This window comes from Sphingomonas sp. SDUR79, from assembly GCF_056821745.1.
Genome location: NZ_JBPDIN010000001.1, coordinates 2024426 through 2078727 on the forward strand (window position 1 = coordinate 2024426; position 54302 = coordinate 2078727).

Genomic DNA, 54302 nt, shown 5'->3' on the forward strand with positions numbered 1-54302 from the left:
ACGCTGGTTCGGCGGCGGTGCGGACCTGAACCCGCCCATTCCCTATGATGAGGACACATTGGACTTTCATGCACGTTTGCAGGCGGCATGTGATGTCCACGACCCGGCACATTATCCCCGGTTCAAGTCATGGGCCGACGACTATTTCTACATCCCCCACCGCAATGTCCATCGCGGCGTCGGCGGCATCTTCTACGATCACCTGGAAAGTGAGGACAATTCGACATGGGAGGCGAATTTCGCCTTTACCCAGGATGTCGGCCGCGCCTTCCTCGACATTTTCCCCGCACTCGTCCGCCGGCGCATGGCCACCCCCTTCACCGACGCCGACAAGGCCCGGCAGCTGGAATGGCGCGGGCGCTATGCCGAGTTCAACCTCGTCTATGACCGGGGGACGTTGTTCGGCCTCAAGACCGGCGGCAATATCGACGCGATCCTGATGAGCCTCCCCCCGCTCGCCACCTGGAGCTGAGATGGGCCTGCTTCCCGTAAAGCCCGGCGATGTGGCAACCATCGTCACCAGCCTGGAAATGCGCGAGCGGCCCCGGCCCAGGCCGATGCCCGAATCGCATCTGCAGCTGGTGCGCTGGGAGGCACCTAGTCCGGACAAGTATCGGAAATTGTTCGCACGGGTCGGGTCGCCGTGGCTGTGGTTCTCTCGCCTGATCATGGACGATGTGCGGCTGAGCGCGATCATCCATGACCCGCGAATCGAGATTTTTGCGGTGGTCGACCGGCAGGGAATCGAGGTCGGGATGCTCGAACTCGACTTCCGTGAAGCGGCGACCTGTGAGCTGTCGTTCGTCGGACTGGTGCCCGAACTGACGGGCGCAGGGCATGGCCGCTGGCTGATGGCGCATGCGCTGATGCGCGCGTGGCGGCCCGATGTAACGCGGGTGTGGGTCCACACCTGCACGCTCGATCACCCCAAGGCGCTGGGCTATTACCGCGCGTCGGGCTTTGTGCCCTTCACCCGCGCGATCGAAACCTTCGCCGATCCGCGCATCACGGGGCACCTCCCCCGCGACGCTGCACCTCACATCCCGTTGATCGACCCGCCCAGCCGGCGATAGAGCGCGATCCGCACCAGCGTGAAGAACACCCAGCTGAGGGTCACGAGCAGCGCAATCGGCAAGAAAACCAACGACGCTGCAGCCTGCGATCCCGCGACCAGCGGGGCCGCGATGGCGAAGATGACGAAGGCGATCGACAACGCGCTCGCACCGATGAACAGCGCAAGGCCGAGGGCAAAAAAGCCGATCTTCCAGCCATTTTTATCGCTCAGCTCGAACCCGCGCACCATCGCCTGCCACGCCCCGCGCGTTGGCTCCGCCGCATAAGCGACGCCCATCATCCAGGTCCGGCCAAACACATAAATGGCCGGCACAACCAGCAAATAGGTGCCAAGCTGAACCAGCGTGTTCACCACGATGCCGATCAGAAAGAAGGGGATCAGCCGCTGCACGCTGGAGAGGAGCACTGCGCCGACCGTCTCACCCCGCCGCAGATACAGGCTGAGCAGTGCCAGACCGCCGAACTCGGTAATCGCGATGAAGAGCGCCATCCAGCCCAGGTTTGACAGCAAAAAGCCGTTGATCACCTCACGCGTCTGCGCGCGATCACCGCTCTCGGGCAGCTGGATGCCGCTGGTCACGGCAAGCAGGCACAGGCCGAGCAGCGGCACGAACAGAAACGCGCCCGCGATCGGCCACATCAGCGCGCGATCCGTCCGCCATAACTTCACGGCATCCGCCAGAACGCCGCGGAAGGAGAATTTCATGCCGTCGCAGCCGCCTCATGCCGCGCGAGCAGCGCGATGTAGAGCTTGGCAAGAAATGCCGTACCGAGCACGGTGAAGCCCGTCGAAACCGCCCCGCCGACGATCGTCGTCAGGACCGAAGCGAGCGAAATCCCTTCCTCCCCCCGACCAGCGACCAAATACATGACCGCGCCAAACGCGGTGGTCGCGGCGAGGTTGGCAACGATCGAGACAATCACATAAAGGATCAGCACGCCGACGATCTTGAGCGCAATGCCGCGCGTCAAGCGCCACGAGCGCGCGATCGCGCCGATCGCCAGCCGATCGCCGACGACCGCCGGGATCACCACGGCGAGCCGCGCCATGACCCAGCATCCAAGGACCAGCAGCACCATGAAATAGAGGAACACCCACGGAGCGACGCTGGGCGGAATGTCGGGCATCGCACTACCCTGTAGCGTCGTCAGATCGACCCCGCCGACCGCCAATATGACGCCGACCGGGATCATCAGCACAATCCCGACGACAACCATGACGATCATCAGCAGCAGCGCGGCGGGAAAGCGGCGGGTGGCAAGCTGGCTCGCCTGACGCCCCTGCGCCGGATCGATCGCCAGCGCGGTCACCGCCAGCTGTCCCCAAAAGCTGACCAATGCGAGCACGAACACACCAAGGCCGAGTAACATGGCTGTTCCCGGGGTGACGCTGGGTTGAAGCCCGCTCAGATTGGATGAAATCGTGGTCGGTACGAAAATCGCCAACAAGGCAATCGGCAGCAACGTGCCAAGATTGTCGCTCAGAAACTCTGCGGTTCGATCCCAGACGCTACCCATACTGACCATGTGCACGGCTCCCCTTCCGCCCCGCGTTAGCCGATCCGCGCGCGTGACGCCACATGCTTGCGCTGGCGCGTCGGGCATCGCATCTGGCGATGATGGAACTGGTCGAAGGCATCGAATGGCGCGTGTCCGAAGGGCGCGTCCCCTACCCGCAAGCGCTGGCAGAGATGGAGGCGCGAGTCGCCGCGATCCAGTCGGGCGAAGCGCGTGAGCAGATTTGGCTGCTGGAGCATCCACCGGTCTATACCGCCGGCACCAGTGCTGATCCCGCCGAGCTGATCGATCCGCGCTTCCCCGTGTTCGCGACCGGGCGCGGCGGGCGCTACACCTATCATGGACCGGGGCAGCGCATCGGCTATGCGATGCTGGACCTGTCGCAGCGTAACAAGGATGTGCGCTGTTACGTCCACGCGGTCGAAGGCTGGGTGATCGCGGCGTTGGGCGAGCTTGGCATCAACGCGTTTCGGGCGGAGGGGCGAATCGGCATCTGGACCCGCGATGGCGGGACCGAGGCGAAGATCGGCGCGATCGGCGTGCGCGTACGGCGCTGGGTGACGATGCACGGCTTTGCCGTGAATCTCGATCCCGACCTTGCCGATTTCGGCGGGATCGTGCCGTGCGGCCTGCCCGAATTTCCGGTGACGAGTGCGGCGCAGCTGGGAAAATCGATTTCCCCTGAAACTTTCGATGCGGCGCTGGCGTTCGTGTTTCCAGCCTTTCTCAATTCCGTGGGTGGGGCGTGCGCGCGTGCCTGAAAGCGGGGCTTGAGGGTGTGTCGCGAAGCGTTTAATGTCTATCTCGGTCAGGGGAATAAGCGGTTTTCCGCCCCCTCCATCATCAAGGGAGCCCAATCTTATGCGTGCAGTTTTCACCAAGGCCGTCGCCGGTTCGATGATCGCCAGCGCCGCGCTGCTCGTTTCGGCATGCGGTGGCACCACTGAAACCACCGCCGACAACACGACGGTCATGGACGTGAACGCGACCGACCCGGTGCTCGACGGCACCACCTCCGACAACATGACGATGGTCGATGGCGCGACCGGCAATGACACCGGCATGGCTGGCGACACCATGGCCGCCAACGACACCATGGGCAACGGCATGTAATCTGCCGCACGCGGCAATTGCATGGTTGAATGGGGCCGCCCGGGCGACCGGGCGGCCCTTTTTGCGCGGGGCAACGGCCGCACGTCCCGACTGTCCCACGGCGGGGCGCGACCCCTTGCACAAGCGTAACGATTCGATGCCAAAAACCTCTTGGGCGGAGCGGTAAAACTCCGTAACCCAACGCCAGAGCAGGGTTCGAGAGGGTTGGTTGATGTTTGGTTCGCGTCTGATGTTCTCGGCAGGCCTAGGTGCGGCAATGTTGACGGCGACGCCGGCATCCGCGCAATTCTATTTCAAGTCTCCCGATGTCGGCGCGGCGCGGATCATCGGGACGGAACCCGGCATGCTGGCCCAGCCGCTGCCCGGCGCGACGCCGGCGGAGCTGCGTGCGGCAATGGTGTGGAATTTGCGCGCGGCGCTCAACGTTGCGGCGCTTCAGTGCCAGTTCGGGCCGACCTTGCTGACCCTGCCGAACTACAATGCGATCCTGCGCGATCACAAGGTCGAGCTGAACGATTCCTACGCGGTTCTGGCCAAATATTTCATGCGCACCCACAAGGCACCCAAGGCCGGGCAAACCGCACTCGATCAATATGGCACCCGGGTTTATTCAAGCTATTCGGCGGTGCACGCCCAGCTGACCTTTTGCCAGACTGCAGACGGAATTTCGAACGCAGCGATATTCACCCCGCGCGGGAAGTTCGGCGATCTGGCCGCCGAGGGGATTCCGATGATCCGCAGCAGCCTGGCCCGCTGGGGCGAACAGCAATTTTCAATGCGGATGCCGCCCGAGGCGCAGGTCGTGTATCCTGAGTTCTTGAATGAGGATTGCTGGGTCAAGGGCGGCTATGTGCCCACCCGCTGTGCGCCCGACGCGAAGAAGCGTAAGCGGCGCTAAAAGTTCAGCAGAGCTGAAACGGTTGCAGCACCGGCCCGCTCCCCCACCCGGCCACCCATATCATGCTATCGCTGGGTGGCCGGGTGGGGGAGCGGGCCGGTGCCGCGATTCAACGCAGCTGAATCCGACACCAAGCGTTCAGCGCAATCCCAGCGTCTTGTGCGCCTGAAGCGTTAGGCGCCAGCGGGGTCGGGCGAGTGCGAAATCGACCGCCGCCTGCACATTCGCGGCGGCATCGACATCGTCCATGGGCTGGATCAGGAAATGGGCGAAGTCCCATTGCTCGATCTCCGCAACATCGCTGCCCGGCTGCGGCCAGACCAGCTTGAGCTCGTCGCCGCGCCGCTGCACGACGTCGCTCCCCGCCTTGGGGCTAATGCACACCCAGTCGATGTCGGGATGCACCGGCAGCGTCCCATTGCTCTCGATCGCAATCCGAAAGCCGCGCGCGTGCAGCGCGTCGACCAGTGCGTCATCGACCTGGAGCATCGGCTCGCCCCCGGTCAGCACGACGAAGCGGCGCTCCTGCCCCCCGCCCCAAAAGCTCGCAACGGCGTCCGCTAGCGCCTCGGCATCGGCGAACTTGCCGCCGCCCAAGCCATCGGTCCCGACAAACTGGGTGTCGCAGAATTTGCAGATCGCGGTCGCGCGGTCCTGTTCACGGCCCGACCAGAGGTTGCACCCGGCGAAGCGGACGAACACTGCGCGCGCGCCGGCATTGACCCCCTCTCCCTGCAGGGTCAGGAACATTTCCTTGACCGCATAGCTCATGCCGACCGCCTCAGTCCGTGACCGCATAGCGGGTCGGATCGGGGATACCGGCTTCCTCGAACCCCTTGGCACGCAGGCGGCAGCTGTCGCAGCGACCGCAATGCACGCCACCGGGCGCCGGATCATAGCAGGACCAGCTGAGGCCGAGGTCGAGACCCAGTTCGGTGCCCTTGCGCACGATATCCGCCTTGCTCATCGATACCAGCGGCGCGCGGATGCGGAACGGGTGCCCTTCGACCCCCGCCTTGGTGGCCAGCTCGGCGAGCTTTTCAAACCCCTGGATGAACTCCGGGCGGCAATCGGGGTATCCCGAATAATCCAGCGCATTGACCCCAAGATACAGGTCGCGCGCGCCCATCGACTCCGCCCAGCCGAGCGCAAGGCTCAAGAAGATCGTATTGCGCGCCGGGACATAGGTGACCGGAATATCCTCACCGACCCCGTCCTTCGGCACCGCGATGTCCGCCGTCAGCGCCGACCCGCCGAACAATGACAGGTCGAGGGGAAGGACAATATGTCGCTCTGCGCCCAGAACGGCGGCAATCCGGCGCGCGGCTGCCAGCTCGACGTGATGACGCTGATTATAATCGATCGACAGCGCCAGCAGGCGATGCCCGTCGGCCCGTGCGCAGGCGGCGGAAACATAGGAATCGAGTCCGCCCGACACGAGGGCGATGGCATAGCTGGCTTCGGTCATCTGCGTCGCGCTACCGCCTTTGCGGCGGTGCGGCAAGAAAGCGTGGTACCGCGCTCAGCGGCAAGACCCCGTGCGGCGCCCTTCATATTCGAACGAAAAGGGCAGACCCCGGCTGATCCCCTGGCTTTCCACCCGAACCAGCCGCGGCGTTTCCACCACAACGCGGGTCGCGCCATTACCGATGCCGGGGCAGCTATAGGTGACCCGCCCACCCGACGATCCATCCTCGACGACGAACCGCGTGCAGGTCACGCCGCGATGCTGAAGCTGCAGCAGCACCTGTGGATCGGTGATGCAGATCGACCGGCTGGTGCCATCGGCCGCGCGCAGCGTCCATTCACCGCGCTCGATCCCCGCCAGCGCGGTGAGGCCGTTGTCAGGACGACCAGCGGCATTGCCCGCAGCGAGGGGAGCAAGCAGTGCGACCGCGAGGGCGAGGGGGCGAAGAATCTTCATTTCATCGCTCCTATACCACGTTTCACCTTTCATTTCGCTGACAGTTTCGGTCAGGCGAAGCTGTCCAGGGCAATCGGAAACTTCTTGGCGCAAAACGCGCAATCGACCGTGATGAACCCGTTTTCGGCCATGTCGACGCGATCCTCGGCGGAAAATTTGGCCAGCACCGATCCGATATAGTCCGGGTCGCAGCGGCAGCCGCGCACCAGATTTCCGCCCGACTGGACGCGCACCTCATCCTCGTTGAACAGGCGCCACAATAGCGTTTCGAGCGGGGTGGCGGAGTCAGCCAGCTCGATCTCGCTCACCGTGCCGCCCAGCGCCTCGACATGCTCCCATTCGGGATGCACTTCGCGTGCGTGCAGCCGCTCGCCGCCCTCCTCGCCTTCCGGCAGATGCTGGAGGAACAGGCCGCCGCCGATGCAATTGCCCGCCGCGTCGTGACCGACGCCGAGCCGCACCAGGGTCGGGATCTGTTCCGACTGGTCGAAATAATTCTCCGCCGCCTCGGCCAGCGAGCCGCCGTCGAGCGGAACGATGCCCTGATAGCGCTCGCCGGTGGTCGCCTGGTCGAAGGTCATGGCCAGATAACCCTGGTTGAACAGCGCGTAGAGCGACGGATTGCTACCGAGCTCCGCCAGCCGATCGGCGTCGTACTGGACATAGCCGCGCAGCTCGCCGCCCTTGTAGTCGCACACCAGCAGACTGACGATGCCGCCCTGTGCCTGCGCCTGCAGCGTCAGCTGCCCGCCGGCATCCTTGAGCGTCGAGCCGAGCAACGCGGTCAGCGTCAGCGCCTCTGCCAGCAGCCGTTCGATCGGCGCGGGATAGGCGTGCGCGGCGAGGATTTCGCCCAGCACCGGACCCAGCCGCGCGATCCGCCCGCGCGCATGGCGCTGGGGAATCGTGAAGTTGAGCGTGCGGTCGAGGTCGGTCGGGGCGGCGGTCGGGTTCACGTCAATGTCCTTGCTACCCGACCCTGGGCCGGGATGCCGGTGGAGGCATTTATTTCGGGATTCCTCGGCTATGTAGGGTTCAGCAGCCCCCAGACAACTCAGCCGATGTGAGACCGGCGGGCAAATCTGATCCCGAACCAGCCGGCCCAGCCTAGCGCCAGCGTGATCAATCCGCTCCACATCAGGGCCGTGACAATCCAGCTGACCTGTGCGGCGTAGGCGAGCATGCCGATGAAGCTGCCATCGTTATGCACGGCAATCGGTATCCAGGCCTCGCCGGTCCCTAACGCGACTGCGATCCCGGCACCGCCCAGCACGAACCACAGCGCCCCCGTCGCGCAACGGGTGCGGTTAACCCGGCTTAGCGTCGCGACGAACCACGCGTTGGCGATAGCGATCAGCAGCGCAGCAAGGAACATGATCCGGTCGGCATAGCTCGCCTCGCGGGGCAGAAACCAAGCCAAGGCGAGACACGATGCCAGAGCCACGACCGTCAGCGCCATGAACCGGGTCCGGGTCATACCCCTTCCTAGATCTGCCCGAAGCACCAGCGCAGGACCGCCTTTTGTCCGTGCAGGCGGTTCTCCGCTTCCGGCCAGATCAGCGATTGCAGGCCGTCGATCACCTCCGGCGTCACTTCCTCGCCGCGATGCGCGGGGAGGCAGTGGAGGAATTTCGCGTCGGGCTTGGCCTTGGCCATCAATGCGGCGTCGACCTGATAGGGCGTCAGCGCGGCGAGCTTGGCCTCGGCATGCAGCTGACCCATCGAGATCCAGGTGTCGGTGACGATGATGTCTGCCCCCACCACGGCTTCGGCCGGATCGTTGACGCAGGTCGCGCGCCCCTTGCCCAGCGCCATTGCGGCGTCGGGAAGCGAGAAGCTCTGCGGACAGGCAGCGACGACGTCGAACTGCATCAGCCCCGCCGCCTCGACGATCGAGGCGAGGACGTTGTTGCCGTCGCCAAGCCACGCGACCTTGAGGCCGGGCAGCGCCTTGCCGCTCTCGAGGATGGTCTGGAGGTCGGCGACGATCTGGCACGGATGGCTGTCGTCGGTCAGGCCGTTGATCACCGGCACGCTGGCATACTCCGCCATTTCGAGCAGCTTGGCATGATCGTCGGTGCGCACCATGATCGCGTCGCAATAGCCCGACAGCACGCGCGCGGTGTCGGCGACGGTCTCGCCGCGCCCGAGCTGCGTCGTTGCGGCGTCGAGGATCACCGAGCTCCCGCCCAACTGGCGGATCGCCATTTCGAAGCTGACGCGGGTGCGGGTCGAGTTCTTCTCGAACACCATTGCAAGCGTGTGGCCCGCGAGCGGCGCGTCTGGATCGACCGCGCCTTTGGGCAGGCCCGCGCGCGCCGCCTTGCGCTCGATCGCCTCGGCCAGGATTGCCGCGAGGCCATCGGCGCCCGCGTCGCTGAGCGACAGGAAATTGCGGTAGGTCATTTCAGATTCCCCTACTGCCAGGGTTGGTTCCCCCAGCGGGCCGGGGGAGCAATTGGCTACGCCGCCTCCGGCATCGTATAGCTGCGCGCGCCCGCGCTCAGCTTCTCGACCGCCTCGGCGACATGACTTTCATCGATGATCAGCGGCGGCAGGACGCGGAACACATTCTCGCCCGCCGCCACGGTCAGCAGTCCGTGATGGTCGCGCAGGTGCGCCACGAAGTCGCGCGCGACCGCCGGCTCCTTCAGCTTGATGCCGAGCATCAGCCCCTTGCCGCGGATCTCGTCGAACAGATGATCGTGGTTCGGGATCATCTGCTCGAACGCCGCGCGCAGGCGATCACCCATTGCGGTGACGTGATCGAGGAAGCCGGGCTCCAGCATCACGTCGAGCACCGCCATGCCCGCGGCCATCGCCAGCGGATTGCCGCCATAGGTCGAGCCATGGGTGCCAAACACCATGCCCTTCGCCGCTTCCTCAGTGGCGAGGCATGCGCCGAGCGGGAAGCCGTTCCCGATCCCCTTGGCGACGGTCATGATGTCGGGGGTGATGCCGTAATGCTCATACGCCCACATCTTGCCGGTACGGCCATAGCCGCACTGGATTTCGTCGAGGATCAGCAACAGGCCGTGTTCGTCGCACGCCTTGCGCAGGCCCTGGATGAACTCGGTCTTGCCCGCGGTCATGCCGCCTTCGCCCTGCACGGTTTCGACCATGAAGCCGGCGGTCTGATCGTCAATCAGCGCGAGCGCGGCATCGAGATCGTTGAACGGCGCATAGGCAAAGCCCGGCAGCAAAGGCTCAAACCCGTCGCGCATCTTCGCCTGATTGGTTGCGGAGATCGCCCCCATCGTGCGCCCGTGAAAGGCGTTGTGGAAGGTGATGATCTTGGTCCGCTGCGGGTTGCCGCTGACATAGTGATAACGGCGCGCGGTCTTGATCGCGCACTCGATCGCCTCGGCACCCGAATTGGTGAAGAACAACGTGTCGGCAAAGCTCGCCTCGACGATGCGTGCGGCCAGCGCCTCACCCTGCGGCGAGCCGTAGAGGTTGGACACGTGCATCAGCGTCGCGACCTGATCCTGCACCTTCTTGATGAAGTCGGGATGGCTGTGGCCCAGCGCGTTGACCGCGATGCCCGCCGCAAAATCCAGATATCGCTCGCCGCGCTCGCCGATTAGGTAGCAGCCTTCGCCGCGCACCGGACGCACACCGCACCGTGGGTAAACGGGCATGAGCGGGGTGATCGACACGGGCAGCCTCCTTCGCAATAGAAAAGGGCGGCCCAATCGCGAACCGCCCGGGCGCGGACCCTACGATTGCGGCCCGGCCAACGTCAATATCACGCCCGCAGCACCCGTATTTAACGTGGGATGACTTTATCCGTTTGCGCCTCTAGCGTTAGCGCGTTGATGGGGCTGCCGGGGCGTCCCGGTTTAGGAGGGGTTGTGGCACATCCGCCAGCGACGATGCCGCCAGGGGACGGGTCGCTGAGATTTGCGCGCTGGATTGCGATTGCCGCGGCCGCGATGCCGGCGCTGGTGCTGGTTGGATGGGTCGTCGACAGCGCGCTGCTGCGCGGGCTGGGCGACACGCGCAGCGCCATCCATCCCTTGACCGCCGCCACCTTCCTGGCGCTGGCGACCGGTGCACTGCTGTTTATGGCCGGTCGTCCGCGACCCGCGCGGCTCCTGTATCGCGGGGTGATGGCGATCATCGCCCTGCTCCTGCTGCATCACATTGCCGGCATTCTCGCGGGACCGCTCGACAGCCTGATCGGGGGGAACGGGCTGTCATGGCTGCATGGCCGCCGTGCGACCCCGATCGGGCCGCTGTCGGTGCTGCTGCTGCTCAGTCTGGCGCTGTGCGCACAGGCATCGACGGGCCGCTGGCAGGACTGGGCGGCGCCGCTGGCCAGTGCCGCTCTGGCCGCGCTGCTGCTGGTGCTGACCTTTACGGTCAGCGACACGGAAGCGAACACGCGGTTTGTCGGCGTTTCCACGACGGCTGGAATCCCGGTCTTTCTGCTGGCCGTCGCGACGGTGCTCGGCACCGGGCCGGGCGGCAGCACCGATCGCTTCGCCAACTCGCCATGGAAGCTTCTTCAACGCATTCATCCGATCATCATCGTCAGCGCGATCCTGCCGGTGCTGGCGCTGGTGGGATTTCGGAACGTCGTCGCCATGACCGATGCCGAATTTCACTATGCAATGGCGATGTCCAACCTGCTGGCGATGGCGGTGCTGGTGGCGCATGTCATCAACCGCGCCGACCGCCAGAACCGCGCGCTTGCCGCAGGAGAAGCGCGCCTCGGCTCGATCCTCGATACCGCGCCGGACGCGCTGATCGTGACCAGCGACCAAATGGTCATCCGGACCTTCAGCCGTTCCGCGCCCTTGCTCTGGGGTCTCAACCCCGAAGAGCTGCGCGGTCGATCGCTGCCCACATTGTTCGACGGGCCGGTCAGCCTGCCCGATATTTCAAACGGGGGAACGAACGCGACCACGTCGCATTTCACCACCGGCACGCGCGCCGACGGCGTCCGCTTCCCGGCCGAGCTGCGCCTGGGCATTGCGGAGCAGGAAGGCGAGCGCGTGTGCGTCGCCTTTGTCCGCGATCTGACCGAGCGGATGGCGATGGAAGACCAGCTCAATGGCCTGCATTTTCAATTGATGCACTTGTCGCGACAGAATGCGATGGGCGAACTGGCCGGCGATATCGCGCATGAGATCAATCAGCCGCTGACCGCCGCGACCAACTATGCCTCCACCGCTGAACATGTGCTGGCGCACGGCGGTGACACTGGCAAGGTGCGCGATTTTCTGAACGAGATCACGACGCAGCTGCTGCGTGCCGGGGGCATCATCAGCCGGTTGCGCGCGTTCCTCGCCAACCGCGAGATCGAACTGCGCCGCGAATCGCTGGAGGCGGTGGTGCAGGATGCGGTCAATTTGGTGCGGATCGGATCGCGCCGGGTGACCGGTCGGATGATCGTCGACATCGCGCGCGACACCCCCGCAGTCTATGTCGATCGCATCCAGATCCAGCAGGTGCTGGTCAACCTGTTACGCAACTCGTTCGAAGCGTGCGACCAGGCGGAACGCGAGCCGCAGATCAAGATCACGGCACGCCGCGTCGGCGAGCACTTGGTCGAAATCGAAGTTGCCGACAATGGTGCTGGTCTGCCCGAAGACTTCGCCGAGCGGCTGGGCCAACGCTTCTCATCGACCAAGGGGGAAAGCGGCCTGGGGATCGGCCTCAACATCTCGAAGCGGATCGTCGAAGCGCATGGCGGCACGCTGGTCGGCGATAACCGCGAGCCGCAGGGGGCGGTGTTCCGCTTCACCGTGCCGGCACTTAGCGAGATGGCCCAATTGGATGGAACGCTGGTTTAGAGCCTATTCGGGCTCTAGCTTTTGATCTTCCAGCCAGACCGCAGCAGTGCGTAGCAGGCCAGCGCCAACAGGATATCGAGCGCGAGGATCACCGCGCTGCCCACCAGGATCGGCGAATCCGCAACGCCCAGAAAGCCGTAGCGAAAGCCGGAGATGATATAGAAAAACGGATTGGCGTGGCTGATCGCCTGAAACATCGGGGACAGGCGATCGACCGAGTAGAAGGTGCCCGAGAGCAGGGCGAGCGGCGCGACCACGAAATTGGTGACGGCGGCGGCGTGATCGAACTTCTCCGCCCAGATCGAGGTCAGCACCCCCATCAGCGCCAGGAACAGCGAACCGAGGAACCCGAACCACAGGATCGCCCAGAAATGCGCCGGGATCACGCTGACGCCGGGCCACAGCGCCATCGCCAGCCACACCGCCGCGCCGACGCAAAAGGCGCGGGTCACCGCGCCGCCGCACAAGGCCGCGAGCAGCTCTCCCGTCGAAAGCGGCGGCATCAGATAATCGACGATCGTCCCCTGAATCTTGCCGACCAGCAGCGAAAAGCTGGCATTGGCAAAGGCATTCTGAAGCATGCCCATCACGATCAGCCCGGGGGCAAGAAAATTGGCAAAGGGAATTGCGGTGCCACCGAGCGTCACGGTGCGCCCGCCCCCGCCCAAAGCGACGGTAAAAACCACCAGAAATAACAACGTGGTAACCGCCGGTGCCCACACGGTCTGGAGCTGCACCTTGAAGAAACGGCGCACCTCCTTCACATAGAGGGTCCACAGCCCGCCCCAGTTCACGTTACGGATGATCGGAACGCCGGGGCCGGCGATCATGCTTTCGGGCGGCGGGGACTGGTCGGTCATGCAAAGGCCGGTTAATCGCTGCGGCCACACCCGGCAACGGGATTGATTCTTTAGGGACGACAAATGAGCTGGACCGACGAACGGATCGAGACGCTGCGCAAGATGTGGGACAGCGGCCTGACCGCTACCCAGATTGCCGAGGAACTGGGTGGCGTGAGCCGCAACGCCGTGATCGGCAAGGCGCACCGCCTGGGTCTCGCTTCGCGGCCGTCGCCGGTGAAGGCCAATGCGGCCGAGGCGAAGCCCACTCCCGCGCCCGCCGCCCCGCCCGCACCCAAACCCACCCCCGCCGCCCCCGCCCCGCGCGCCGCTGCTCCGGTCGCGGCGCCGGCCCCTGTTCCCGCCCCGGTGATCGAGGATGAGGACGAGGATGAGGTTGAAGCGCCGGCGCCTGCAGTGCGCGAAGGCCCGGTGTTGCGTTCGGTTGGCCCCGGCGGTTTCATCCGCCAGAACCCGGGCGAACAGGCCCCGCCGATCGCCCCTGCCCCGCCCCGTCGCCTCGTCCCGGCCAAGCCGAGCAAGGAGATCGAGGGCAAGACAACGCTGCTGGACCTCAACGATCGCATCTGCAAATGGCCGCTGGGCCATCCGGGCGAGCCCGATTTCCATTTCTGTGGCGAGAAAGTGAACCCGGGCTTCCCCTATTGCGTCGATCATTGCGGCCATGCCTATCAGGCGCAGCTGCCGCGCCGCGATCGCCGCCCGCCGCCGCCGCTGCCCTATGGCGGTCCGCGCGTCCGCTAAACATCCGTAGATAAGGCGAGATCGGGGTAAACGATCGTTTAACCACGACGGATTAGGGCGGGCGTGTCATGCATGCGCCCACCTTGCCCCGCTCGATCGCGCCGATTTTTCAGGCCAGCCTTGTCCTGATCGGGGTCGCCGCCCTCGCGCTATGGCCACCGCGCGAAGGGCCCATGATGCTCGTCGCGCTCGATGGGCGCGATGCCGGCAGGCTGGTCGGCCCGGCGCTTGATGCCGGAGCCGCGCTGGCCGCGCGCGGTCCGCTGTCGAACACCATTGTCGTGACCGGCGCGCGTCATCGCCTGACACCGCTGGCATGGCATGGCGTGATCCTGATCGCCGCGCCGCGCGGCCTGTGCGGCGCAGAGGCGACAGCATGATCCTGAGCGATATCAACCGCCTGCGCGTGCGGGGCGTCCGCGTTCTGGTCGCCGCCAGCTGGGTCAACACTGCAGCCGTCATTCTGATCAGCCTGATCGCCGGCAGCGAACGGCTGCTCCCGATCGCGCTGACCGGCATTCTCGCGAACGTGCTGCCGACGCTGATGGTCCGACAAGGCCGCGCCGATGATCCGGCGCGGCTGGTCGTCGCGTCGCTCGCCGCGGTTCAGCCGGCGCTGATTGTCTATGCGCTGAGCGGTCATGGCTGGCAAATGGACGGCCATATGTATTTCTTCGTCGCGCTCGCCGGACTGACAGTGCTGTGCGACGCGCGCGCGATCCTGTTCGCGTCAGCGTTGATCGCGGTCCATCACCTGGTTCTGCAATATGCGGCGCCGGCCTGGGTGTTCAGTGGTGCGGGCGACTTGGGTCGCGTGCTGTTCCACGCACTTGCGGTCGTGCTGCAGGCGGCGGTGCTGGTGTACCTGACCGTGACGATCCGCACCCTGCTCAACCGCAATGCGGAGGCGCGCGCGCTGAGCGAACAAGCCGCAGCGACTGCAGAGCAGCGGCGGGTCGAGGCCGAGGCGGCGATGCGCGAGGCAGCAGAGGCCGCGGGCCGCGAACGTCACGAGCGTGCCGCGCGCGAGGCGATTGCACACACCGCAGAGGTCCAGCGCCGCGAAGCGGAGGCCGAACGCCGCGCCGACCATCGCCGCCTGGCCGAGCATTTTCAGCAATCGATGAGCGGGATCGTTGCCACGGTCGGGATGGCCGCGAGCGAACTCGACCAACTGGCGGGATCGCTCAACGGCGTCGCGCGGCGCGTCAGCCTGGAGTCTGGGGAGACCGCCGCGAGCGCCAGCCAGACATCGAGCGCGGCAGAAACGCTCGCGGTCCGCCTGCACGATCTGTCAACATCGATCACCGCGATTGCCGCCAGCGCGGATCAACAGGCGCAGCGTAGCGACGATGCCAGCAGCATTTCCGACGGCGGACGCGGCGCGGTGGTCGCGCTGACGCAGCGGTCGCAGACCATCACCGGCTTTGCCGAATCGATCCACGAGATCGCAACGCGCACCAATTTGCTCGCGCTCAATGCCACGATCGAAGCATCGCGCGCAGGCGAGGCCGGGCGCGGCTTTGCCGTCGTCGCGCATGAAGTGAAACAGCTGGCCAGCGAAGCGGCGCGCGCGACCGGCGAAATTCGCAACCTTGCCGATTCGATGCATGGCGGGGCGGAGGTCGCACAGGACGCGCTGTCCGAAATCACCGCGATGGTCGGCGATCTGGCTACCGCAGCCGAGGCGATCCGAGCGGCGGTCGATGCCCAGCGCGAAACGGCCACCGCGATCGACCGGTCGGCGCGCGATGCCGCCACAGGCGCTTCCTTCATGGCCGAGCGGGTGCGCGGGGTGGCGGCGATGGCCAATGAAACGGAAGAGCTATCGGACCGCGTGGCAGCGGCCGCTGGTGCCTTGTCACGGACGGCGCGCGCGCTCGACGATTCAACCCGCGCCTTTCTGGGCAATCTCGACGCCGCGTGACAAAAAGAAGGGGCCGGCGGATCGCTCCGCCAGCCCCAGACTCCCGCTCGGGAAGTCGCTTTAGAAGCGGAATGCCGCGGTCGCGCGCAGCGAATGGAAGTCGAAATCCTCGCTGCGGCGGAAGTCCGCGCCACCCGCGAGCACGAACGGGTTGGTCGCGCCCGCAGTGCCGGTGCCGACCTGAACGCGCGAGTCGCTGTCGTCATAGCGGCTGTAGAGATACTCAAGGCCGATCGAGAAGTTGCGGCCAAGCTTCTGCTCGACGCCGCCGCCAGCCTGCCAGCCCCATGCCATGTCGTCACCGATGACGGCGAAGCTGTTGGCGGTGTTGCTGCTGCTGAAGCTGTTATCGAGCTTCGCATAGGCGCCGCCGCCAGTGGCGTAGAACAGGGTGCTCTCACCCGCGACCATACCGGCGCGCAGGCGCAGCGCCGCGTTCCAGTCGAGCTCGCGCGTCATGGTGTAGAAGGCCGGGGTCGTGCTGTAGGCGGTGACGCTGTCACGTGCCTCGGTCTTACCGAATTCAGCGACCGCACCGAGCACGAACTTGCCCATCTGCTTGTCAAAGCCGATGCGGCCATAATATTCGATATCGTCCTTGTCGTTGAGACAGGAGACATTGGCGCTGGACGTAGCCGCGCCGTTGCAGAAGCCGGGCGAGAAGGCGTCGGCACCGGTCGAGGTCGCGATCGTGTCGCCAAAGGTGCCGTTGCGGCCCGCGTCGAATTCGATCGTTTCACCGACATCGTTGTTCTGGACAGTGTAGCCGAACGAGCCACCGACATAGACGCCGTCGAAAGCGGGCTCGCCGTCCTGGGCCATGGCAGGGGCGGCAACGAGGGTCAGGGCGGCCATACCGGCCCCCATCAGGGTACGCATACGCATATACAGGTTACTCCAACTGAACTTGCCGGGGCTCAACGAGGCACGGCGCCGTTCTTTCCCGACCCGTTCCGAATTTCCGTATTCATGTTGCCCCGCAGCAACACCCGCGCTTGCCGGGACCGTCGCGGAGGATTAGCCAGAACAAATGTCGTCCGATCTTTTTCAATCCGGTTCCGCCACCCCCACCAACAGCTACGACGCCAGGTCGATCGAGGTGCTCGAAGGGCTTGAGCCCGTCCGCCGTCGCCCGGGCATGTATATCGGCGGCACCGACGAGCGCGCGCTCCACCACCTTGCCGCCGAAATCCTCGACAATGCGATGGACGAGGCGGTGGCTGGCCATGCCAACCGGATCGAGGTCACGCTGGAGCCCGGCAACCGGATGACCATCGTCGACAATGGTCGCGGCATTCCGACCGATCCGCATCCCAAATTCCCGGACAAGTCGGCGCTGGAGGTGATCTTCTCGACCCTACACGCGGGTGGCAAATTTTCGGGCAAGGCCTATGCCACCTCAGGCGGCCTGCATGGCGTGGGCAGCAGCGTCGTCAACGCGCTGTCGACCGATATGGTGGTGGAGGTGGCGCGCGACCGCCAGCTCTATCGCCAACGGTTCAATCAGGGCGTGACGATGGGGCCGATCGAGCATGTCGGCGCTGCGCCCAATCGCCGCGGCACCAGCGTGGCCTTTACCCCCGACGCCGAGATTTTCGGGGAGATGCACTTCAAGGCCGCGCGACTCTACAAGCTCGCCCGGTCCAAGGCCTATCTGTTCGCGGGCGTCGAAATCCGCTGGAAATGCGCGCCGGAGCTGATTTCCGACGACACCCCGGCCGAAGCGGTGTTCCAGTTCCCCGGCGGGCTCGCCGACCACCTCAAGGAACAGCTTGGCACGCGCGAGGGCGCGACTGCCGAGTTCTTTGCGGGGCGGCAGGACTTTCCCGGCGAAGCGCAGGGCAGCGTGGAATGGGCGGTCGCCTGGCCGCTTTGGAGTGACGGTTCATACAGCTGGTATTGCAACACCATCCCCACCCCCGATGGCGGCAGCCACGAACAGGGGCTGCGGCAGGCGCTGGTGCGCGGCATCCGTGCGTTCGGCGAGCTGGTCGGGCAGAAAAAGGCCAAGGACATCACGGCCGACGACATCATGGTCGGGTCGGAGCTGATGTTGTCGGTGTTCATCCGCGATCCGCAATTCCAGAGCCAGACCAAGGATCGCCTGACCTCACCCGAGGCGACCGGGATGGTCGAAAAAGCGGTGCGCGACCATTTCGACCACTTCCTCACCGACAAGATGGAGCGCGGCAAGGCGCTGCTCAATTATGTGCTGGAGCGGATGGACGACCGCCTGCGCCGCAAGCAGGAGCGTGAGGTCAAGCGCAAGACCGCGACCTCGGGCCGCAAGCTGCGCCTGCCGGGCAAGCTGACCGACTGTTCCGCCGACGACCCGGCCGGGACCGAGTTGTTCATCGTCGAGGGTGACAGCGCGGGCGGCAGCGCCAAGCAGGCGCGCGACCGCAAGACGCAGGCGATCCTGCCGATCCGCGGCAAGATCCTCAACGTCGCATCGGCGACCAGCGCCAAGATCGGTGCGAACAGCGAAATCGCCGATCTGACGCTCGCGCTCGGCTGCGGCACGCGCAAGGACTGCCAGCCGGACAATCTGCGCTACGAACGCATCGTCATCATGACCGACGCCGATGTCGATGGCGCGCATATCGCGACGCTGCTGATGACCTTTTTCTTCCAGGAGATGCCCGACATCGTCCGGCGCGGGCACCTCTATCTCGCCCAGCCGCCGCTCTATCGCCTGACCGCCGGTGCCAAGAGCCTCTACGCCCGCGACGACGCCCACCGCGCCGAGATCGAGGCGGGACCGTTCAAGGGCCGCAAGGTTGAGGTGTCGCGCTTCAAGGGGCTGGGCGAGATGAATCCCGGCCAGCTGCGCGAAACGACCATGGACCCCAAGACGCGATCGATGCTGCGCATCACGCTGCCGCAGGAATATGAGGAGCGTGCGGGCGTCAAGGATCTGGTCGACCGGTTGATGGGCACCAATCCGGCGCACCGCTTCGCCTTCATCCAGGAAAATGCCGCGCGATTGGACGAGGAAGCGATCGACGCCTGATTTATTTTCGGCGGCGCTGTAAGATCGTCGCGCCGCCGATGACTAAAGGGGGCATGGATGCGATGACCGCCCCGATCGATGCCGATATGGATGCTCCGGCCGCTGTGCAGGAGCGGCTGTATCAGCAGGCGATGGCGGCGCATGCCCCGGCGATTGCCCGGCTGGCGCATGCGGTCGAACGCAACCCCGACCGCGCGCGCGATCTGGAGCAGGATATCCATCTGGCGCTGTGGAGAAGCCTGTCGGGCTTTGCCGGGCGCAGCGCGCTGTCCACCTTCATCTATCGCGTTGCGCACAATGTCGCGGCCAGCCATGCCGCGCGCGGCGCACGGTCGGCCAAGGGGGTGGCACTCGAAGATATTGCCGATCTGCCCGCCACCGACGACCCAGAAGGAGCAGCGGGGACGGCGCAGCTGCTCGCCCGCATCCATACGCTGATCGCCGCACTGCGCCAGCCGGACCGCAGCGTCATGCTGCTCCATCTCGAAGGACTCGAGGCGGCGGCGATCGGTGAGATTACCGGCCTGTCCGCCAACCATGTCGCGGTGAAGCTGCACCGCATCCGCACCATGCTCGCCCGTCATTTTGCATCGGGAGACCCGCGATGAGCGATCCCATCGTCACCCTGTGGACTGCCCAGCACACCGATGCACGCGCGCCCTCGCATGCCGAGCTGACCGAACGTGCGCGCATACTGCGCCGCCGGGTATGGCGGCGCGACGCAACCGAATATGCCGCCGGTGCTCTGGCCGCTGGCGTCTTTGGCTGGATGGGACTGGCCAGCCCCGACTGGGCCGTGCGCATTGCCTGTCTGGTGCAAATCGCCGGGCTGCTGCTGGTCATGCGCAACCTGTGGACGCGTCGCCCGGTCGACGATCCGGCGGCGCTGGACCGGGACGCGCTGAGCCATTTGCGCGCGCTGTTGACGGCGCAGCGCGATGTACTGGCCAGTGTCGGGCGTTGGTATATCGGCCCGATGCTGCCTGGCATGATCCTGTTCCTTGGTGCCGTGACCCGCGTGACCGCAGCCAACACCGGATGGGGGCCCGCGCTGGTCGTCGCGGCGCTGGCGGCGGCGATCGCATCCGGGGTGCTGTATGGCGTGCTCCGGCTCAACCGCCACGCTGCGCGCACGCTCGACGCCCAGATCGCCGCGCTCGACCCCGATTCTTCCGACACCGACCCATCCCAAGCCTGAAAGGACGGCCCATGCGCTCCCTGATATTCGCCACCCTCGCCATATTGACCCAGCCGCTGGCCGCACAGGCACAGTCGGCACCTCCGGCCCCACCCGCCGCAAGCACTGCGGTCCAGGCCGCGCCAGAGCTCACCCGCCGGATCGATGCGCTCCCCGCGCTGATCAACGGCACCGGTGATTTCGAAAGCGCGTTCGATGCCAGCTTCAAGGCCCAGTTCCCCAAAGCACAGTTCGACGCGCTCGGCGCGCAGCTCCGCGCGCAACATGGCAAGGCCGTCGGCATCGAACAGGTCATCCCGCGCACGCCGCATCAGGCCGTGGTGCGGGTTGGTTTCGAGAAGTCGGTGGCAACGATCCAGATCATCGTCGACCCTGCGCCGCCGCACGCCGTCACCGGATTGCTGATCAGTCAGGTCGAACCGCGCGGTGACGGGCTCGCGCAGATCGAGGCGGATTTCCGCGCGCTGCCGGGAACTGCCGCCTACGGCATCTACCGGCTGGGTGACAGCCGGACGCCGGTGGCCGAATATCGTGGCGATGCGGCGATGCCGCTTGGTTCCGCCTTCAAATTGTGGGTGCTGGCCGAGGCCGCACGACAGGTGCAGGCGGGCACGCGCAAGTGGAGCGATGTGGTCACCCTCGACACGCGCTCGCTGCCGTCGGGTATCACCCAGAACTGGCCGACCGGCGCACCGGTGACGCTTCACACCCTGGCGACGTTGATGATCTCGATCAGCGACAATACGGCGACCGATACGCTGCTGCGCGCGCTCGGCAGGGATGCGGTCGATGCGATGGTTGCACGCGCCGGAGCGTCCGATGCCGGGGCCACGCTACCCGTGCTGACCACGATCGAAGCGTTCCAGCTGAAATCGCCGGGCAATGCCGATCTGGCGGCGGCGTGGAAGGCTGCAGGGCCAGACGGGCGCCGCAAGCTGCTGCGCGACAATGCCGCGCGACTGGCGACGACCAAGCCCGACGCGGCGATGTTCGGGGCCAAGCCGCTGGCGCTGGATGTCGAATGGTTTGCGTCGCCGCGCGACCAGGCGGCTTTGCTCGACTGGCTGCGAACCCGGGGCGGGGCCGAGGCGCTGGCGATCATGGCGGTCAATCCGCAGATGCCCGGAGATGCCGGCTTCACCTATGCCGGCTTCAAGGGCGGGTCGGAAACCGGCGTCATCTATGGCAGCTGGCTGGTCCGGACCAAGGCGGGCGATTGGTATGCGATCACCGGGGGATGGACGCGTCCGGACGCTGCGGTCGAAACGCTGACGTTCATGAGCCTGATGCAGCGCCTGACGCGTCAGGTGGCGACGAACTGAGCAGCCCACTCGTCGCGCAACAGGCCGTAGATGGTCGTATCGCGCACGCCGATATGGGTTTGCCATTCGGCGCGCAGATAGCCCTCCAGCTTGAAGCCCAGCCGTTCGAGCAGCCCGCGTGAGGCGGTATTGTCGGGGTCAGTGTCGGCAAACACCTTGCGCTGGCCCTCGGCAAAGATGCGGTCGATCACCGCACTCACCGCCTCACGCGCAAAGCCGCTGCCCCAGTGCGCCCGCGCGAACAGGTAACCGAGTTCGGTGACATTGCCCTGCCGCTTCTCGCCCGCAGCGACCATGCCGATCGCAGTATCGTCGCCGCGCATAGTCACCGCCCAGGCGCGCCAGTCGCTGGCGTGACGCTCGAAATCGGCGCGCGTCTCAGCGACGCTGTTGTGCGGCGGCCCGGACCAGTAGCGCATCAGATCGGGGTCGGCGAAGCTGGGGAACAGCGCTTCGGCATCGTCCACCCGGCGCGGGCGCAGGATCAGGCGCGGCGTTTCCAGAACCACCGTCTCACGCGGTGCGATCACTGCGCGGCAAGCGCCTTGCGCCGCGCGGCGAGCTCCTCGGCGAGTTCCGGACGCGCGCAATATTCGCTTTCGAACGCGGTGAGCGGTGGCGGTGCCGTACGCTTGTAGCGCGCGGCGAATTCCTTGCCGAGGCATCGGAACGAGGCATCGCGGTCGCGCAGCATGTCGATGGGCTGGCGCGAAGCATCGCGGCGCGCGACGGGCCCGGCGAGCTTCGCGAGATATCCGGCCCATCCCGTCCGGTTCTCCGCCGCATCCTTGTCCGCACCGCCCGCATCGGGTGCGATCACGATGCTCGCCCGTAGCGACGCCGCTTCTTCAAACCGGCCGAGTTCGCGCAGCGCATTGGCGGCACGGGCGCGCAGGGCGATCGACTGGAAATCCTTCGCATCGACCGGCAGGGCCATCGCCGACGCGGCGAAGGCAGCTCCGTAGCGACGCGCCCGCTCGCCGACAGGGTCCGCATTTTTGGCCTCCCAAGTGGCCGAGAGCATCAGCCACGCCGCCTGCTGCTTGTCCCCCAGCGCGCCGGCGAGCCAAGCGCCGCGGTAGTAGCTGCTCTCGTTCTTGCGGAGCGCCTGGTAGGCTGCACTCGCGACCAGCGGTCCAAGCTTCTCGACCTGCTCGGGCGTAAACTTTGCAAAGATCACCAGCCCGTTGCCAGGGCATTCGGGAATGAGAATCGGGAAGGCGATCGACCCGATCGGCTGTCCGTCCGGCATCGAACCAAAGGTCGAATAATGCATCAGTTGCGGCGCGTCGAACTGCTCGCCGCCAACCGGGCACGTCGTCGCGCGCGGGCCATAATGCGGCGGAAAGCGGGGCTTGTCCTGCAGCGATGCCAGCAGTGCGAGCGTCGTGATCAGCATCATTCCTCCGCCAGCGCCTCGACCAGCGCCTTCACCTTCTTTTGCCGCCATTGCGGCAGTGGTGCGACCAGCCAGTAGCCGAGGCGCGAGGGGATCGGATCGCCGACCACCGCGACGCGTCCGGCGGCAATGTCGGCGCGCGCGAGCAGTTCGGGCACGGTCGCGCGTCCCAGCCCTTCCGCAGCGGCATCGAGCGCGAGGCCGGCGTCGCCGACTTTGACCAGCGCCGTGCCATCTTCCGCGACGCAGCCGGGCCAGCCGATCGGCGTTTCGCCACGCCCGCCGGGCTTGGCGACGGTGACCATGCCGTCACTCTCCAGCGCCTCGCCCTCATGCTCGCCCGGGCCTTCGCCCCAGCGGATGGCGAGGTCGAGATTGGCCTCGGTAAAGTCGATCGCCTCGTCTGCGGCGATCAGCACGAAGCGCAGTTCGGGATCCTCCCGCGCGATTTCGGCCAGGCGCGGCATCAGCCATTTTTCGGTGAGGTCGCGCGGCGCGGCGATGGTCAGCGACTTGGACGACTGCCCCGCCTGCATCGCGCGGACCGCTTCCTCGAACTGCAGGAAACCGGCGCGCAGAGCGGCAAGGCCAGCCTCTCCCTCGGGCGTCAGCTCCAGCCCCTTGGTCGTGCGGCGGAACAGGACCACGCCCAACGTATCCTCCAGCGCGCGAATCTGCTGCCCGACCGCCGCCGGCGTGACCGCGAGCTCATCCGCCGCGCGCGTGAAGGACAGATGCCGCGCCGCCGCGTCGAGCACCCGCAGGCCGTTGAGGGGAAGATGGGTACGCTTCATCTGTTACTCCGCCACCGCCGGCGCGCGCAGCGCGAAACGGGGGATCGCCACGTCGAATTCATGCCCGTCGGCACCGACCATGACATAGCTGCCCTCCATCCACCCGGTCGGCGTGGTGAGCGGACAGCCCGAAACATAGTCATAGCTCGATCCCGGCGCGATCATCGGCTGTTCGCCGACCACGCCTTCGCCCTCAACACCATGCTGATGCCCGCGACCGTCAGTGATCGTCCAGCGGCGCGCGAGCAGCTGCACCGCCTGGTGCGAGCCGTTTTCGATGCGGATGTGATAGGCCCAGAACCAGCGGCCCCGGCCGGGCTCAGACTGTTCGGGCAGGTAGCTGACCGACACGCGCACCGTGATGTCGCGCGTGACCGCATCCTGGCCGAACAGCGCCTTCACAACCCGACCGCCGTCAGCGCCTGATCGAGGTCGGCGATCAGGTCGTCGGGGTCTTCCAGGCCCACATTCAACCGCAGCATGCCTTCGCGCACACCCATCAGCAGCCGCTGGTCTTCGGCGACGCCGCTGTGCGTAGTGGAGGCGGGGTGTGTCATCAGCGACCGGGAATCGCCGATATTGTTCGAAATGTCGATGAGGCCCAGCGCGTCGAGCAAACCGTGCGCCTGGGTGCGTCCGCCATCGAGTTCGAACGAGAAGATCGGGCCCACCGCCGACATCTGACTCATCGCCAGATTATGCTGCGGATGGCTGGGCAGGCCGGGGTAATTGACCAGCGGCACGCGCCCCTCGAGGAAGCGCGCGACCTTCATCGCATTCTCGCTCTGGCGGCGGATGCGCAGGTCAAGCGTCTCCAGTCCCTTGAGCACCACCCACGCATTGAACGCGCTCAGCGTCGGGCCGGTGTTGCGGTGGAACGGCAGCAGCGTGTTGGTGATGAACGCTTCGCTGCCGCAGATCGCGCCGGCGAGCACACGGCCCTGCCCATCCATCATCTTGGTCGCGCTATAGGCGACGATGTCCGCGCCGAACTCCATCGGCCGCTGCAGCGCCGGCGTCGCGAAGGCGTTGTCCACCACGGTCGTGATCCCGCGTTCGCGCGCGATGTCGCACACGGCCTTCAGGTCGACGATGTCCATCGTCGGATTGGCCGGGGTTTCGAAGAAGAACACCTTGGTATTCGGACGGATTGCATCGACGAATTGCTGCGGGTCGCGGGCATCGACCACCGTCGTCTCGATTCCGAAGCGCGGCATCAGCGTGTCGGTCAGCCAGCGGCACGACCCGAACGCGGCGCGCCCGCCGACCAGATGGTCGCCCGCCGACAGCTGGCAGAGCAACGCCGCCGTCATCGCCGCCATGCCGGATGCGGTCGCACGGCACGCCTCGGCCCCTTCGAGCAAGGCGATGCGGTGTTCGAGCATCTCGACCGTCGGGTTCTGCAACCGCGAATAGGTCATGCCCTGCTGCTCGCCCGCAAAGCGCGCGGCGGCGTCCCCGGCGCAGTCATAGGCATAGCCCGAGGTGAGGAAGAGCGCTTCGCTCGTCTCCCCCCATTCGCTACGTGCAGTCCCGCCGCGCACCGCAAGGGTGGCGGGCTTCCAGTGTTGCGTGATCTCGCGGTCTTGTCCGGTGCGGCGCTTCATGCCTTCCCTCTAGAAGGGGATGGCGCGACGGCGCAAGCGGGACGGGTGACGCACGCATCAAGCTCAGCTATCGAACGCGACGATGCTCGACCGTCTCGAACAGCGCCCCGTCCTGCTCGGCCTGCTCCTCGCGGTCGTTGCGCAGTGCCTCTTCACCGTCGGCGTTGAGCGCCCCAGCATCCTGCTGTTCGATGAGGTGCATTACGTCACCGCCGCGCGCGTGCTGCTCGACTTCTCGCACATCACCAATCCCGAGCATCCGATGCTGGGCAAAGCGCTGATTGCGCTCGGCATTCACCTGATCGGCGACAACGCGCTGGGCTGGCGGATCTTTTCGACGCTGTTCGGCAGCGCGACGATCGCCGGGGTCTATGCCTTTACTCTGTTGCTGACCCGCGCAACCCGCCCTGCCCTGTTCGCCGCGATTTTTGCGATGCTGGGGCAAATGGTGTTCGTGCAAGCGCGAATCGGGATGCTCGACATATTCATGGGCGCGTTTCTGGTGTGGGCCGGAGCCGCCTTCCTCGCGGCGATGCAGGCCGAATCGCGGCACGCATGGGGATATTGGCTGGCGAGCGCCATGCTGTTCGGCGCGGCGGTCGGGGTGAAGTGGGCGGCGATCCCCTATGTCGCGCTGGCCGGGGTCGCCTTCCTGTGGCTGCGATACCGCGACTCCAGGCGGTTCGGCGGGATCCACTGGTTGCCCGCGCTGGCAGCCATGGGCGTGGTCAGCATCGCCACCTATTTCGCGACCTTCGCCCCCGCCTTTTTCTACACCACCAACCCGCTGACGCTGGCGCGGCTGATCCCGTTCCAGTTCGAGATGCTGGCGCTGCAGACCCAGGTGCTCAGCCCGCACAACTACCAGTCGAACTGGTGGAGCTGGCCGCTGATGCTGCGGCCGATCTGGTATTTCTATGAGCCCGATCAGGGGGCGATGCGGGGCGTGCTGCTGATCGGAAATCCGGCGATCATGTGGACTGGTCTTGTCGCGGTCGCCGCCTGCTGGTGGGCCGGCGTGAAGCACCGCGCGGGCGTGCCGCTGGCTGCCGCGATCCTGTGGACTTTCTCGCTCGGCGTGTGGGCGGTGATCCCCAAGTCGCTGGGGTTCTTTTATTATTACTATCTGCCCAGCATCATCCTGTGTGTGGTGTTGGCGGTCGCAATGCACCATTGGCGCGACGTGCTGAAGCGACGCGACGAATGGCTGCTGGTGCCCGCGGTCGGCCTGTTCGCCTATTTCTATCCGATCATCGCGGCGCAGGATCTGACGAGCACGCGCGCCTTTACCCGCTGGATGTGGCTACCCGGCTGGGCTTAGCCTGTGGGCGGCAGAGCCGACCAGCAACTTAACGCCAGCGCGGGCCGGTGATGTCCAGGTCGCGCGCCTTGAGCTGGTCGAGCACGCCGCCCTCTTCCGCCAGCACCCGGATCGGCACCACCGCCAGCGTCACGCCGGGCTGTTTGACCGCCTCGTCGAGCGCAGCCACCCACTGCCCGCGCAGCTCAGCGCCGAGCTGAGTGTCGGTCCAGGGCCAGCAGCGCCCCAGCGCCGTCTCCAACGGGTTGGCCATCAATCCCGGCACATCGAAGCCGGTCCACGCCCTGCCCCGCGCAGTCACGATATCCGGCCCGATTTCCGCCGCAGCCATCGCCGCATCGAGGCAGGAGAGATGCGATTCCGGCGGAGCGGCGAAGAGATTGTCGAGCATATCCTCGCCGCGCACCTCGCCAACCGGGCGCGTTGCGATATCGCCACGCCGCGCCGCCTTGCGCACGACATCGGTCGCATCGTCCCCGGTATCCTTGCTGAACGCCAGCCGCCGCGAGAGCAGGTCGAACGACGTGATCAGGAAGTTTCGGCGGCTATAATCCTGACCATAACGCGCTTCGAGCGCGCGCAGCCGCGCCAGTCGCGTTGCATCGAGATAGTCCGCAGCGACACGGTCATTGGGCAATTTGGTGAGCTTCCCGCCCGCGAAGATCAGGCGCAGGATATCGCCCGGAGACACCTTTGCCTTGGTGCCGAGGATAATCCGCTGCGCACCACCGGCGGCGCGTTCGAGCCGGTCGGGGTACCAGGGCGTCGCCTTGGGCACGTTCCGGATTTCGCCGACGAGCAGCACGACTCCCGCCTCGGTCCTGACCGTCCACATCGGCGCGCCGGACGTGCGGGCGGTCACTACCACTTCTTCGACGGAGTCAGGCGCAGCCTCCTGCGCGGTGGCGGGGAGCGGGGCGCTCGCAAGCGCCAGCGCAAGCGGGAGGAACAGAGGGCGTAACCAGATCATCGCCGCACCGTTACCGCCAATCGCAGCACCAATAAGGCAGCTTCAATATCGTCCCCATACGAAGCGCGACGACAGCGCAAAATTCCACACTGCCGCGACGGCAATTCCCGCCAGCGCACTCGGCGCCCATTGCGCCTGCTGCACATCGTGCAGGAACGCAGCGACGCCGATATTGGCCACCGCCCCGACCGAACAGACGATGCAAAAGCCGATCCAGCCGTCGAGCAATGGCCGCCACCCCTTCAGTCGCGCATCGCGATAGGTGAGCGCGTTGTTGAGGAAGAAATTGAACGTCATCGCGATCAGCGTCGCGACGATCGTGCCGGTCAGGAAACTATATTCGAACAGGCGGAAGAACAGCCAGAGCGCAGCGAAATGCACCCCCGCCCCGAGCGCGCCGATTGCGGAGAACATGACGAACCGCACCGGCACTACCCGCCCGAACATGCGGTCGTACAGCGCGATCAGGAATTCCATCGCGACGACATGGTCGAGCTTGCTCTCGCCGATCTGGCGCGTGCGGAAGACATAGGGGAGCTCGACGAACTTGAGCGGGCGCGGGCTGGCGGTCAGGATGTCGAGCAGGATCTTGAACCCGATCGCCGACAGATGCGGGATGATCCCGCGTACCACATCGCTGCGGACCATGAAGAAGCCGCTCATCGGGTCGCTGAGATCGGCCTTGAGCACTTTGCGCGAGATGCGGGTCGCCAGCTCCGACTTGGCGACACGGTCGCGGTCCCATTCGCCGGTCCCGCCGCCTTCGACGAAGCGCGATCCGATTGCGACGTCGACGGTGGCGTCGGCGAGCAACGCGTCGAGCATTTTGGGCAGCAGCGTCTCGTCATGCTGCATGTCACCGTCGATCACCGCGACGAACGGCGCGGCGGTGGCGCACATCCCCTCGATCGTCGCCGAGGAAAGGCCGCGCCGCCCGATCCGCTGTACCACCCGCACACGCGGGTCGCTGCGGCCGATCGTGCGGGCCACGTCGGCGGTGCCGTCGGGACTGTTGTCGTCGACAAAGATGACTTCCCAGCGCCGGCCCGCCAGTGCCTTGTCGAGCGCCGCGACCATCAGCGGCACGTTGCGTGCCTCATTGAAGGTCGGGACGACGACCGCCAGTTCGAGGCCCGTTTCGCTCACGCCAGCGCCTGCACCACCGCGTCGCCCATCGCTCGCGTCGACAGCGTGCCGCCCAGATCTGCGGTGCGCGCGCCGCTGGTCAGCGCCGCCGTCACCGCCGCCTCGATCCGGTCCGCAGCTTCCGCCAGCCCAAGCGAATAGCGCAGCAGCATCGCCGCCGACAGGATCGTCGCGCAGGGATTGGCCTTGCCCTGCCCGGCAATGTCGGGCGCGCTGCCATGGATCGGTTCGTACAGCCCTTTGCCGCTGCCATCGAGCGAGGCGGAGGGGAGCATGCCGATCGATCCGGCGCACATGCTCGCCTGATCCGACAGGATGTCGCCGAACAAATTGCCGGTGACGATCACGTCGAACTGGCCGGGGTTGCGTACCAGCTGCATCGCGGCGTTATCGACATACATGTGGCTGAGTTCGATGTCTGGATATTGCGCCGATATCTCGATCACCACGTCGCGCCACAGCTGCGAGGTTTCGAGGACATTGGCCTTGTCGACCGAGCACAGTTTGCCGCGACGCGCGCGGGCGGTTTCGAACCCGACCCGGGCGATGCGGACAACCTCGTCCTCATTGTAGGACATGACGTCATAGCCTTCGCGGCGGCCGTCAGCGGTCGTGCGCATGCCCTTTTCGCCGAAATAGACGTCGCCATTGAGTTCGCGGACGATCACCATGTCGATCGCGCCGGCCACTTCGGGGCGCAGCGCCGAGGCATCCTCAAGCCCGGGGAACAGCGTGGCGGGGCGGAGATTGGCGAACAGGCCGAGTTCCTTGCGCAGGCCCAGGATCGCCTGTTCGGGGCGCAGATGCCGCTCCAGCGCATCGCAGCGTGGATCGCCGACTGCGCCGAACAGGATCGCGTCGGCGCGCTTCGCCAGATCGAGCGTTGCGGGCGGCAGCGGATGGCCGCTGTCGAAATAAGCCGCACCGCCGACCGGAGCTTCCTCGAACGTCAGGCCGAGATCGAGGGCGTCGAGGACGCGGCATGCCTCTGCAGTAACTTCGGGGCCGATCCCGTCGCCGGGAAGGATTGCGATCAGCGGCATGACAACTCCACCTGCTCAGGGTGCAGGCCCCTTGCCGTGCTGTGCCGCATCACGCAACCGCCCTGTTGATCCGGTCGACCAGACGGGACCGGGCGGCGAGGATTTCGGCGGCGCGGCCGGGGAGCAGGTCGCGGTCGAGGAAATGGCCGGTGAGGCGCAGGCCGTCGAGGATGTCGTCCCACTCCGCTGCCCCGCCCTGGCGGAGGAACGGGGGCAAGCGGAACAGTCGGGCCTCATAGCCGGTGGCGGCGGCGGTGCTGACGGCCATGCCGCTTTTCGGGCTGACGAACGCCAGATCCTCGGTCGCTCCGGTGGCGGCGCACTGGTCGAGGTCGAGGCCGAAGCCGAGCAGGGCCAGCAGCAGCAATTCGTAGCGGACCATCGCCACTGCCCAGCCCCGCGCCGCCGGGGCGGCTTCGATGGCGTCGAGCAGCCCTTCCAGCGCCGAGTGGAGCGGCGGATAGGGTTGCCCCTCGGGCAGCGCTGCGGCGGTCAGCGCGGTGGCCCAGTCGATTGCGGCGGCGGGTAAAGGCTCGCGGAACAACGGGGCGCGGCTGTGCACCAGTTCTGCCACCAGCGCTGGCAGCTGATCCTCGGTCCGGGCGCGCCAGTCGCCGAGGATGATGTTGCCCGGCTGGAGCACCGGGCGGTGCTGTCGCGACCTGCCGCCGCGGACATAGCCGGCCAGCAACCCCGCTTGCGCGGTCAGCGCCCGGACGATCGCGCCGCTTTCGCCATGCGGGCGGATCGCGACGACGATGGCGGAGGTGCGCAGATGCATCGCCCATCCTTACTCGTTCAAAACCTTTCGTCACCCCGGGCTTGACCCGGGGTCGGGCTTCTTCTTCTGGTCGGAGAAAGACAGCCCTGCCCCGGGTCAAGCCCGGGGCGACGAAAGAGGGGTGTTACCCCCGCCGCAATTTCTTGCTCAGCTTCTCCAGCCCCACCGCGTCCACCAAAGCCTTGCCGCCGGCCACCGTCTTGTTGAACCCGCCAAGTGCCGCCGTCGTCACGCGGTTCGTCAGGCTGGGCCGCAAAAGTAACAAGTCCACACAGGGGACGCCGCCGGTGGCGTATTGGCGTTTGTGTTGGCCATCGCCCTCCGTAAAGTCGAATCGGGCGAATTTTTCTTCGTCGAACAGGTCCCGGAACGCTTCTACTTGCAGGACAGCGCCGGGCGACAAGTCGTTGAAGGCCGGATCGTGGCCGACATATTCGTAGACCAATGTCTCCCCATGGGCGGGGCAGTAGAGATAGGCGGCGGGCTCCCCGGCGATGAACAGCAGCCAGGCGCGGACATGATCCGCCGCCGCTGCGGTCAGCATCCCCCGGATGAACTCGGGACTCGCCGGAAGCCCCTCCCCCATCAGCTTTTCCTGATAGGTGCGCAGCGCGATGCGGCGGGCGATGTCGTGGAACGCCTCAAGCTCCGATGGGGTGCGATAGGCGCGGATGTCGAGATCGCCGCCGGAGACCTGCGCAATCTTCTTCGCCTTGCGCTTGGCCCCCTGCCGCGCATTGCCCGACAGGCTGGCCATATAGGCATCGAACCCGCCGGTCAGGTCGGCATAGTAACGCGTATATTTCTGACGGACGAAGCCGATCATCCTGCCCGAGGCATAGACCATCGCCTCCAGCCGATCCTCGGGCAGCGAGGTCACGACATAGCCATGCGCGTCGCGCGGCAGCGGGGGCAGCACCGGCAACCGGCCTTCGCGCGCTTCATCGAGGCTGAGCGGCACGCGGACCATGTCGCGCTGCACCGCCATCAACGTCCGCGCACCGATGCGGAAATTGAGCGGGGTGGGTCGCGCCGTCGCGGTCATGCGGCGCGCTCCGCCACCAGGTTGGACCAGAGCTGCTGCGCCTGACGCATGCGGGTGCGGATCAGGCTGGGGCCGAGCGGGGCATCGTCCTGCCCCAGCGGCAGATGAACGAGGTCGGCGAAATGCACCGTCTCCATCCCCCCGCGCCGCTCGGCCAGCATCGCGCAGAGCGCGTCGAAGCGGGCGACATGCACCGCATTGGGGCGGGTGCCGGCGCGATTGGCCAGCTCAAACCCATGGCTGACGATGGTCACCGCGGCATGCCCCGCCGCCACCGCATGGTCGAGCGCGTCGCGCATCTCGGCGGTGGACAGCGCACAAATCTGGAAGTGGCGGAGATGGCCGCGCACATCCTCAATCAGCGTCACCGGCACCTCGATCACGCCGCGATGTTCGACCGGGGCGATCTGGCGCGGGGCGAGGCCGATCGCGCTGGGCCAGGGATGTTCGGAGCCATTATGGCTGCTGTCGTAGCGGATGCCGAGTTCGGCCAATGCAGCGAGCGTGTCGTCGCTGGCGCTGTAGCTGCCCGAGCGGAAGGCAATCGGGCGCGGCGCCCCGGCGGCGACGAGCAGGTCGGACGCGGCGGCGATCAGGTCGCGCTGTTCAGCGAAGGTGAAGTCGATCAGTTCGAACGAGGCGGCGGCGCTGCGATCCTCGTCGCGCGCGGCGGCCCAATTGGGGTGGAGGTGCAGTTGAACCTCCTGCCCCGCATCGAGGATTGCCGCGACCACGCGGCGGATCGGATCGAGGCCATGCGCCACCGCCGGCATCGGATCGACGAAGAAAGTGGCCTTAAGCCCATGCTCCGCAAAGCGGCGCAGCTGATAGCCGATGCCGACCCCGGCCGGCTCCAGCGACCGCTCCGCAATCTCACCAATCGGCAGCCCGGCGGCATGGTGCCGCCACATCAGTTCGGTATCGACCGTCAGGAAAACGCGCGTGGGCATGGCGGTTGCGTAGCTGGCTTGGGTGAAGAAATCGCAAAATCTGGGCGGGGTTGGTGAACGGTCGGGTTCACTATGCTGACAATTCTGACAAGAAACGCCGTATGTGAGGAAGCCGCCTGACACTTCCGCGCGGTGGGGGCGTGCGGGGATGGCGGGGTGCTGGGCATGACGGGAGTGTAGTGGGTTGGGGGCTTGTAGGACAGCCCCCGGGGATTGTCGGGAACCTCCCAGTATTGCGGCGGGTTGGACCCTCCATGATCGTTACGAATCCGGTTCGGTCCGCGCGATGAGTCGCTGGGCGTGGGTGTGGCGCGTGGTGTCGCGGCGGCTGTGGTTTCGCGCGGCGGCGTTTTCGCTGGCGGCGGTGGTGCTGGCGTTGCTGGCGCCGCTGGTTGCGCCACTCGTGCCCTATACGCTGGGGGCGAAGATCGGGGCGGATGCGGTCGACAATATCCTGGGCATCATCGCGTCGAGCATGCTGGCGGTCACCACCTTTTCGTTGACGGCGATGGTGTCGGCCTATGGCGCGGCGACGTCGAACGTGACGCCGCGCGCGGTGGCGTTGCTGGTCGAGGATTCGACGTCGCAAAATGCGCTGTCGACCTTTCTGGGCGCGTTCCTGTTTGCGATTGTCGGGATCATCGCGCTGTCGACCGGATTTTATGGCCAGCAGGGGCGCGTGCTGCTGTTCGTGGGCACGATCGCGCTGATCGGGGTGATCGTCGTCACGCTGTTGCGCTGGATCCAGCATATCGCGCTGCTGGGGCGGGTGCATGACACGATCAAGCGGGTCGAGCGCGCGGGAATCGCGGCGGCGGAGCGGATGCAGCATCGGCCGCGTATTGCCGGGCTGGCGGTGCCGCCGGTGCCGGACGGGGCGCGGGCGGTGCGCTGTGCCGGGCGGATCGGCTATGTCACCAATATCGATGTCGCCGGGCTGGGCGAGGTGATGGCCGGGTGCGGCGGGACGGTGCAGCTGGCGGTGCTGCCCGGGAGCTTTGTCGATTCCGGTCGGGTGGTCGCATGGGTGGTCGGCGGCGATGCCGAGGTGGATGCGCGCATTGCCGAAGCGATCACGATCGAGCGCGACCGCAGTTTCGACCATGACCCGCGCTTTGGCCTGATCGTGCTGTCGGAGATCGCGTCGCGGGCGCTGTCGCCGGCGGTCAATGATCCGGGGACGGCGATTGCGGTGCTGGGCGCGCAGTTGCGGGTGTTCGACAAGATGGCGCGGGTCGAGGGCCAGCCGGTCGATGACCGCGTGGTGTTTCCGGCGCTGGAAATCGAGAAGCTGGTGGTCGATGCGTTCCGCGCGATCGGGCGCGATGGCGCGGGAACGGTGGAGGTAGCGGTGAAACTGCAAAAGACGCTCGCGGCGCTGGCGGCGGCTGCGCCCGACTGGGCAGCGGCGGCGCGGCATGCGGCGGAGGACGCGACGGCGCGGGCGCGGACGGCGCTGACGACGGAGGAGGAGCAGCTGGTGATGGTGCGGGCGTTTGCGGATTGGCCGGATTAGGGGGTGGCGAGGCGGAAGCGGCCTTTCCGCAAACGACCCCATTGCCGTCGGAGCAAACGCTGGCATTTGCAGACGTGCTTGGTAGGCTGTGTCTATGGAACACGTGTATCTTCTGCACCACATTCGCGAAGACGATGAATATGGAGATGATGCGAAGCTCATTGGCGTTTACCGAAGCGAAGCCAGTGCGAAGCTCGCGATTTATCGGCTCTCGTCCCAACCCGGGTTTCGAGATTATCCAGCCGGCTTTGAGATCGGAAAATACGCTTTGGACCATGACCATTGGGAAGAGGGTTTCGTCGACTTGCCCGCCATTCTGATACCAATGCAGAAAGCGGGAGCGGACATATGGTCCCCAGTTAGTTCTGTATTACTTGCAGATGGCCGGTTCGAAGTTGTCGGGCCAGTGTCCGATGATGAAATCTGGCGCTATCCACCCGGAACGATTGTGCACTGTGAAGTTCAGCATCGTGAAGATGGCGATGTACTCGTTGCTATTTCTCCCGCTTAATTTGGTACGACCGCTTGCCACCCAATAGCCGACGCCACCCCGCTGCCCCGATAGCGGCCATTTATCCATTCACGACCCACCTTCACCGGGAATGATAGAAATCATACACCTGCTGCGCCACCGCCGCGCTCACCCCCGGCGCTTTCTGTAGATCCTCCAGGCTCGCGCCGCGCACCGCCTTGGCCGTGCCGAAGTGCATCAGCAGCGCTTTCTTGCGCGCCGGGCCGATGCCGGGGACTTCGTCTAGCGGGCTGGCGCCGATGGCCTTGGCGCGCTTGGCGCGGTGCGCGCCGATGGCGAAGCGGTGGACTTCGTCGCGGAGCTTCTGGATGTGGAACAATGCGGGGGCATTGGTCGGGAGCATGCGTTCGCTGCCGTCCATCAGGTGGAAGACTTCGCGGCCTTCGCGGCCGTGGTGCGGGCCTTTGGCGACGCCGACCATGCACACATCCTCGATCCCCATTTCCTCCAGCACGGCGCGGGCGGCGCTGAGCTGGCCCTTACCGCCGTCGATCAGGACCAGGTCGGGCCAGACGCCCTTGTCGCGGTCGGGGTCTTCCTCCTGCGCGCGGGCGAAGCGGCGGGTGAAGACTTCGCGCATCATGGCGAAATCGTCGTTGGTCGCGGCGCTCTTGATGTTGAACTTGCGATACTGGCCGGTGCGGAAGCCTTCGGGACCGGCGACGATCATCGCGCCGACGGCGTGGGCGCCCTGAATATGGCTGTTGTCATAGACTTCGATGCGGTCGGGCGGTTCGGGCAGGCCGAAGAGGTCGGCGATGTCGCGCAATATCTTTGCCTGAGTGGTCGATTCGGCCATGCGGCGGTCGAGCGCCTCGATCGCGTTGCGCTTGGCCTGATCGAGCAGGCGGCGGCGCGTGCCACGTTGCGGCATGCCGATCGCGACCTTGCGCCCGGCGCGCTCGGCGAGCGCTTCGGAAAGGAGCTTCAGATCGTCGAGGTTGCGGTCGACGAAGATGGTGCGCGGCGGGGGCACCTCCTCATAGAATTGCATGAGGAATTGGGTGAACACCTCATCCTCCGGCACATCGGCGGTGTGCGCGGGGAAGAAGGCGCGGTGGCCCCAATTCTGGCCGCCGCGGATGAAGAAGGCCTGGATGCCGATCTGGCCCTGTTTGGCGGCCATGGCGAAGATGTCGGCGTCGCCGATGCCTTCGGCATTGATCGCCTGGCTGCCCTGGATGAAGGTGAGCGCCTTCAGCCGGTCGCGCAGGATCGCGGCGAGCTCGAAGTCGAGATTTTCGGCGGCCGCCTGCATCTGCTCGCCGAGTTTCGCCTGAACCTTGGTCGACTTGCCCATCAGGAAGTCGCGGGAATCCGACACGAGTTCGGCATAGCCCGCCTTGTCGATGCGATCGACGCAGGGGGCCGAGCAGCGGCGGATCTGGTAGAGCAGGCACGGGCGGTCGCGGGTGTTGAAGAAGCTGTCGGTGCAGCTGCGCAGGAGGAAGAGTTTCTGGAGCGCGTTGAGGGTCTTGCGCACCTGACCCGCGCCCGCAAACGGGCCGAAATAGTCGCCCTTGGCGCGGCGCGCGCCGCGGTGCAGCTGGACGCGGGGGTAGTCGTGATCGCCGCGCAGGAGGATGTAGGGGAACGACTTATCGTCGCGCAGCAGGACGTTGTAGGGCGGGCGGAAGCGCTTGATCAGCTGGGCTTCGAGGAGAAGCGCCTCAGCCTCGTTATTGGTGGTGACGACGGTCATCGACCGGGTCTGGGCGATCATGCGGCGCAGGCGGTTCGAGAGCTTGGCCGGTTGCGTGTAGTTGACGACGCGGTTCTTGAGCGCGCGGGCCTTGCCGACATAGAGCACGTCGCCGCGCGCATCCTGCATGCGATAGACGCCGGGGCGGACGGGCAGCGTGGCGAGGACGTTGCGGATCGCGGCGACGCCCGCGTCGAGGTCAGGCGTCTCCGACCCGCGCACGGCATAGGTGGCGGAGTCTTCGTTGAAGCGGTTGGGGGAATTGGGGTCGCTGGTCACGGGGGGGATGTAGGGAATCCCCGCCGATTCAGCCAGCGGGAAGCGCCACCGACCGCCGCCAAAGGCTCAATCTTCGCCCTGTGGCTTCATCGCCTCCCCAATCGTTTTCCAGAAATTGCCCGATTGCGCCTTGCTGTCGATCTTGATCAGCGCGCGGCGCACCTCAGCCTGTTCGGTGGGGGACATCTGCTCAAACTTGTCGAATTCCTGGGGCGTCAGGATCGCCTCGCGGCACTGGTTCCGAAGCACGTCATCCTCGGTTTCGCTGCATTGGCCGACCGATGCCGCCATCAATTCAGTCTTGTTGGTCAGCCGATAAATGCGGATCAGCAACGGGAGGAATGCGTCGCTGTCGGAAAAGCGGCGCTTCGCCTCCTCAACCATCAGCAGCGCCTTGCTATAGTTTTTCATGCGGACCAGCAGGTCGACATGCTCGCGAAACCCATCCAGGCTCTGTTCGAGCCAGCGGTCGGCGCCGACACCGTTGAAGCTTCGCGGCGGCGGCGGCGGCGGGGGTGGCGGCGCCTTGCCGCGGCGTTTGGTCGTCCGGGGTGCAGGCGCAGCCGCCGAATAGCGCGCCGCAATCGAATATTGCGCGTCGGCATTAGCGAACTGGCCGGCGCGGTCGAAAATCTTCGCCGCCGCGTTGGCGATCAACGGTGAGGTGCGATAGCTGGTCGCAAGCGCCGGGCGCAACGCGGTCATGGCATCGAGCGGGGTTTGCGTATCGAGCAGCACTTTCGCCTTGGTGCGCGACTGCACCGCCTGTTCCGCCTCCCGATATTCGGGCAGCGCGCGGATCGCGGTGAGCCAGGTCGTGCGCGGCTTGACGCGGGGCTTTCCGGGATGGGCACGGTCATAATAATCGGCCACGCCCTTGCGCCGCTTTTCGGTCGGGCGATGGGTCGCGCTATAGGAATCGGCCAGCTTGTTCAGCACCAATTGCGAGACATTGGCGCCGATCGTCTTGAGCAGATCGTCGCCCAGTTTGGAGAAATCATTCTTCTCCGCGCTTCGCGCCAGCACCTTGGCCGCCTGCTCGCTCGACACCTTGGCCACATCCTTGCCCAGCGATTCGAAGAAGCTGGTGCGCGTCGCCTCATCCTCGGCGAGGATCGTCATCGCTTCACTCGCCGCGCCTTCGGAATAGCCCGCCGCGAGCGCGAGATCGATGCCGAGGACATCGGCCTGATCCTCCTGCTTGCGCGAGAAAAAGGCATTGGCGAGCGCCAGCGCGAGCCGCAAATCGCCCGAATGCAGCGCCAGCCGGTCGGCCATCGCGATGCGTGCGGGATCGGGCTTACCGACCAGGCGCAGCTGGTCGCCCGAATGTTCGATGCGCTGCTGCGACAATTCGAGACCCGCCTGGCTGACGGCGAGCAGGCTGGACAGCGCACGCTTGGTCTTTTTCGCGCGCGCCTCCCGCGCGAAATGGCCGAGCGCGAGATGCGAGAATTCATGCGCGAGCAGCCACACGATCTGGTCATCGGTGGTCGCGCGCTGCAACATGCCGAACGGGATGACGATGACACCGTCGGGATGCGCCAGCGGGCTGAAGGTCGTGGTGCCGACGACGCGGACCGACAGGCGTTCGGGCTGACGATATTTCCACTGTCGGGCGATGTCCGCCAGCAGGGCTGTCAGCGCCGCCTCCACCTTTGGCATCCGCAGCCCGGCGCCATAGAATTCGCCGCGATTGATCGATTCGGCGGCCATCATCTTGCCATCGGCGCCGCCCGCCTTAATCGCGGCATCGGCGCGCGCCAGATCCTCAGCATCCACCGCCGTTTCGAGATATGGCCCCTTTTTGCCGCTTTCGGAGAAGCCGCACAGGAGCGGCAGACATTGCGCGCTGGCCGGTGCCGCCGCCAAGGTCAGCGCCGATGCGGCGGCAAGCGCGGCCAGCCGAAGCGCGGCGGCGCGGCGGATTACTGGCGCACGCATTCTTGCGTTCCCGACCCGGCCCCTGCCTTTACCCCAGGGCGGGACACGCCTTGGTGGCTGTTGGCGGCACGTGCGGGCGCGCCCGTTGGGGCACAGGCCACGCGACCACCGGTGAAGCGGACATCGGCGCGGCGGATATAATATTCCTTGCCATCGAGCGTCACCTTGAGGTCGCCGAACTCGCTTTCGCCGTCAAAGGCCAGCGGCTTGGGCAGTTCCTTGCTCCGCTTCCGCCCCGCTTCAGACCCGTCGGCCTTATAGAGCGGGGTGACGTCGCGAAGATAAGCGTCGATCTTCCCGCTTTCACCCGCCAACCCGGCCATCACCAGCAGCATCGTCAGCATCGCCATCTCCCACGTCTTGACCCGTGCCAACCGGATAGGCGGCAGGCTCAGGCGGTGTCTCACCGAACAGGAAACGCAGTACCGAGACCTTGGCCACGAGCAGGTCGCGAATCGGCCTCAACAGGATAAGAAGAATGATAAGAAGTTCGAGAAAAACCACAATTGTTAAGGATGCAGCCCGGTAATGCGGCGGCAGCAACGCCAATTGGCCGGTCAGGATCAGCACCACCGATATGACGAAGCCGACTGTCAGCGCGACGGCGGCCATCCGCCACCTCCATTCGCGCAAGGTTGGCAAGGCTCCCGGTGCCAGACGGCGGTTGCGCGCTGATGCCCATATGGTCACCAGCCCGGTTGGAAACAGGATCAACAGCAGCGCGCCAAGATTGAACAGATCACTGTCGGTGACATCGAGGAATTTGACCAGCGGCTCGGGTGCCCTGGGATAGGCGGCGCCATAGACGATCAGATTGTCGAGCGTCATCGCATGATGGAACACACCGGGAAGTTCGCCATGCGGCCCGGCCGGGACATAGTCATTTCCCTCCGGGTCGGCATTGCCGATCAGCACCAGCTTGCCCGCGATCGCGCGGTCGAGCATCGCCGTGTGGGCGTCGCCGAGATGGCGGTAGTTGAGGACATGCGTGTAGAGACAGGGCGGTAGCCCGTTGGAATTGAAGCCCGACGCGAACGCCTGAACAAAGGACAGCGCCAGCCCGGCACTATCCCTGCTCGCGACCGAACAGCTTTTGGCGAGGGTGCCGCCGGTTAACCCCTCACGCGCCTTGGTGAACCAGTCCTCGCCGCCGATGCCCCATATTGTCTCGACCGGACGATCGAAGCCGGGCGACCAACCCCAATAGCGGCTTCGCCAGCTATTATCGGGATCATCGACCGGACATTGGATCGGCTGTTCTGCAGTGCAGGTCCGGCGGTCGATTTGCCCCGTTCCGCCGATATCGGACAGCGGCACCCCGCGCCAGGCGGCATAAAGCGCCGCCGGCGGCGACAGGCGATACGGTTCGTTCTGTCGATCCGCAACATCCGCCGGCGTAACAAGGTCGGCCCGGCCAAGCACAAAGCCCGCCGGGACCAACGCCGCCACCCGGTCCAGCGCCCGCGCCCCTTCCGACGCCGGCGGTCCCGCCGGATCGGTGCTGAACGGCTCAGCAAACAACAGGGGCGTGCCGCCATGGCGACGGATGCACACCAGCTTTGCCACGGTTGAAACATGGCATTCGGGCCGCTTGCCCCATCGATCGTAGCGGGTGATCCCCGCGATCCCGATCAGCGCGCAGCGAAAGGGCGACCTGCGTCCGAGGTCAAGCTTGCCTTTGTCAAGCTTGCCTTTAGGGTCCAGAGCGCACGCTTCCTGGTCCTTCGGCGTCCAGTTGAGCAGTGAATCCGCGCTGACACCATGGGGAGCGCCCACGCTAAACTGGATGTCGACGAAGATCGCGCGCGGCTGCCAGCCTGTGGGCCGATCCTGCCATGCCGCGCGATAGACCCGGTCGATCACCTCGAACCAGTCATAGCTGTCGGGCAGGTCGGCGCGGTTGAGCAGCTTTCGGTCGTCGGCATCGAGCAGGATCAGCGTGATGTCATCGCGCCCGCGCACCGCGGGTGGCGGCACCCCGGGCACCGCGGCCTGGGCTGGCGGGCCATAATGTTCGGCATAGATTTCCTGCCACAGCACGCGCGTGCGACGCTCGCCCCAATCGACGATGCCGAACGGGTTAAGCAGGACCAGCGCGATCAGCAGTATCGCGCGCGATACTGCGTGAGCGGCACCCGCCTTTGCCAGCCAAATCCACCAAGCTCGCGGTCTTGCCAACAATGCTCGCATGATTCTGTCCCCCGACGCGACACAATAGCATAGTTGTGCGGCGCTTCGTCACTCGATTGCGGCGTCGGATCCGGGGATCGGGGGCGATCACATCGTTGCGCGCCACGTTGCGGTTCAGCAGGAGGCTGTCCAGGGTTTTGCCCCTTTCACCCCTGGGCGTGCCGGGTTAGCCTGTTACCGAACCATCCGGGGGATCCACCATGCGCCTGCTCACCGCCCTGCTCGCTTCGTCGCTGATTGCCGCACCCGTGCTGGCCGAGCCGGACTTCGCGCCGGCGGTGGAGGCGGATTATGCGGCGCATCTCGAGGCGCTGTTCGTCGATTTCCACAAGAATCCGGAGCTCTCGTACAAGGAGAGCCGCACCGCCGCGATCATGGCGAAGGAGCTGCGCGCGGTGGGCGGGATCGTGGTGACCGAGGGGGTTGGCGGGACCGGCGTCGTGGGCGTGATGAAGAATGGCGATGGCCCCACCATCCTGCTGCGCGCCGATATGGACGGGCTGCCGCTGAAGGAAGATAGCGGCCTGGCCTATGCCTCCACGGTGACGCAGGAGGATATCGACGGCGTGGTGAAGCCGGTGATGCATGCGTGCGGGCATGACGTGCACATCACGTCGATGATCGGAACCGCGCGGCAGCTGGCGAAGCTCAAGAGCCGGTGGAAGGGCACCGTCGTGTTCGTGGTGCAGCCGGCCGAGGAGCGGATCGGCGGCGCGCGCAAGATGATGGAGGACGGACTCTACACTCGCTTCCCGAAGCCCGATTATGCGGTTGCGTTCCATGTCACATCGGGCTTTCCGACCGGCAAGATCGGGCTGGAGCCGGGGATCAGCTCGTCGTCCTCGGACAGCGTCGACATCACCATTCACGGCGTCGGAACCCATGGCGCGGCGCCGCATATGGGCAAGGACCCGATCGTAATGGGCGCGCAGATCGTGATGGCGCTGCAAACGCTGGTGAGCCGCGAGATCGCGCCGCTCAAGCCCGGGGTGGTCACCGTTGGCGCGTTCCATTCGGGGTTCAAGCACAATATCATCAGCGACAAGGCCGAGCTGCAGCTGACGGTGCGGTCGGATGACGAGGAGACGCGCAAGAAGCTGCTCGACGGGATCAAGCGGATCGCGGCGAATGTGGGCCGGATGAACGGCCTGCCCGAGGATAAATTGCCGCAGGTTCGGGTGGGCTTTGAATCGACCCCGGTGACGCTCAACGATCCGGCACTGACCGCGCGGGTGCGCGGGGCGTTCACCACGGCGTTCGGCAAGGACATCCTGAAGACCGAACCGCGCGAGAGCATGGGGGCGGAGGATTTCGCCTATTTCATCGAACAGAAATTGGGCGTGCCGGGGGCGTATTTCGTGGTCGGCGGGACGCCGCAGGCCGAGTTGGACGCAGCCAAGCGCGGCGAGAAGACGCTGCCCGCGCACCATTCGCCCTTCTTCAAGGTCGAGCCGAAGCCCGCGGTGACGCTGGGGACGACGGCGATGACGGTGGCGGTGCTGGATTTGCTCAAGAAATAGCATCGCCGTTGATGAGCCATAGCGCGATCGTCAGCGCGAGCGCGCCGAGCGTATAGACCCAGGCGATCAGCCGGAGGTTGAGCGACCGTAGCGTGCGGATATTGTGCGCGGACAACCGGCTCTGGATCGCACAGGCGCGCCGCTGCGCCATCCAGATGATCGCGACGCCAAGCGCGATGAACACGGTCGCGATCGCCTTGGGGAGCCACGCCGGTTCGAGCGCGCCGAACAGGACGTGAAAGCCGAGGCCAATGCCGATGGTCGCGAGCGCGGTACGCGCCCAGCCGCTGAAGGTGCGTTCGTTGGCAAGCAGCGTTCTGTCTTCCGCGAGGTCGGTACGGTCTTCGGCGAGTTCGGAGCGGGAGGGGGTGTCGTCGGTCATGGCAGGGCAACGCGTGGGGCGGCGATTGGCTTCGGGTGGGCGTGGGGCTGGGTTTGTTGGTGAGGTGAGGTCCAAAGTGGGGAGCGGCCGCCACAATCCTCCCCGCAACGGGAGGATTGGGTGCGCACAACCCCCGTTTGCCCTGAGCTTGTCGAAGGGCCTCTCCGGCGGATCATTGCTTGAACGTGCTTCGACAAGCTCAGCACGAACGGAGTCGCGAAACGAAAAGGGGCGCCGATCTTTCGACCGACGCCCCTTTTTCTTGTCCGGACCCGCCGCTCAGTTGAGGCGCGAGAGGCCGGCGATCGTCTGGTTGACCAGTGCCTTGTCGGCGCTGGCGTCGTGCTTCTGCGCGATGATCGCACTGGCGGCCTTGGTCGCGGCTTCGGCGGCCGTGGCGCGGACCTGGTCGAGTGCGGTGCGCTCGGCAGCCGCAATCTTGTCCTCCGCCATCTTGGTGCGGCGGCGGATCAGGTCTTCGGCATCGGCCTTGGCCTTGACCAGCAGCGCCTGAGCCTCCTCATCGGCATGGGCGACCATGGCGGCGGCCTCCTGCTCGACATTGGCGAGCTTGCGCGCATATTCCTCGCGCAGCGCCTCGGCCTCGGCGCGAAGCTGGTTGGCTTCGTCCAGACGCGTGCGGATTGCCGCGATCTGCTTGTCGAGCATGCCGCCAATGGCCGACGGCACCTTCTTCCATACCACGACGAGGATCAGCGCCAGCATCGCCAGACCGACCCACATGGTCGCGTCGATGCCGAACACCGCCGGAGCGGCGTGATAGGCCTCGCCCGCAGCCTCAGTCCCGGCATGGGGCAAGCCCATGCCTTCGCCCTTGGACGCTTCGCTCAGATTCTGCGCAACCGGATCGGTGGCGGTGGTCGCGGTCACTTGTGCTGCCTCAGCCATGGAGTGCTGCCTTCACTGCCTGCGCCGCTTCGGCCGGGGTGACGGTCGCGCCCGACAGGCGCGCAACGATGTCACGCGCCGCGTCGGCGGCGACCGATTCGATTTCACCCGCTGCGGCAGCACTGGCCGCCGCGATCCGGGCTTCGGCCGCGGTGACGCGACCCTCGATTTCGGCATTGGCCGATGCGAGCGCGGCGTCGGTCTGGGCCTGCCCCTCCGCACGTGCCTCGGCGAGGCGCTTGCGCGCGGCTTCACGCGCCGCATTTTCCTGCGCGCGCCAGGTCTCTTCGGCCTGATCGGCCGCCGAGCGCGCCACTTCCGCAGCGGCAAGGTCGTCCGCAACCGACTTGTCGCGCGCATCCATCGTGCCGGAAACCTTGGGCAAGATGCCCAGGCCGACGATCACGAAGGTGAGCCCGAAGGTCAGCAGCAGCCAGAAGATCTGCGACGCATAGGTCGCCGCGACTTGTTCGATCTGGGGCATTGGTCCGTCCTCTCGCGGTCCGTCCTGTAGTCCGCCCCGCGCGACGCGCAGGGCGGCAGAGACATCAGGCGACGAAGATCAGCAGCACCGCCACGACGAACGCGAGCAGGCCGAGAAGCTCGGCAGCCGCGAAGCCGATGAACATGTTGCCCTGCTGGCTGGCAGCCGCACCCGGATTGCGCAGTGCGCCCTGGAGGAACGCCGCGAAGACGTTACCCACGCCCAGCGCCGCGAGGCCAGCACCGATTGCCGCGAGACCGGCGCCGAGCAGCTTGAATGCTTCTGCTTCCATTGAAATCACTCCTTAGAAAATTCAGGTCTTGGTGGGAAAAAACTCAGTGATGATCGTGCAGATGCACCGCGTCGTTGATGTACAGCGACGTGAGCAGCGCGAACACATAGGCCTGGACGCCGGCGACCAGAATCTCGAGCGCCGAGACGCCGAGCATCAGCGCGAAGCTGGGCACGCCGACGAGCAGGCCCCAGCCTGCGCCGGCATTGGCCGAATTGATGATGAAGCCGGCCAGCACCTTGAGCAGGATGTGGCCCGCGGTCATCGCAACGAACAGTCGCAGCGCCAGGCTGAACGGGCGGACCATGAACGAGACGAACTCGATCGGCGCCACGAGGATCAGCACGGGGATCGGCGTGCCCTTTGGCACGAACAGCGAGAAGAAGCGCAGGCCGTGCTTCGCAAAGCCGACGACGAGGACGATCGAGAAGGACAGGATCGCCAGCACGCCGGTGACGGTGAAGTGGCTGGTCGCGGTGAACGGATGCACGCCCGGCACGACGCCGAACGGCAGCAGGCCGATGACGTTGGCGAACAGGATGAACATGAACAGCGAGAAGACATAAGGCAGGAACTTGCGCCCCTCATGCCCGATATTTGCCTTCAGCAGATTGTCGATGAAGCCGGTGAAGCCCTCGACCGCCATCTGCCAGCGGCCCGGGATCACTTCCCGCTTCATGCCGCCCAGCATGAACACCCACAACGCGACGGCGGCGATCGCCATCCACAGCGCGCTGTTGGTGAAGGCGATCTGCTGCCCGCCGATGGTGAACATGTCGGCAATCGACGTCACCTCGAACTGGTGCATCGGATCGATCTTGCCTGCTTCTTCAGCCACGCCCGTTTCCCATGTAACGCAAGCGCCCGAAAGTTACTTCGAGCGCTGGTTCGAAATCCTGATGATGTTCCTGAACGCGCTGACGATGCCTAGGGCAAGCAGCGTGAGCAGGAGCCATGGCGAGGTTCCCAGGAACCGATCGAGCACCCACCCGATCAGCGCCCCCCCGACCATTCCTCCGATCAGCTCGGCGAGGACGCGGTTGCCCATGCGATAATCACGATCGCCGGCCTGCTGCCCCTCGCCCCGCCGATCCGCCTCTTCGGATTTCGCCCGCGCCAGCCGCTCGTTGAGCGAAGTGATGCGGGCATCCTCCTTGAGGGGGTCCGGTCCGGGCTCGTTCTCGGTCATTTCGCTTCCTCCGCCAGTCAGATACCAGGGCGAAACGCATGGGCCGAGCGGCGAGCCCGCCAAGGCACGCGCGCTTTAGAAAGGGGGGCATCCCGAGTCAACCGCGGTGCAACATTGTTGCAACCGTCCAGCTCTTTCGCTGGCTGGGCTCTGCCGCTAGGCTCCTCTTATGGGGGACGGCGGCGAAGCGATTACCGATGGGACCGGACATCGCGCGCGATTGCGCGGGCGGCTGCTCGCCGATGCCGATGGGCTGCTGGACCATGAGTTGGTCGAATATCTGCTGACGCTCGCGATTCCCAGGCGGGATACCAAGCCTCTGGCTAAGGTCTTGCTGCATCAGTTCGGGGGGATTGCCGGGCTGTTGACCGCCGATGCAGCGGCGATCGCGCGGGTGCCGGGGATGGGCGACACCAGCGCCGCCGCGATCAAGATCGCCCATGCCGCCGCGTTACGGCTGCTGAAGAATGAGGTGGCGGCGCGACCGATCCTGTCGAACTGGCAGGCGCTGCTCGATTATCTGCGCGCGGATATGGCGCATCATGTGATCGAGCGGGTGCGGGTGCTGCATCTGAACAGCCGCAACATCCTGATCCGCGACGAGCTGATGCAGGAAGGGTCGGTGGACGAGGCCCCGGTCTATGTCCGCGAGGTGATCCGCCGCGCGATCGATCTGGGCTCCACCGCGATCATCCTGGTGCACAACCATCCGAGCGGCGACCCCAGCCCGAGCCGGGCGGATATCGAACTGACGCGCAACATCGTCGAGGCGGGCAAAAGGCTGGGAATTGCCGTGCATGACCATATCGTCATCGGCACCGGCGGGCATGTCAGCCTGCGCGCGCAGGGGTTGATGTAGCCCCTAAACTATTGGGCCGCAGAACGGGCCGGCTCAATATAAGAACGGCCGCCGGAGCGAACTCCGGCGGCCGGTGGATGGGCGGGATGCGGGCCGCCCATCCGGGGAGACCTGGTTACGACGCCGCCGCGGCCGGGGCGAGGAAGGTCTTGAGCTCGGGATTGCTCACGGTGCCCGACTTGTCCGCGTCAGCAGCAGCCAGGGCGCGCCCGATCCATTCCTTGTCGGCAGCCGATTCGCCGGTGAAGGCGGGCTCAGTGGCCGAGCGCAGCGCAACCATCCAGCGACCGAATTCCTCCCCGGTCAGATTACCGTCCTTGTCGCCGTCATAGGTCGGAAAACCCTGGTCGATGATCTGCGCGATCTGGTCCGCGCTGGCGGGCTTCTGCGCAGGCTGCGTGGGCTGCGTTGCCTGAGCCTGCTGCTCGGCCGCCTGGGGCTCCGGGGTCGGCGTGGGGGTCGGAGTCGGAGTCGGGGCTGGCGTCGGGGTCGCCTCCGGCATCGGATCGCCCTCAGGCTGCGGCGCGGGTGCCGGAGCCTCCTGCGGAACCGGCTCGGTGCTTTCGGTCGGAGCAGGCTGTTCCTGCGGCGGCGGGTTCTGCTGCTCCGGCATGTCCTGAGCGAATGCAGGTGCCGAAATTGCAACGGCACTGGCAAGAAGGATAGATTTCAACATGTCATTCTCCAGTATGTTCATCTAACAAATCCGATGACGCCGCGTTTTTATTTGCGGTTCATGTGACGGGAGAACGCGTTGCATATTTGTCACGTTCCACAAGATTGTTTCAAGGCAATCGACTAGTCGACACCGCGCTTCGACTCGCGCCGATACTGTGCCTCGATTGCGACGAACCGAGTGGAACACTTGCGTCATGCGCCGTTTGCCGCGCCGCCGGGGCTTTGCTAGGGGCGCCGCGTCCCACGAAAGGCTTCTTTATGGTCCCCCGCTACTCCCGCCCCGCCATGACCGCGATCTGGTCGCCCGAAACCCGCTTCGGCATCTGGTTCGAGATTGAGGCGCATGCGACCGAGAAGCTAGGCGAGCTGGGCGTGGTGCCCGAATCGGCGGCCAAGGCGCTGTGGGACTGGTGGGCGACCAACCCGACGATCGACGTCGCCGCGATCGACGCGATCGAGGCGGTGACCAAGCACGACGTGATCGCGTTCCTGACCTGGGTCGCGGAGAATGTCGGCGACGAAGCGCGCTTCATGCATCAGGGGATGACGTCGAGCGACGTGCTCGACACGTGCCTGGCGGTGCAGCTCACGCGCGCGGCGGATATCCTGCTCGACGATCTCGACCAGCTGCTCGCGGTGCTCAAGCGCCGGGCGTATGAGCACAAGCTGACCCCGACGATCGGGCGCAGCCATGGCATCCATGCCGAGCCGGTGACGTTCGGGCTGAAGCTCGCCGAGGCCTATGCCGAGTTCAAGCGCTGCAAGACTCGCCTGATCGCGGCGCGGGCGGACATCGCGACCTGCGCGATTTCGGGTGCGGTCGGCACCTTTGCCAATATCGATCCGCGCGTGGAGCAGCATGTCGCCGACAAGCTTGGCCTTGCGGTCGAGCCGGTGTCGACGCAGGTGATCCCGCGCGACCGCCACGCGATGTTCTTCGCGACCCTGGGCGTGATCGCCAGCTCGATCGAGCGGCTGGCGGTCGAGGTGCGGCATCTGCAGCGCACCGAAGTGCTGGAGGCGGAGGAATATTTCTCGCCGGGGCAGAAGGGTAGCTCGGCGATGCCGCACAAGCGCAACCCGGTGCTGACCGAGAATCTGACCGGCCTTGCGCGCATGGTCCGCGCGGCGGTGATCCCGGCGATGGAGAATGTCGCGCTGTGGCATGAGCGCGACATCAGCCACTCGTCGGTCGAGCGCTATATCGGCCCGGACGCGACGATCACGCTCGACTTTGCGCTCGCGCGGCTGACCGGGGTGATCGACAAGCTGCTGGTGTACCCGGCGCGGATGCAGAAGAATCTGGATCGCATGGGCGGGCTGGTCCACTCGCAGCGCGTGCTGCTGGCGCTGACCCAGGCGGGGGTGAGCCGCGAGGACAGCTATCGGCTGGTCCAGCGCAACGCGATGAAGGTTTGGGAGAGCGACGGGGAGCTGTCGCTGCTCGAGCTGCTCAAGGCCGATCCCGAGGTCACCGCTGCGCTGTCGCCGCAGCAGATCGAGGAGAAGTTCGACCTCGACTATCATTTCAAGTCGGTCGATACCATTTTCGAGCGGGTATTCGCAGATTGACGACATGCTTCCGGGTGTGTCAGTCAAATGACACACCATGGAGGCATGAAGATGGCCAAGGCGAAGGACGCGACGAAGGCAAAGAAGAGCAAGGCCGCCAAGGCACCGAAGACGGGCAAGACGCCCAAGTTGCCCAAGACCGTTGCCGGGATCGAACTGCCCAAGGAATTGCGTGAGCAGGGCGCCAAGCTGCTCGAGCTGACCAAGCATCCGCTGGTCGCGGACATTGTTGCCGCGGGACTGGTCGCGCTGGCCGGGAATGTGCGGAAGAAGGCGGCGGATGCGCAGGCCGCTGCGGCCCCCGCCCCTGCTACGGCGGATGCGCCGAAGGCGTCTGGGATGGACGACTTTGCGAAGACGGCGTCCTCGCTCGCCAGCCTGATCGCGGCGCGGGCGGCGGAAAAGATTACGGCGAAGCTGACCGGGGAGAAGGCGCCGGAGGCTCCCAAGGCGCCTGAGGCCCCAGCAGCGGAAACGCCGCCGACCCCTGCCAAGAAGCCCGCTGCGCCGAAGAAGCCGGTAGCCGCGAAAAAGCCGGCTGCTGCCAAGAAGCCCGCTGCGGCGAAAGCGCCGGCCGCGGCAAAGGCCCCGGCCAAGCCGCGTGCCGCGAAGCCGAAGACGCCGTCGGCCTGACGATTTGCATTCCTCCCCTGCTGCGCAGGGGAGGTGGCAGCGAAGCTGACGGAGGGGGCGTAGCTGCGATCAGCGATATGCCGGGGGCATATCGCAGTAGCGGAGCCGGCTTGCGCAGCAAGCCGTTGGCCGCAGAGGGCGGAATTTTGCCGAGCTGTTCACGGCCGTCTGCGCGGCCGCCCCTCCACCACCCGCTCCGCGGGCGGTCCCCCTCCCCTGAGCAAGCTCAGGGGAGGAATTGGTTAGTCGAACAGTTCGGCGAGGAAGCCGGTCATCGCCGCCCAGCTGCGGCGATCGGCGTTGGCGTCATAGCCGAAGCCGGGGCGGGTTGAGCCTTTCTGGCTCGCGTCGGTGAAGCCATGCCCTGCCCCGCCATAGCCGTGAATCTGCCAGTCCGCGCCCGCCGCAGTCAGTTCGGCGGCGAGCGCGGTCACCGCTTCGGGCAGGGCGAGTGGGTCGTCCCAGCCGTGGCAGATCAGCAGCTTTGGCTGGATCGGCGTCGGGTACTCATAGCCGGGCGGGTCGAAGATGCCGTGGAAGGCGACGATTCCGCGCACGTCGCCCCCTGCCCTCGCTAGGTCGATGACCGACTTGCCGCCGAAGCAATAGCCGATGGCGGCGGTGCGGGTCGCGTCGACTTGGGGCAGCGCGTGGAGCGCGGCGAGGCTGGCGAACAGGCGGTCGCGCAGCAGCGGGCGATCGGCGTTGAGCGCGTTCATGTACATCGCCGGATCGGGCGATTCGCGGGTGGTGCGCTTGCCCTGGCCATAGAGGTCGGCGACCAAGCCGACATAGCCGAGCGCCGCGATCCGCTCGGCGGTCACACGATCCTGTTCCTTTTCGCCCAGTACATTGGGGACGATCAGCACGCCGGGGCGCGGGCCGGGCGCGATGCTGTCGAACGCCGCAACGCCCTCGAACGGGCCGCCGGGGCCGTCATAGATGATGGTCTGTCGCTGGATCATGTCGCACCTCCGTTCGCCCCGATGAAAGGTCGCTTTGCACCTAGGAAGAAGAACAGGGCTTCGACAAGCTCAGCCTGAACGGTAAGGGGCGTGCGAAACTACACGGAGGTCCCATGCCCACGCTCGTCCTGATCCGCCACGGCCAGTCGTCCTGGAATCTGGAAAACCGCTTCACCGGATGGTGGGACGTCGACCTGACCGAACAGGGCGTGAAAGAGGCCTGGGCCGCGGGCGAACTGATGCGCGACAAGGGTCTCGACTTCGACATGACCTACACCAGCTTTCAGAGCCGGGCGATCAAGACGCTCAACCTGGCGCTGGAGGCGATGGGGCGGTTGTGGCTGCCGACCGAGAAGAGCTGGAAGCTGAACGAGCGCCATTATGGCGGGCTGACCGGGCTCGACAAGGCGGAGACCGCAGCGCTGCACGGCGACGATCAGGTCAAGATCTGGCGCCGCAGCTTCGACATCCCGCCCCCGCTGCCCGAGGAAGGGTCGCCGTGGGACCTCGCCAAGGATCTGCGTTACAAGGGTATCCCGATCCCGCAGACCGAGAGTTTGAAGGACACGATCGCGCGCGTGCTGCCCTATTGGGAAGAGCGGATCGCGCCGGACCTGCGTGCGGGCAAGCGCGTGCTGATCGCGGCGCACGGCAATTCGCTGCGTGCGCTGGTCAAGCATTTGTCGGGGATTTCGGACGCGGACATCGCGAGCCTTGAGATCCCAACGGGGCAGCCGATCGTGTATGAGCTGGCGGATGATCTGACCGCGACGGATCGCTATTATTTGAACGAGCGGTAAGCGCGCCGCTCTCGTCGCCCCGGGCTTGACCCGGGGCTGGGCTTCTTCTCGAGGAAGGCAGCCCGGTCCCGGCTCAAGTCCGGGACGACGGAGAGAGAAACGTCTTAGTTCAGCTTGTGCGCCAGGCTCACCTCGGCGGTCATCAGCTTCGACACCGGGCAGTTCTTTTTCGCCTCGTCGGCGAGGTCGGCGAACTGGTCGGGGTCGATGCCGGGGACGGTGGCTTCCAGCGTCAGATCGGAGCGGGTGATGGTGAAGCCGCCATCCTTCTGCTCCAGCTTGACCGCCGCCTTGGTCTCCAGCGTGCCTTCGCTGAAGCCCGCCTTGGCCAGCGCGAAGCTCAATGCCATGGTGAAGCAGCCGGCATGGGCGGCGGCGATCAGCTCTTCGGGATTGGTGCCCGGCTCATCCTCGAACCGCGTGTTGAAGCCGTAAAACTGGTCGGTCAGCACGCCGGACTGGGTGGTGATCGCGCCCTTCCCTTCCTTGCCGAAACCGGAATAGCGGGCGGTGGCGGTGCGGGTGGTCATCGGCATGTCTCCTGATCATGGGGCGTCCCCGACACGGGGTGCGGCGTGCAATATAGCCGCTGGTGCAACGATATCGTGACGGTCACGTTCCGCATATTCTTCCCACCGGTCGAGCTGCGATGTAGAGAAGCCGCCAACGCAATGACCAAGCCCACCATCTTCTCCCGCCCCTTTTTCGAACAGAAGAGCCGCGCCTTCTGGATGCTGCAGGGCGCGGGCTGGGGCGGCTATCTGCTGCTGCGCGCGGTTTCCAACTTCTCGAACCGCACCTTCAGCTTCGAGGATCTGATCCGCGTCACGATCGAGGCGATCGTGGGATATTGCCTGACGCTGCTGTTGTCGGCGCTCTATGGCTATTACCGACGACTGCCGCGGATCACCGGCATCCTCGCGTCGATCGCGACACTGGCGGCGGCAACCCTGGTCTATGCCGTGCTCAATGCCTTTACCGTATCGGTGATGCGCGGCGATCCGGGGATCGAGCTGCCGCTGATCCTGGGCAGCCTGTTCCTGACCTTCACCGTGCTGGCGGGGTGGTCGGCGCTGTATTTCGGGATCAACTTCTATCTGATCGTCGAGGATCAGATCGACCGCATGCAGGTACTGGAGAGCCAGGCGAGTTCGGCGCAGCTGGCGATGCTGCGCTATCAGCTCAACCCGCATTTCCTGTTCAATACGCTCAATTCGATCTCGACCCTGGTGCTGCTGAAGCAGACCGACCGCGCCAATGCGATGCTGGCGCGGCTCGCCAATTTCCTGCGCTACACGCTGGCCAACGAGCCGACGGCGCATGTCACGCTGGCGCAGGAGGTAGAGACGCTGAAACTCTATCTCGAGATCGAGAAGATGCGGTTCGATGCCCGGCTGAAGCCCGAGTTCGATATCGACCCGCGCACCGCCAAGGCACGTCTGCCCTCTTTGCTGCTCCAGCCGCTGGTCGAGAATGCGATCAAATATGCCGTGACGCCGCAGGAAGAGGGTGCCGAAATCCGCGTGGCCGCTCGGCTCAACGGCGAACGGGTGCAGATCACCGTATCGGACACCGGTCCGGGATTGATCGAGAGCAAGAACCGGCCAAGCCTTTCAACCGGGGTTGGGCTTACCAATATCCGTGAACGACTGGCGCAGGCATTCGGCGCGGAGCACCGCTTTTCGACGCATTCGGACCCGGGAGGCGGTTTCCGCGTTGAGATCGAAATTCCGTTCCAGTTCGAGGAGCAAGCCAAGGAAGCAGCTTGACCGGAACCGGACCGTAACCATTGGTTGGGAGTTTAAAGGCAGGGGTTGTGGGCGTCGGACCGGGGGCATCGGAACGACGCGTTTTTGAGTAGAGAGAGATATGACGATCCGCACCATCCTGGTCGATGACGAACCTCTGGCCATCCAGGGCCTCGAATTGCGCCTGCAGGCGCATGACGATGTCGAGATCATCGACAAATGCCAGAATGGCCGTGAGGCCATCCGGTCGATCAAGACGCACAAGCCCGACCTGGTCTTCCTCGACATCCAGATGCCCGGATTCGACGGATTTTCGGTCGTGCAGGGGCTGATGGAAATCGAACCGCCGCTGTTCGTGTTCGTCACCGCCTATAGCGATCATGCGATCCGCGCGTTCGAGGCGAATGCGATGGATTATCTGATGAAACCCGTCGACGAAGGGCGCCTTGCCGACACGCTGGAGCGCGTGCGCCAGCGCCTGACCGAAAAGCGCGGCGTCGAAGAGGTCGAGAAGCTCAAGGAAGTGCTCGCCGAAGTTGCGCCCGAGGCAGCCGAAGAGCTGGCCGCGAGCGAGGGCGACGTCTCGTCGAACCGCTATGAGAAGCTGATCAACATCAAGGATCGCGGGCAGATTTTCCGCGTCGATGTCGATACGATCGAGGTGGTCGAAGCCGCCGGCGACTATATGTGCATCAAGACCGCGGACAATACGCTGGTGCTGCGCGAGACGATGAAGGATCTGGAAAAACGGCTCGACCCGCGCCGGTTCCAGCGTGTCCACCGCTCGACCATCGTCAACCTCGACCAAGTCAAGCAGGTCAAGCCGCACACCAATGGCGAGTGTTTCCTGATCCTCGATTCGGGGTCACAGGTGAAGGTGAGCCGCAGCTATCGCGACGTGGTGGCGCGGTTCGTTCACTGACCGCCTGAAATCCTCCCCCGCCAGGGGGAGGTGGCGCCGAAGGCGACGGAGGGGGAGGACGGCTGTGGCCTGTCGGCTCTCGCGGCCGTGCCCCCTCCGTCAGCAGCGGCAATGAAGCGAACGAAACCGTTTGGGAACCGAAGGCGAAGCTATTGCTCAAGGGCGAACTTGCGCGTCGGGAGTGACCTACGCGCAGCTGGTTGAAAAGCTGGCGGCAATCGGGGTCGTGGACTCTGAGCGGAATATCAGGAATAAGATCAGCCGGGGCAAATTCACAGCGGCGTTTCTGATCCAGTGCCTAGAGGCTATCGGTACATCGTCTGCGCGCTTGTCGGATGGCTAACCTTATGCGGCGCTCAGCTACCCGCTGAAAAGGCTGAGGGCAGCAACAGCGCTAGCCAAGCCGCCCCAGCGGCGCAGCTTGCCGCGACGCCACCAACCCCCGCCGCTAGCCCCACCCCACCATTTGCGGCCTATCCCGGCTATGATCCCGACCCCTGTTACAATGCCGAGGATCACGACGTCGCTGATCTGTGCGCCCAATGGCGCGCCGCCAAAGCTGCTGAAAAAGCAGCGCATGAGTCCAGGCGAGCCACTACTTGGTCCATCGTCGCAACGTTCCTGAGCTTCATCAGCCTCATGGCGGTAATTTGCGCGCTGAGGCTTACGGTCAAGTCCAATGACATTGCCAGAATGGCAGTCCATACTGACTTGAGAGCCTATCTGAGCGTCGAAAAT

The 54302-nt window shown here is 65.6% G+C and carries 60 protein-coding genes (2 of these 60 running past the window's edge); 25 read left to right on the forward strand and 35 right to left on the reverse strand.

Annotated elements, in window-relative coordinates; genetic code table 11:
- Both hemF and ACRYLO_RS09990 read left to right on the forward strand, forming a co-directional pair.
- Nucleotides 1–472 carry the 3' portion of an oxygen-dependent coproporphyrinogen oxidase gene (gene hemF / locus ACRYLO_RS09985; protein ID WP_482660009.1) on the forward strand. 383 nt of this gene lie to the left of the window's left edge, so only the last 472 of its 855 coding nucleotides appear in the window; its start codon lies off the left edge, out of view; the stop codon is at nucleotides 470–472.
- 1 nt (nucleotide 473) lies between these two features.
- Nucleotides 474–1073 carry a GNAT family N-acetyltransferase gene (locus ACRYLO_RS09990; protein WP_482660010.1) on the forward strand — a complete coding sequence of 200 codons (600 nt, stop codon included), beginning with the start codon at nucleotides 474–476 and terminating at the stop codon, nucleotides 1071–1073.
- On the opposite strand, the gene ACRYLO_RS09995 is transcribed toward ACRYLO_RS09990, so the two are convergent.
- Together ACRYLO_RS09995 and ACRYLO_RS10000 are read right to left on the reverse strand one after the other, a co-directional pair.
- Nucleotides 1037–1780, reverse strand: a complete 744-nt coding sequence (locus tag ACRYLO_RS09995; RefSeq protein WP_482660011.1) for a hypothetical protein — start codon at nucleotides 1778–1780, stop codon at nucleotides 1037–1039. The genes ACRYLO_RS09990 and ACRYLO_RS09995 overlap by 37 nt on opposite strands.
- A complete protein-coding gene (locus ACRYLO_RS10000) occupies nucleotides 1777–2601 on the reverse strand; it encodes a hypothetical protein (protein WP_482660012.1) in 825 nt (274 codons plus the stop codon). Before ACRYLO_RS10000 ends, ACRYLO_RS09995 begins: the two co-directional genes overlap by 4 nt.
- Nucleotides 2602–2693: 92 nt before the next feature.
- On the opposite strand from ACRYLO_RS10000, the gene lipB reads away from it, so the two are divergent.
- From lipB to ACRYLO_RS10015, 3 genes are all read left to right on the forward strand, one after another.
- Nucleotides 2694–3353 (forward strand): lipoyl(octanoyl) transferase LipB, encoded by a 660-nt coding sequence (lipB, locus tag ACRYLO_RS10005; RefSeq protein WP_482660013.1) that lies wholly within the window; start codon nucleotides 2694–2696, stop codon nucleotides 3351–3353.
- A 100-nt stretch (nucleotides 3354–3453) separates the two neighbouring features.
- Nucleotides 3454–3705 (forward strand): hypothetical protein, encoded by a 252-nt coding sequence (locus tag ACRYLO_RS10010; protein ID WP_294017974.1) that lies wholly within the window; start codon nucleotides 3454–3456, stop codon nucleotides 3703–3705.
- A gap of 256 nt (nucleotides 3706–3961) precedes the next feature.
- Nucleotides 3962–4603 carry a hypothetical protein gene (locus ACRYLO_RS10015; protein WP_482660014.1) on the forward strand — a complete coding sequence of 214 codons (642 nt, stop codon included), beginning with the start codon at nucleotides 3962–3964 and terminating at the stop codon, nucleotides 4601–4603.
- Nucleotides 4604–4741: 138 nt separating this feature from the next.
- Here ACRYLO_RS10015 and queE read toward each other — a convergent pair whose 3' ends face one another.
- The 7 genes from queE to ACRYLO_RS10050 all read right to left on the reverse strand — a co-directional run bounded on the left by queE (nucleotide 4742) and on the right by ACRYLO_RS10050 (nucleotide 10186).
- Entirely contained in the window at nucleotides 4742–5374 is a 633-nt protein-coding gene (gene queE, locus ACRYLO_RS10020; protein WP_482660015.1) for a 7-carboxy-7-deazaguanine synthase, read from the reverse strand.
- A gap of 10 nt (nucleotides 5375–5384) precedes the next feature.
- Nucleotides 5385–6071, reverse strand: a complete 687-nt coding sequence (queC, locus tag ACRYLO_RS10025; protein WP_482660016.1) for a 7-cyano-7-deazaguanine synthase QueC — start codon at nucleotides 6069–6071, stop codon at nucleotides 5385–5387.
- Between the two features lie 54 nt (nucleotides 6072–6125).
- The gene (locus ACRYLO_RS10030) at nucleotides 6126–6527 is read right to left on the reverse strand and encodes a hypothetical protein (RefSeq protein WP_482660017.1); all 402 of its coding nucleotides are present in this window, start codon (nucleotides 6525–6527) and stop codon (nucleotides 6126–6128) included.
- A 50-nt stretch (nucleotides 6528–6577) separates the two neighbouring features.
- Nucleotides 6578–7483 carry an Hsp33 family molecular chaperone HslO gene (locus tag ACRYLO_RS10035; protein ID WP_482660018.1) on the reverse strand — a complete coding sequence of 302 codons (906 nt, stop codon included), beginning with the start codon at nucleotides 7481–7483 and terminating at the stop codon, nucleotides 6578–6580.
- 98 nt (nucleotides 7484–7581) lie between these two features.
- Nucleotides 7582–8004, reverse strand: a complete 423-nt coding sequence (locus ACRYLO_RS10040) for a hypothetical protein (RefSeq protein ID WP_482660019.1) — start codon at nucleotides 8002–8004, stop codon at nucleotides 7582–7584.
- A gap of 8 nt (nucleotides 8005–8012) precedes the next feature.
- Nucleotides 8013–8933, reverse strand: a complete 921-nt coding sequence (argF, locus tag ACRYLO_RS10045) for an ornithine carbamoyltransferase (RefSeq protein ID WP_482660020.1) — start codon at nucleotides 8931–8933, stop codon at nucleotides 8013–8015.
- A 56-nt stretch (nucleotides 8934–8989) separates the two neighbouring features.
- Entirely contained in the window at nucleotides 8990–10186 is a 1197-nt protein-coding gene (locus ACRYLO_RS10050) for an acetylornithine transaminase (protein WP_482660021.1), read from the reverse strand.
- 195 nt (nucleotides 10187–10381) lie between these two features.
- On the opposite strand from ACRYLO_RS10050, the gene ACRYLO_RS10055 reads away from it, so the two are divergent.
- Entirely contained in the window at nucleotides 10382–12328 is a 1947-nt protein-coding gene (locus tag ACRYLO_RS10055; RefSeq protein ID WP_482660022.1) for a sensor histidine kinase, read from the forward strand.
- 14 nt (nucleotides 12329–12342) lie between these two features.
- On the opposite strand, the gene ACRYLO_RS10060 is transcribed toward ACRYLO_RS10055, so the two are convergent.
- Entirely contained in the window at nucleotides 12343–13188 is an 846-nt protein-coding gene (locus ACRYLO_RS10060) for an ABC transporter permease (protein ID WP_482660023.1), read from the reverse strand.
- A 63-nt stretch (nucleotides 13189–13251) separates the two neighbouring features.
- Between ACRYLO_RS10060 and ACRYLO_RS10065 the strand changes: the two genes are divergently transcribed.
- The 3 genes from ACRYLO_RS10065 to ACRYLO_RS10075 all read left to right on the forward strand — a co-directional run bounded on the left by ACRYLO_RS10065 (nucleotide 13252) and on the right by ACRYLO_RS10075 (nucleotide 15859).
- The gene (locus tag ACRYLO_RS10065; RefSeq protein WP_482660024.1) at nucleotides 13252–13932 is read left to right on the forward strand and encodes a GcrA family cell cycle regulator; all 681 of its coding nucleotides are present in this window, start codon (nucleotides 13252–13254) and stop codon (nucleotides 13930–13932) included.
- 68 nt (nucleotides 13933–14000) lie between these two features.
- Nucleotides 14001–14312, forward strand: coding sequence for a hypothetical protein (locus ACRYLO_RS10070; RefSeq protein ID WP_482660025.1), 312 nt, complete (start codon nucleotides 14001–14003; stop codon nucleotides 14310–14312).
- On the forward strand, nucleotides 14309–15859 hold the full coding sequence (locus tag ACRYLO_RS10075; RefSeq protein WP_482660026.1) for a methyl-accepting chemotaxis protein: 1551 nt from the start codon (nucleotides 14309–14311) through the stop codon (nucleotides 15857–15859). The genes ACRYLO_RS10070 and ACRYLO_RS10075 overlap by 4 nt, the downstream gene beginning before the upstream one ends.
- Nucleotides 15860–15919: 60 nt before the next feature.
- On the opposite strand, the gene ACRYLO_RS10080 is transcribed toward ACRYLO_RS10075, so the two are convergent.
- Nucleotides 15920–16744 carry an outer membrane protein gene (locus ACRYLO_RS10080; protein WP_482660027.1) on the reverse strand — a complete coding sequence of 275 codons (825 nt, stop codon included), beginning with the start codon at nucleotides 16742–16744 and terminating at the stop codon, nucleotides 15920–15922.
- A gap of 145 nt (nucleotides 16745–16889) precedes the next feature.
- Here ACRYLO_RS10080 and parE point away from each other — a divergent pair, with 145 nt between their 5' ends.
- The 4 genes from parE to ACRYLO_RS10100 all read left to right on the forward strand — a co-directional run bounded on the left by parE (nucleotide 16890) and on the right by ACRYLO_RS10100 (nucleotide 21392).
- Entirely contained in the window at nucleotides 16890–18872 is a 1983-nt protein-coding gene (parE, locus tag ACRYLO_RS10085) for a DNA topoisomerase IV subunit B (protein WP_482660028.1), read from the forward strand.
- 62 nt (nucleotides 18873–18934) lie between these two features.
- A complete protein-coding gene (locus ACRYLO_RS10090; protein WP_482660029.1) occupies nucleotides 18935–19480 on the forward strand; it encodes an RNA polymerase sigma factor in 546 nt (181 codons plus the stop codon).
- Nucleotides 19477–20070, forward strand: a complete 594-nt coding sequence (locus tag ACRYLO_RS10095; RefSeq protein ID WP_482660030.1) for a hypothetical protein — start codon at nucleotides 19477–19479, stop codon at nucleotides 20068–20070. The genes ACRYLO_RS10090 and ACRYLO_RS10095 overlap by 4 nt, the downstream gene beginning before the upstream one ends.
- Nucleotides 20071–20081: 11 nt before the next feature.
- A complete protein-coding gene (locus ACRYLO_RS10100) occupies nucleotides 20082–21392 on the forward strand; it encodes a serine hydrolase (protein ID WP_482660031.1) in 1311 nt (436 codons plus the stop codon).
- Here ACRYLO_RS10100 and ACRYLO_RS10105 read toward each other — a convergent pair.
- The 5 genes from ACRYLO_RS10105 to ACRYLO_RS10125 are packed head-to-tail and all read right to left on the reverse strand — an operon-like array spanning nucleotide 21374 to nucleotide 25192.
- A complete protein-coding gene (locus ACRYLO_RS10105; RefSeq protein WP_482660032.1) occupies nucleotides 21374–21922 on the reverse strand; it encodes a GNAT family N-acetyltransferase in 549 nt (182 codons plus the stop codon). The two genes, ACRYLO_RS10100 and ACRYLO_RS10105, sit on opposite strands and share 19 nt — an antisense overlap.
- Entirely contained in the window at nucleotides 21919–22791 is an 873-nt protein-coding gene (locus ACRYLO_RS10110) for a hypothetical protein (protein WP_482660033.1), read from the reverse strand. The genes ACRYLO_RS10105 and ACRYLO_RS10110 overlap by 4 nt, the downstream gene beginning before the upstream one ends.
- Nucleotides 22791–23585 (reverse strand): LysR family transcriptional regulator, encoded by a 795-nt coding sequence (locus ACRYLO_RS10115; RefSeq protein ID WP_482660034.1) that lies wholly within the window; start codon nucleotides 23583–23585, stop codon nucleotides 22791–22793. Before ACRYLO_RS10115 ends, ACRYLO_RS10110 begins: the two co-directional genes overlap by 1 nt.
- Before the next feature lie 3 nt (nucleotides 23586–23588).
- Complete coding sequence (gene apaG / locus ACRYLO_RS10120; RefSeq protein ID WP_482660035.1) at nucleotides 23589–23987, reverse strand: Co2+/Mg2+ efflux protein ApaG; 399 nt, start codon at nucleotides 23985–23987, stop codon at nucleotides 23589–23591.
- The gene (locus ACRYLO_RS10125; RefSeq protein ID WP_482660036.1) at nucleotides 23984–25192 is read right to left on the reverse strand and encodes a trans-sulfuration enzyme family protein; all 1209 of its coding nucleotides are present in this window, start codon (nucleotides 25190–25192) and stop codon (nucleotides 23984–23986) included. The genes apaG and ACRYLO_RS10125 overlap by 4 nt, the downstream gene beginning before the upstream one ends.
- 82 nt (nucleotides 25193–25274) lie before the next feature.
- Here ACRYLO_RS10125 and ACRYLO_RS10130 point away from each other — a divergent pair, with 82 nt between their 5' ends.
- Nucleotides 25275–26513, forward strand: coding sequence for a phospholipid carrier-dependent glycosyltransferase (locus tag ACRYLO_RS10130; RefSeq protein WP_482660037.1), 1239 nt, complete (start codon nucleotides 25275–25277; stop codon nucleotides 26511–26513).
- 28 nt (nucleotides 26514–26541) lie between these two features.
- Here ACRYLO_RS10130 and ACRYLO_RS10135 read toward each other — a convergent pair whose 3' ends face one another.
- The 6 genes from ACRYLO_RS10135 to ACRYLO_RS10160 all read right to left on the reverse strand — a co-directional run bounded on the left by ACRYLO_RS10135 (nucleotide 26542) and on the right by ACRYLO_RS10160 (nucleotide 32448).
- On the reverse strand, nucleotides 26542–27483 hold the full coding sequence (locus ACRYLO_RS10135) for a TraB/GumN family protein (RefSeq protein WP_482660038.1): 942 nt from the start codon (nucleotides 27481–27483) through the stop codon (nucleotides 26542–26544).
- A gap of 42 nt (nucleotides 27484–27525) precedes the next feature.
- Complete coding sequence (locus ACRYLO_RS10140; RefSeq protein WP_482660039.1) at nucleotides 27526–28629, reverse strand: glycosyltransferase family 2 protein; 1104 nt, start codon at nucleotides 28627–28629, stop codon at nucleotides 27526–27528.
- A complete protein-coding gene (leuB, locus tag ACRYLO_RS10145) occupies nucleotides 28626–29672 on the reverse strand; it encodes a 3-isopropylmalate dehydrogenase (RefSeq protein WP_482660040.1) in 1047 nt (348 codons plus the stop codon). Before leuB ends, ACRYLO_RS10140 begins: the two co-directional genes overlap by 4 nt.
- 49 nt (nucleotides 29673–29721) lie before the next feature.
- Nucleotides 29722–30453, reverse strand: coding sequence for a DNA repair protein RecO (recO, locus tag ACRYLO_RS10150; protein WP_482660041.1), 732 nt, complete (start codon nucleotides 30451–30453; stop codon nucleotides 29722–29724).
- Nucleotides 30454–30577: 124 nt separating this feature from the next.
- Nucleotides 30578–31498, reverse strand: a complete 921-nt coding sequence (locus ACRYLO_RS10155; RefSeq protein WP_482660042.1) for a GNAT family N-acetyltransferase — start codon at nucleotides 31496–31498, stop codon at nucleotides 30578–30580.
- The gene (locus ACRYLO_RS10160) at nucleotides 31495–32448 is read right to left on the reverse strand and encodes a polysaccharide deacetylase family protein (protein WP_482660043.1); all 954 of its coding nucleotides are present in this window, start codon (nucleotides 32446–32448) and stop codon (nucleotides 31495–31497) included. Before ACRYLO_RS10160 ends, ACRYLO_RS10155 begins: the two co-directional genes overlap by 4 nt.
- Before the next feature lie 286 nt (nucleotides 32449–32734).
- Here ACRYLO_RS10160 and ACRYLO_RS10165 point away from each other — a divergent pair, with 286 nt between their 5' ends.
- Nucleotides 32735–33964, forward strand: a complete 1230-nt coding sequence (locus ACRYLO_RS10165) for a DUF2254 domain-containing protein (RefSeq protein WP_482660044.1) — start codon at nucleotides 32735–32737, stop codon at nucleotides 33962–33964.
- 94 nt (nucleotides 33965–34058) lie between these two features.
- Nucleotides 34059–34475, forward strand: coding sequence for a DUF7336 domain-containing protein (locus tag ACRYLO_RS10170; RefSeq protein WP_482660045.1), 417 nt, complete (start codon nucleotides 34059–34061; stop codon nucleotides 34473–34475).
- A gap of 82 nt (nucleotides 34476–34557) precedes the next feature.
- Here the strand turns inward: ACRYLO_RS10170 and uvrC are convergent, their stop codons facing one another.
- The 4 genes from uvrC to ACRYLO_RS10190 form a co-directional block, all read right to left on the reverse strand.
- The gene (gene uvrC / locus ACRYLO_RS10175; protein WP_482660046.1) at nucleotides 34558–36477 is read right to left on the reverse strand and encodes an excinuclease ABC subunit UvrC; all 1920 of its coding nucleotides are present in this window, start codon (nucleotides 36475–36477) and stop codon (nucleotides 34558–34560) included.
- Nucleotides 36478–36543: 66 nt separating this feature from the next.
- Nucleotides 36544–38421, reverse strand: coding sequence for a M48 family metalloprotease (locus tag ACRYLO_RS10180; RefSeq protein WP_482660047.1), 1878 nt, complete (start codon nucleotides 38419–38421; stop codon nucleotides 36544–36546).
- Nucleotides 38406–38765 (reverse strand): hypothetical protein, encoded by a 360-nt coding sequence (locus ACRYLO_RS10185; protein ID WP_482660048.1) that lies wholly within the window; start codon nucleotides 38763–38765, stop codon nucleotides 38406–38408. Before ACRYLO_RS10185 ends, ACRYLO_RS10180 begins: the two co-directional genes overlap by 16 nt.
- Nucleotides 38725–40599, reverse strand: coding sequence for a hypothetical protein (locus ACRYLO_RS10190; protein ID WP_482660049.1), 1875 nt, complete (start codon nucleotides 40597–40599; stop codon nucleotides 38725–38727). Before ACRYLO_RS10190 ends, ACRYLO_RS10185 begins: the two co-directional genes overlap by 41 nt.
- A gap of 212 nt (nucleotides 40600–40811) precedes the next feature.
- Between ACRYLO_RS10190 and ACRYLO_RS10195 the strand changes: the two genes are divergently transcribed.
- A complete protein-coding gene (locus ACRYLO_RS10195; RefSeq protein ID WP_482660050.1) occupies nucleotides 40812–42131 on the forward strand; it encodes an amidohydrolase in 1320 nt (439 codons plus the stop codon).
- Here ACRYLO_RS10195 and ACRYLO_RS10200 read toward each other — a convergent pair.
- The 6 genes from ACRYLO_RS10200 to ACRYLO_RS10225 form a co-directional block, all read right to left on the reverse strand.
- Nucleotides 42121–42513: a YidH family protein gene (locus tag ACRYLO_RS10200; RefSeq protein WP_482660051.1), complete on the reverse strand. Its 393-nt coding sequence runs from the start codon at nucleotides 42511–42513 to the stop codon at nucleotides 42121–42123. The genes ACRYLO_RS10195 and ACRYLO_RS10200 overlap by 11 nt on opposite strands.
- Before the next feature lie 279 nt (nucleotides 42514–42792).
- Nucleotides 42793–43422 (reverse strand): F0F1 ATP synthase subunit B family protein, encoded by a 630-nt coding sequence (locus ACRYLO_RS10205; protein ID WP_482660052.1) that lies wholly within the window; start codon nucleotides 43420–43422, stop codon nucleotides 42793–42795.
- The gene (locus ACRYLO_RS10210; protein ID WP_482660053.1) at nucleotides 43415–43906 is read right to left on the reverse strand and encodes a F0F1 ATP synthase subunit B family protein; all 492 of its coding nucleotides are present in this window, start codon (nucleotides 43904–43906) and stop codon (nucleotides 43415–43417) included. Before ACRYLO_RS10210 ends, ACRYLO_RS10205 begins: the two co-directional genes overlap by 8 nt.
- A 64-nt stretch (nucleotides 43907–43970) precedes the next feature.
- Nucleotides 43971–44198: a F0F1 ATP synthase subunit C gene (locus ACRYLO_RS10215; RefSeq protein WP_066658331.1), complete on the reverse strand. Its 228-nt coding sequence runs from the start codon at nucleotides 44196–44198 to the stop codon at nucleotides 43971–43973.
- 43 nt (nucleotides 44199–44241) lie between these two features.
- Nucleotides 44242–45006 carry a F0F1 ATP synthase subunit A gene (locus tag ACRYLO_RS10220; protein WP_482661716.1) on the reverse strand — a complete coding sequence of 255 codons (765 nt, stop codon included), beginning with the start codon at nucleotides 45004–45006 and terminating at the stop codon, nucleotides 44242–44244.
- A gap of 63 nt (nucleotides 45007–45069) precedes the next feature.
- Entirely contained in the window at nucleotides 45070–45387 is a 318-nt protein-coding gene (locus ACRYLO_RS10225) for an AtpZ/AtpI family protein (RefSeq protein WP_224921538.1), read from the reverse strand.
- 169 nt (nucleotides 45388–45556) lie between these two features.
- Between ACRYLO_RS10225 and radC the strand changes: the two genes are divergently transcribed.
- Nucleotides 45557–46246, forward strand: a complete 690-nt coding sequence (gene radC / locus ACRYLO_RS10230; RefSeq protein WP_482660054.1) for a RadC family protein — start codon at nucleotides 45557–45559, stop codon at nucleotides 46244–46246.
- Nucleotides 46247–46361: 115 nt separating this feature from the next.
- On the opposite strand, the gene ACRYLO_RS10235 is transcribed toward radC, so the two are convergent.
- Nucleotides 46362–46922, reverse strand: coding sequence for a calcium-binding protein (locus ACRYLO_RS10235; protein WP_482660055.1), 561 nt, complete (start codon nucleotides 46920–46922; stop codon nucleotides 46362–46364).
- A gap of 260 nt (nucleotides 46923–47182) precedes the next feature.
- Here ACRYLO_RS10235 and purB point away from each other — a divergent pair, with 260 nt between their 5' ends.
- Together purB and ACRYLO_RS10245 are read left to right on the forward strand one after the other, a co-directional pair.
- Nucleotides 47183–48496 carry an adenylosuccinate lyase gene (gene purB / locus ACRYLO_RS10240; protein WP_482660056.1) on the forward strand — a complete coding sequence of 438 codons (1314 nt, stop codon included), beginning with the start codon at nucleotides 47183–47185 and terminating at the stop codon, nucleotides 48494–48496.
- A 27-nt stretch (nucleotides 48497–48523) separates the two neighbouring features.
- Nucleotides 48524–49129, forward strand: a complete 606-nt coding sequence (locus tag ACRYLO_RS10245) for a hypothetical protein (RefSeq protein WP_482660057.1) — start codon at nucleotides 48524–48526, stop codon at nucleotides 49127–49129.
- A gap of 242 nt (nucleotides 49130–49371) precedes the next feature.
- Here ACRYLO_RS10245 and ACRYLO_RS10250 read toward each other — a convergent pair whose 3' ends face one another.
- Entirely contained in the window at nucleotides 49372–50094 is a 723-nt protein-coding gene (locus ACRYLO_RS10250; protein ID WP_482660058.1) for a dienelactone hydrolase family protein, read from the reverse strand.
- Nucleotides 50095–50207: 113 nt separating this feature from the next.
- Between ACRYLO_RS10250 and gpmA the strand changes: the two genes are divergently transcribed.
- The gene (gene gpmA, locus ACRYLO_RS10255; protein WP_482660059.1) at nucleotides 50208–50894 is read left to right on the forward strand and encodes a 2,3-diphosphoglycerate-dependent phosphoglycerate mutase; all 687 of its coding nucleotides are present in this window, start codon (nucleotides 50208–50210) and stop codon (nucleotides 50892–50894) included.
- A gap of 104 nt (nucleotides 50895–50998) precedes the next feature.
- On the opposite strand, the gene ACRYLO_RS10260 is transcribed toward gpmA, so the two are convergent.
- The gene (locus ACRYLO_RS10260; protein ID WP_482660060.1) at nucleotides 50999–51424 is read right to left on the reverse strand and encodes an OsmC family protein; all 426 of its coding nucleotides are present in this window, start codon (nucleotides 51422–51424) and stop codon (nucleotides 50999–51001) included.
- A gap of 141 nt (nucleotides 51425–51565) precedes the next feature.
- Between ACRYLO_RS10260 and ACRYLO_RS10265 the strand changes: the two genes are divergently transcribed.
- From ACRYLO_RS10265 to ACRYLO_RS10280, 4 genes are all read left to right on the forward strand, one after another.
- Complete coding sequence (locus tag ACRYLO_RS10265; RefSeq protein ID WP_482660061.1) at nucleotides 51566–52663, forward strand: sensor histidine kinase; 1098 nt, start codon at nucleotides 51566–51568, stop codon at nucleotides 52661–52663.
- Nucleotides 52664–52763: 100 nt separating this feature from the next.
- Nucleotides 52764–53564, forward strand: a complete 801-nt coding sequence (locus ACRYLO_RS10270) for a LytR/AlgR family response regulator transcription factor (protein ID WP_482660062.1) — start codon at nucleotides 52764–52766, stop codon at nucleotides 53562–53564.
- A 226-nt stretch (nucleotides 53565–53790) separates the two neighbouring features.
- Entirely contained in the window at nucleotides 53791–53907 is a 117-nt protein-coding gene (locus ACRYLO_RS10275) for a DUF6471 domain-containing protein (protein WP_482661717.1), read from the forward strand.
- Nucleotides 53859–54302: the 5' portion of a hypothetical protein gene (locus tag ACRYLO_RS10280; RefSeq protein WP_482660063.1), read on the forward strand. The gene runs 426 nt beyond the window's last position; the window shows 444 of its 870 coding nt (coding positions 1–444); its start codon is at nucleotides 53859–53861; its stop codon lies off the right edge, out of view. Before ACRYLO_RS10275 ends, ACRYLO_RS10280 begins: the two co-directional genes overlap by 49 nt.

Coding starts and splice junctions, on each gene's coding strand:
- ACRYLO_RS10180 (WP_482660047.1), bottom strand. CDS start 38,421: ATGCGTGCGCCAGTAATCCGCCGCGCCGCCGCGCTTCGGCTGGCCGCG.
- recO (WP_482660041.1), bottom strand. CDS start 30,453: ATGCATCTGCGCACCTCCGCCATCGTCGTCGCGATCCGCCCGCATGGC.
- ACRYLO_RS10200 (WP_482660051.1), bottom strand. CDS start 42,513: ATGACCGACGACACCCCCTCCCGCTCCGAACTCGCCGAAGACCGTACC.
- ACRYLO_RS10270 (WP_482660062.1), top strand. CDS start 52,764: ATGACGATCCGCACCATCCTGGTCGATGACGAACCTCTGGCCATCCAG.
- ACRYLO_RS10155 (WP_482660042.1), bottom strand. CDS start 31,498: ATGACCGCGACGGCGCGACCCACCCCGCTCAATTTCCGCATCGGTGCG.
- ACRYLO_RS10080 (WP_482660027.1), bottom strand. CDS start 16,744: ATGCGTATGCGTACCCTGATGGGGGCCGGTATGGCCGCCCTGACCCTC.
- ACRYLO_RS10115 (WP_482660034.1), bottom strand. CDS start 23,585: ATGAAGCGTACCCATCTTCCCCTCAACGGCCTGCGGGTGCTCGACGCG.
- ACRYLO_RS10110 (WP_482660033.1), bottom strand. CDS start 22,791: ATGCTGATCACGACGCTCGCACTGCTGGCATCGCTGCAGGACAAGCCC.
- argF (WP_482660020.1), bottom strand. CDS start 8,933: ATGACCTACCGCAATTTCCTGTCGCTCAGCGACGCGGGCGCCGATGGC.
- ACRYLO_RS10265 (WP_482660061.1), top strand. CDS start 51,566: ATGACCAAGCCCACCATCTTCTCCCGCCCCTTTTTCGAACAGAAGAGC.
- ACRYLO_RS10000 (WP_482660012.1), bottom strand. CDS start 2,601: ATGGTCAGTATGGGTAGCGTCTGGGATCGAACCGCAGAGTTTCTGAGC.
- ACRYLO_RS10210 (WP_482660053.1), bottom strand. CDS start 43,906: ATGCCCCAGATCGAACAAGTCGCGGCGACCTATGCGTCGCAGATCTTC.
- ACRYLO_RS09990 (WP_482660010.1), top strand. CDS start 474: ATGGGCCTGCTTCCCGTAAAGCCCGGCGATGTGGCAACCATCGTCACC.
- ACRYLO_RS10100 (WP_482660031.1), top strand. CDS start 20,082: ATGCGCTCCCTGATATTCGCCACCCTCGCCATATTGACCCAGCCGCTG.
- ACRYLO_RS10125 (WP_482660036.1), bottom strand. CDS start 25,192: ATGAAGCGCCGCACCGGACAAGACCGCGAGATCACGCAACACTGGAAG.
- ACRYLO_RS10015 (WP_482660014.1), top strand. CDS start 3,962: ATGTTGACGGCGACGCCGGCATCCGCGCAATTCTATTTCAAGTCTCCC.
- ACRYLO_RS10160 (WP_482660043.1), bottom strand. CDS start 32,448: ATGCCCACGCGCGTTTTCCTGACGGTCGATACCGAACTGATGTGGCGG.
- gpmA (WP_482660059.1), top strand. CDS start 50,208: ATGCCCACGCTCGTCCTGATCCGCCACGGCCAGTCGTCCTGGAATCTG.
- purB (WP_482660056.1), top strand. CDS start 47,183: ATGGTCCCCCGCTACTCCCGCCCCGCCATGACCGCGATCTGGTCGCCC.
- queE (WP_482660015.1), bottom strand. CDS start 5,374: ATGAGCTATGCGGTCAAGGAAATGTTCCTGACCCTGCAGGGAGAGGGG.
- ACRYLO_RS10010 (WP_294017974.1), top strand. CDS start 3,454: ATGCGTGCAGTTTTCACCAAGGCCGTCGCCGGTTCGATGATCGCCAGC.
- ACRYLO_RS10165 (WP_482660044.1), top strand. CDS start 32,735: ATGAGTCGCTGGGCGTGGGTGTGGCGCGTGGTGTCGCGGCGGCTGTGG.
- ACRYLO_RS10170 (WP_482660045.1), top strand. CDS start 34,059: ATGGAACACGTGTATCTTCTGCACCACATTCGCGAAGACGATGAATAT.
- ACRYLO_RS10220 (WP_482661716.1), bottom strand. CDS start 45,006: ATGCACCAGTTCGAGGTGACGTCGATTGCCGACATGTTCACCATCGGC.
- ACRYLO_RS10185 (WP_482660048.1), bottom strand. CDS start 38,765: ATGCTGACGATGCTGCTGGTGATGGCCGGGTTGGCGGGTGAAAGCGGG.
- ACRYLO_RS10225 (WP_224921538.1), bottom strand. CDS start 45,387: ATGACCGAGAACGAGCCCGGACCGGACCCCCTCAAGGAGGATGCCCGC.
- ACRYLO_RS10040 (WP_482660019.1), bottom strand. CDS start 8,004: ATGACCCGGACCCGGTTCATGGCGCTGACGGTCGTGGCTCTGGCATCG.
- ACRYLO_RS10065 (WP_482660024.1), top strand. CDS start 13,252: ATGAGCTGGACCGACGAACGGATCGAGACGCTGCGCAAGATGTGGGAC.
- ACRYLO_RS10090 (WP_482660029.1), top strand. CDS start 18,935: ATGACCGCCCCGATCGATGCCGATATGGATGCTCCGGCCGCTGTGCAG.
- leuB (WP_482660040.1), bottom strand. CDS start 29,672: ATGCCGCTGATCGCAATCCTTCCCGGCGACGGGATCGGCCCCGAAGTT.
- ACRYLO_RS10095 (WP_482660030.1), top strand. CDS start 19,477: ATGAGCGATCCCATCGTCACCCTGTGGACTGCCCAGCACACCGATGCA.
- ACRYLO_RS10250 (WP_482660058.1), bottom strand. CDS start 50,094: ATGATCCAGCGACAGACCATCATCTATGACGGCCCCGGCGGCCCGTTC.
- ACRYLO_RS10235 (WP_482660055.1), bottom strand. CDS start 46,922: ATGTTGAAATCTATCCTTCTTGCCAGTGCCGTTGCAATTTCGGCACCT.
- ACRYLO_RS10030 (WP_482660017.1), bottom strand. CDS start 6,527: ATGAAGATTCTTCGCCCCCTCGCCCTCGCGGTCGCACTGCTTGCTCCC.
- ACRYLO_RS09995 (WP_482660011.1), bottom strand. CDS start 1,780: ATGAAATTCTCCTTCCGCGGCGTTCTGGCGGATGCCGTGAAGTTATGG.
- queC (WP_482660016.1), bottom strand. CDS start 6,071: ATGACCGAAGCCAGCTATGCCATCGCCCTCGTGTCGGGCGGACTCGAT.
- ACRYLO_RS10260 (WP_482660060.1), bottom strand. CDS start 51,424: ATGACCACCCGCACCGCCACCGCCCGCTATTCCGGTTTCGGCAAGGAA.
- ACRYLO_RS10070 (WP_482660025.1), top strand. CDS start 14,001: ATGCATGCGCCCACCTTGCCCCGCTCGATCGCGCCGATTTTTCAGGCC.
- ACRYLO_RS10130 (WP_482660037.1), top strand. CDS start 25,275: ATGCTCGACCGTCTCGAACAGCGCCCCGTCCTGCTCGGCCTGCTCCTC.
- ACRYLO_RS10195 (WP_482660050.1), top strand. CDS start 40,812: ATGCGCCTGCTCACCGCCCTGCTCGCTTCGTCGCTGATTGCCGCACCC.
- lipB (WP_482660013.1), top strand. CDS start 2,694: ATGGAACTGGTCGAAGGCATCGAATGGCGCGTGTCCGAAGGGCGCGTC.
- ACRYLO_RS10060 (WP_482660023.1), bottom strand. CDS start 13,188: ATGACCGACCAGTCCCCGCCGCCCGAAAGCATGATCGCCGGCCCCGGC.
- parE (WP_482660028.1), top strand. CDS start 16,890: ATGTCGTCCGATCTTTTTCAATCCGGTTCCGCCACCCCCACCAACAGC.
- radC (WP_482660054.1), top strand. CDS start 45,557: ATGGGGGACGGCGGCGAAGCGATTACCGATGGGACCGGACATCGCGCG.
- ACRYLO_RS10075 (WP_482660026.1), top strand. CDS start 14,309: ATGATCCTGAGCGATATCAACCGCCTGCGCGTGCGGGGCGTCCGCGTT.
- ACRYLO_RS10245 (WP_482660057.1), top strand. CDS start 48,524: ATGACACACCATGGAGGCATGAAGATGGCCAAGGCGAAGGACGCGACG.
- ACRYLO_RS10215 (WP_066658331.1), bottom strand. CDS start 44,198: ATGGAAGCAGAAGCATTCAAGCTGCTCGGCGCCGGTCTCGCGGCAATC.
- ACRYLO_RS10205 (WP_482660052.1), bottom strand. CDS start 43,422: ATGGCTGAGGCAGCACAAGTGACCGCGACCACCGCCACCGATCCGGTT.
- ACRYLO_RS10135 (WP_482660038.1), bottom strand. CDS start 27,483: ATGATCTGGTTACGCCCTCTGTTCCTCCCGCTTGCGCTGGCGCTTGCG.